Source organism: Alteromonas sp. AWJ4_197 (assembly GCF_056160285.1).
The window spans coordinates 57,178-114,848 of the sequence record NZ_JBSWWW010000001.1; the positions used below are offsets into that span (position 1 = coordinate 57,178).

56 protein-coding genes (2 of these 56 only partly in view) are annotated in these 57,671 nt (G+C 49.4%); 34 read left to right on the plus strand and 22 right to left on the minus strand.

The features are described from left to right. From rsgA to ACXAGC_RS00310, 4 genes are all read left to right on the plus strand, one after another. Positions 1 to 889: the 3' portion of a small ribosomal subunit biogenesis GTPase RsgA gene (gene rsgA, locus ACXAGC_RS00295; RefSeq protein WP_303571999.1), read on the plus strand. It extends 146 nt beyond the left edge of the window; the window shows 889 of its 1,035 coding nt (coding positions 147-1,035); its start codon lies off the left edge, out of view; its stop codon occupies positions 887 to 889. A gap of 401 nt (positions 890 to 1,290) precedes the next feature. Continuing rightward, complete coding sequence (gene asd / locus ACXAGC_RS00300) at positions 1,291 to 2,163, plus strand: archaetidylserine decarboxylase (protein ID WP_474841406.1); 873 nt, start codon at positions 1,291 to 1,293, stop codon at positions 2,161 to 2,163. Between the two features lie 2 nt (positions 2,164 to 2,165). After that, positions 2,166 to 3,038, plus strand: coding sequence for a DMT family transporter (locus ACXAGC_RS00305; RefSeq protein WP_474841408.1), 873 nt, complete (start codon positions 2,166 to 2,168; stop codon positions 3,036 to 3,038). After that, positions 3,039 to 3,746 carry a glycerophosphodiester phosphodiesterase gene (locus tag ACXAGC_RS00310; RefSeq protein ID WP_474841410.1) on the plus strand — a complete coding sequence of 236 codons (708 nt, stop codon included), beginning with the start codon at positions 3,039 to 3,041 and terminating at the stop codon, positions 3,744 to 3,746. A gap of 5 nt (positions 3,747 to 3,751) precedes the next feature. On the opposite strand, the gene ACXAGC_RS00315 is transcribed toward ACXAGC_RS00310, so the two are convergent. The 3 genes from ACXAGC_RS00315 to ACXAGC_RS00325 all read right to left on the minus strand — a co-directional run bounded on the left by ACXAGC_RS00315 (position 3,752) and on the right by ACXAGC_RS00325 (position 6,387). Then, complete coding sequence (locus ACXAGC_RS00315; protein WP_119502713.1) at positions 3,752 to 4,177, minus strand: MerC domain-containing protein; 426 nt, start codon at positions 4,175 to 4,177, stop codon at positions 3,752 to 3,754. A 78-nt stretch (positions 4,178 to 4,255) separates the two neighbouring features. Further along, entirely contained in the window at positions 4,256 to 5,053 is a 798-nt protein-coding gene (locus tag ACXAGC_RS00320) for a divergent polysaccharide deacetylase family protein (RefSeq protein ID WP_474841413.1), read from the minus strand. Positions 5,054 to 5,292: 239 nt separating this feature from the next. Further along, positions 5,293 to 6,387: a murein hydrolase activator EnvC family protein gene (locus ACXAGC_RS00325; RefSeq protein ID WP_474842364.1), complete on the minus strand. Its 1,095-nt coding sequence runs from the start codon at positions 6,385 to 6,387 to the stop codon at positions 5,293 to 5,295. A 265-nt stretch (positions 6,388 to 6,652) separates the two neighbouring features. On the opposite strand from ACXAGC_RS00325, the gene ACXAGC_RS00330 reads away from it, so the two are divergent. Genes ACXAGC_RS00330 through gpsA form a run of 4 tightly spaced genes read left to right on the plus strand, consistent with a single transcriptional unit; the run spans position 6,653 to position 8,922 of the window. Further along, on the plus strand, positions 6,653 to 7,078 hold the full coding sequence (locus ACXAGC_RS00330) for a rhodanese-like domain-containing protein (protein ID WP_119502715.1): 426 nt from the start codon (positions 6,653 to 6,655) through the stop codon (positions 7,076 to 7,078). Between the two features lie 24 nt (positions 7,079 to 7,102). Continuing rightward, positions 7,103 to 7,360, plus strand: coding sequence for a glutaredoxin 3 (gene grxC, locus ACXAGC_RS00335; RefSeq protein ID WP_474841416.1), 258 nt, complete (start codon positions 7,103 to 7,105; stop codon positions 7,358 to 7,360). A gap of 39 nt (positions 7,361 to 7,399) precedes the next feature. Next, complete coding sequence (gene secB, locus ACXAGC_RS00340) at positions 7,400 to 7,909, plus strand: protein-export chaperone SecB (protein ID WP_119502717.1); 510 nt, start codon at positions 7,400 to 7,402, stop codon at positions 7,907 to 7,909. An 11-nt stretch (positions 7,910 to 7,920) separates the two neighbouring features. After that, positions 7,921 to 8,922: an NAD(P)H-dependent glycerol-3-phosphate dehydrogenase gene (gene gpsA, locus ACXAGC_RS00345; RefSeq protein WP_474841418.1), complete on the plus strand. Its 1,002-nt coding sequence runs from the start codon at positions 7,921 to 7,923 to the stop codon at positions 8,920 to 8,922. A 39-nt stretch (positions 8,923 to 8,961) separates the two neighbouring features. On the opposite strand, the gene ACXAGC_RS00350 is transcribed toward gpsA, so the two are convergent. The 9 genes from ACXAGC_RS00350 to ACXAGC_RS00390 form a co-directional block, all read right to left on the minus strand. Continuing rightward, the gene (locus ACXAGC_RS00350; RefSeq protein ID WP_474841420.1) at positions 8,962 to 10,329 is read right to left on the minus strand and encodes a TolC family protein; all 1,368 of its coding nucleotides are present in this window, start codon (positions 10,327 to 10,329) and stop codon (positions 8,962 to 8,964) included. A gap of 3 nt (positions 10,330 to 10,332) precedes the next feature. Next, positions 10,333 to 12,267, minus strand: coding sequence for a MacB family efflux pump subunit (locus ACXAGC_RS00355; RefSeq protein ID WP_474841422.1), 1,935 nt, complete (start codon positions 12,265 to 12,267; stop codon positions 10,333 to 10,335). Beyond that, positions 12,260 to 13,447, minus strand: coding sequence for an efflux RND transporter periplasmic adaptor subunit (locus tag ACXAGC_RS00360; RefSeq protein WP_474841424.1), 1,188 nt, complete (start codon positions 13,445 to 13,447; stop codon positions 12,260 to 12,262). The genes ACXAGC_RS00355 and ACXAGC_RS00360 overlap by 8 nt, the downstream gene beginning before the upstream one ends. Positions 13,448 to 13,579: 132 nt before the next feature. Continuing rightward, entirely contained in the window at positions 13,580 to 14,044 is a 465-nt protein-coding gene (gene trmL, locus ACXAGC_RS00365) for a tRNA (uridine(34)/cytosine(34)/5-carboxymethylaminomethyluridine(34)-2'-O)-methyltransferase TrmL (RefSeq protein ID WP_119503500.1), read from the minus strand. 111 nt (positions 14,045 to 14,155) lie between these two features. Continuing rightward, positions 14,156 to 14,359 (minus strand): hypothetical protein, encoded by a 204-nt coding sequence (locus tag ACXAGC_RS00370; protein WP_474841426.1) that lies wholly within the window; start codon positions 14,357 to 14,359, stop codon positions 14,156 to 14,158. A gap of 256 nt (positions 14,360 to 14,615) precedes the next feature. Beyond that, entirely contained in the window at positions 14,616 to 15,578 is a 963-nt protein-coding gene (locus tag ACXAGC_RS00375; protein ID WP_474841428.1) for an alpha/beta fold hydrolase, read from the minus strand. Then, positions 15,545 to 16,951, minus strand: coding sequence for an ATP-binding protein (locus ACXAGC_RS00380; protein WP_474841430.1), 1,407 nt, complete (start codon positions 16,949 to 16,951; stop codon positions 15,545 to 15,547). Before ACXAGC_RS00380 ends, ACXAGC_RS00375 begins: the two co-directional genes overlap by 34 nt. Continuing rightward, positions 16,948 to 17,655 (minus strand): response regulator, encoded by a 708-nt coding sequence (locus ACXAGC_RS00385; RefSeq protein WP_474842366.1) that lies wholly within the window; start codon positions 17,653 to 17,655, stop codon positions 16,948 to 16,950. The genes ACXAGC_RS00380 and ACXAGC_RS00385 overlap by 4 nt, the downstream gene beginning before the upstream one ends. A gap of 310 nt (positions 17,656 to 17,965) precedes the next feature. Then, entirely contained in the window at positions 17,966 to 18,376 is a 411-nt protein-coding gene (locus ACXAGC_RS00390; RefSeq protein ID WP_303572012.1) for a methylglyoxal synthase, read from the minus strand. 512 nt (positions 18,377 to 18,888) lie between these two features. On the opposite strand from ACXAGC_RS00390, the gene argC reads away from it, so the two are divergent. The 7 genes from argC (at position 18,889) to ACXAGC_RS00425 (ending at position 26,688) form a co-directional block, all read left to right on the plus strand. After that, positions 18,889 to 19,905 carry an N-acetyl-gamma-glutamyl-phosphate reductase gene (gene argC, locus ACXAGC_RS00395; protein WP_349589754.1) on the plus strand — a complete coding sequence of 339 codons (1,017 nt, stop codon included), beginning with the start codon at positions 18,889 to 18,891 and terminating at the stop codon, positions 19,903 to 19,905. After that, the gene (argB, locus tag ACXAGC_RS00400) at positions 19,905 to 20,669 is read left to right on the plus strand and encodes an acetylglutamate kinase (RefSeq protein WP_349589757.1); all 765 of its coding nucleotides are present in this window, start codon (positions 19,905 to 19,907) and stop codon (positions 20,667 to 20,669) included. Before argC ends, argB begins: the two co-directional genes overlap by 1 nt. A 20-nt stretch (positions 20,670 to 20,689) precedes the next feature. Next, positions 20,690 to 21,601: an ornithine carbamoyltransferase gene (locus ACXAGC_RS00405; RefSeq protein ID WP_474841434.1), complete on the plus strand. Its 912-nt coding sequence runs from the start codon at positions 20,690 to 20,692 to the stop codon at positions 21,599 to 21,601. Positions 21,602 to 21,614: 13 nt separating this feature from the next. Beyond that, the gene (locus tag ACXAGC_RS00410) at positions 21,615 to 22,823 is read left to right on the plus strand and encodes an argininosuccinate synthase (protein WP_474841436.1); all 1,209 of its coding nucleotides are present in this window, start codon (positions 21,615 to 21,617) and stop codon (positions 22,821 to 22,823) included. 12 nt (positions 22,824 to 22,835) lie between these two features. Beyond that, positions 22,836 to 24,218, plus strand: a complete 1,383-nt coding sequence (gene argH, locus ACXAGC_RS00415; RefSeq protein ID WP_474841438.1) for an argininosuccinate lyase — start codon at positions 22,836 to 22,838, stop codon at positions 24,216 to 24,218. 8 nt (positions 24,219 to 24,226) lie between these two features. After that, entirely contained in the window at positions 24,227 to 25,537 is a 1,311-nt protein-coding gene (gene argA / locus ACXAGC_RS00420) for an amino-acid N-acetyltransferase (RefSeq protein WP_474841440.1), read from the plus strand. 293 nt (positions 25,538 to 25,830) lie between these two features. After that, positions 25,831 to 26,688 (plus strand): alpha/beta hydrolase, encoded by an 858-nt coding sequence (locus tag ACXAGC_RS00425; RefSeq protein ID WP_474841442.1) that lies wholly within the window; start codon positions 25,831 to 25,833, stop codon positions 26,686 to 26,688. A gap of 57 nt (positions 26,689 to 26,745) precedes the next feature. Here ACXAGC_RS00425 and ACXAGC_RS00430 read toward each other — a convergent pair whose 3' ends face one another. The 4 genes from ACXAGC_RS00430 to ACXAGC_RS00445 all read right to left on the minus strand — a co-directional run bounded on the left by ACXAGC_RS00430 (position 26,746) and on the right by ACXAGC_RS00445 (position 30,049). Beyond that, complete coding sequence (locus ACXAGC_RS00430) at positions 26,746 to 27,645, minus strand: hypothetical protein (RefSeq protein ID WP_119502730.1); 900 nt, start codon at positions 27,643 to 27,645, stop codon at positions 26,746 to 26,748. 74 nt (positions 27,646 to 27,719) lie between these two features. Continuing rightward, positions 27,720 to 28,325 carry an FMN-binding negative transcriptional regulator gene (locus ACXAGC_RS00435; protein WP_474841444.1) on the minus strand — a complete coding sequence of 202 codons (606 nt, stop codon included), beginning with the start codon at positions 28,323 to 28,325 and terminating at the stop codon, positions 27,720 to 27,722. Continuing rightward, the gene (locus ACXAGC_RS00440; protein WP_474841446.1) at positions 28,325 to 28,855 is read right to left on the minus strand and encodes a YgjV family protein; all 531 of its coding nucleotides are present in this window, start codon (positions 28,853 to 28,855) and stop codon (positions 28,325 to 28,327) included. Before ACXAGC_RS00440 ends, ACXAGC_RS00435 begins: the two co-directional genes overlap by 1 nt. 189 nt (positions 28,856 to 29,044) lie before the next feature. Further along, entirely contained in the window at positions 29,045 to 30,049 is a 1,005-nt protein-coding gene (locus tag ACXAGC_RS00445) for a DUF4382 domain-containing protein (RefSeq protein ID WP_474841448.1), read from the minus strand. Between the two features lie 616 nt (positions 30,050 to 30,665). On the opposite strand from ACXAGC_RS00445, the gene ACXAGC_RS00450 reads away from it, so the two are divergent. After that, entirely contained in the window at positions 30,666 to 32,024 is a 1,359-nt protein-coding gene (locus tag ACXAGC_RS00450; RefSeq protein WP_474841450.1) for a CsgG/HfaB family protein, read from the plus strand. Positions 32,025 to 32,193: 169 nt separating this feature from the next. On the opposite strand, the gene ACXAGC_RS00455 is transcribed toward ACXAGC_RS00450, so the two are convergent. Both ACXAGC_RS00455 and ACXAGC_RS00460 read right to left on the minus strand, forming a co-directional pair. Further along, the gene (locus ACXAGC_RS00455) at positions 32,194 to 33,885 is read right to left on the minus strand and encodes an NAD-dependent malic enzyme (protein ID WP_474841452.1); all 1,692 of its coding nucleotides are present in this window, start codon (positions 33,883 to 33,885) and stop codon (positions 32,194 to 32,196) included. A gap of 50 nt (positions 33,886 to 33,935) precedes the next feature. After that, complete coding sequence (locus ACXAGC_RS00460) at positions 33,936 to 36,623, minus strand: penicillin-binding protein 1A (protein ID WP_474841454.1); 2,688 nt, start codon at positions 36,621 to 36,623, stop codon at positions 33,936 to 33,938. Between the two features lie 141 nt (positions 36,624 to 36,764). Between ACXAGC_RS00460 and pilM the strand changes: the two genes are divergently transcribed. The 10 genes from pilM to ACXAGC_RS00510 all read left to right on the plus strand — a co-directional run bounded on the left by pilM (position 36,765) and on the right by ACXAGC_RS00510 (position 46,784). Further along, positions 36,765 to 37,832 (plus strand): type IV pilus assembly protein PilM, encoded by a 1,068-nt coding sequence (pilM, locus tag ACXAGC_RS00465; protein ID WP_119502735.1) that lies wholly within the window; start codon positions 36,765 to 36,767, stop codon positions 37,830 to 37,832. Then, positions 37,820 to 38,407 carry a PilN domain-containing protein gene (locus ACXAGC_RS00470; protein WP_119502736.1) on the plus strand — a complete coding sequence of 196 codons (588 nt, stop codon included), beginning with the start codon at positions 37,820 to 37,822 and terminating at the stop codon, positions 38,405 to 38,407. The genes pilM and ACXAGC_RS00470 overlap by 13 nt, the downstream gene beginning before the upstream one ends. Next, a complete protein-coding gene (locus tag ACXAGC_RS00475; protein WP_119502737.1) occupies positions 38,404 to 39,015 on the plus strand; it encodes a type IV pilus inner membrane component PilO in 612 nt (203 codons plus the stop codon). The genes ACXAGC_RS00470 and ACXAGC_RS00475 overlap by 4 nt, the downstream gene beginning before the upstream one ends. Continuing rightward, on the plus strand, positions 39,012 to 39,563 hold the full coding sequence (locus ACXAGC_RS00480; protein WP_232373409.1) for a pilus assembly protein PilP: 552 nt from the start codon (positions 39,012 to 39,014) through the stop codon (positions 39,561 to 39,563). Before ACXAGC_RS00475 ends, ACXAGC_RS00480 begins: the two co-directional genes overlap by 4 nt. Next, a complete protein-coding gene (locus ACXAGC_RS00485; RefSeq protein WP_474841457.1) occupies positions 39,556 to 41,334 on the plus strand; it encodes a type IV pilus secretin PilQ in 1,779 nt (592 codons plus the stop codon). Before ACXAGC_RS00480 ends, ACXAGC_RS00485 begins: the two co-directional genes overlap by 8 nt. Before the next feature lie 283 nt (positions 41,335 to 41,617). Then, positions 41,618 to 42,133, plus strand: coding sequence for a shikimate kinase AroK (aroK, locus tag ACXAGC_RS00490; protein WP_119502739.1), 516 nt, complete (start codon positions 41,618 to 41,620; stop codon positions 42,131 to 42,133). 29 nt (positions 42,134 to 42,162) lie between these two features. Beyond that, positions 42,163 to 43,230, plus strand: coding sequence for a 3-dehydroquinate synthase (gene aroB, locus ACXAGC_RS00495; RefSeq protein WP_474841460.1), 1,068 nt, complete (start codon positions 42,163 to 42,165; stop codon positions 43,228 to 43,230). Between the two features lie 77 nt (positions 43,231 to 43,307). After that, positions 43,308 to 45,191 carry a hypothetical protein gene (locus tag ACXAGC_RS00500; protein WP_474841462.1) on the plus strand — a complete coding sequence of 628 codons (1,884 nt, stop codon included), beginning with the start codon at positions 43,308 to 43,310 and terminating at the stop codon, positions 45,189 to 45,191. 5 nt (positions 45,192 to 45,196) lie between these two features. After that, positions 45,197 to 45,643 (plus strand): YaiI/YqxD family protein, encoded by a 447-nt coding sequence (locus ACXAGC_RS00505; protein ID WP_474842369.1) that lies wholly within the window; start codon positions 45,197 to 45,199, stop codon positions 45,641 to 45,643. A 238-nt stretch (positions 45,644 to 45,881) separates the two neighbouring features. After that, positions 45,882 to 46,784, plus strand: coding sequence for a Dam family site-specific DNA-(adenine-N6)-methyltransferase (locus ACXAGC_RS00510; protein WP_474841463.1), 903 nt, complete (start codon positions 45,882 to 45,884; stop codon positions 46,782 to 46,784). A 3-nt stretch (positions 46,785 to 46,787) separates the two neighbouring features. Here ACXAGC_RS00510 and ACXAGC_RS00515 read toward each other — a convergent pair whose 3' ends face one another. The 3 genes from ACXAGC_RS00515 to ACXAGC_RS00525 all read right to left on the minus strand — a co-directional run bounded on the left by ACXAGC_RS00515 (position 46,788) and on the right by ACXAGC_RS00525 (position 48,248). Then, a complete protein-coding gene (locus tag ACXAGC_RS00515) occupies positions 46,788 to 46,994 on the minus strand; it encodes a DUF2970 domain-containing protein (protein ID WP_119502744.1) in 207 nt (68 codons plus the stop codon). Next, a complete protein-coding gene (locus ACXAGC_RS00520) occupies positions 46,994 to 47,278 on the minus strand; it encodes a hypothetical protein (RefSeq protein WP_474841464.1) in 285 nt (94 codons plus the stop codon). The genes ACXAGC_RS00515 and ACXAGC_RS00520 overlap by 1 nt, the downstream gene beginning before the upstream one ends. A gap of 247 nt (positions 47,279 to 47,525) precedes the next feature. Then, positions 47,526 to 48,248 (minus strand): TorF family putative porin, encoded by a 723-nt coding sequence (locus ACXAGC_RS00525; RefSeq protein ID WP_474841465.1) that lies wholly within the window; start codon positions 48,246 to 48,248, stop codon positions 47,526 to 47,528. 403 nt (positions 48,249 to 48,651) lie between these two features. Between ACXAGC_RS00525 and rpe the strand changes: the two genes are divergently transcribed. The 8 genes from rpe to ACXAGC_RS00565 all read left to right on the plus strand — a co-directional run bounded on the left by rpe (position 48,652) and on the right by ACXAGC_RS00565 (position 57,221). Continuing rightward, positions 48,652 to 49,329: a ribulose-phosphate 3-epimerase gene (gene rpe, locus ACXAGC_RS00530; RefSeq protein ID WP_474841467.1), complete on the plus strand. Its 678-nt coding sequence runs from the start codon at positions 48,652 to 48,654 to the stop codon at positions 49,327 to 49,329. 26 nt (positions 49,330 to 49,355) lie between these two features. Next, on the plus strand, positions 49,356 to 50,366 hold the full coding sequence (trpS, locus tag ACXAGC_RS00535) for a tryptophan--tRNA ligase (protein ID WP_474841469.1): 1,011 nt from the start codon (positions 49,356 to 49,358) through the stop codon (positions 50,364 to 50,366). Between the two features lie 26 nt (positions 50,367 to 50,392). Then, positions 50,393 to 50,977 carry an anthranilate synthase component II gene (locus ACXAGC_RS00540; protein WP_474841471.1) on the plus strand — a complete coding sequence of 195 codons (585 nt, stop codon included), beginning with the start codon at positions 50,393 to 50,395 and terminating at the stop codon, positions 50,975 to 50,977. A gap of 73 nt (positions 50,978 to 51,050) precedes the next feature. Further along, entirely contained in the window at positions 51,051 to 52,280 is a 1,230-nt protein-coding gene (locus ACXAGC_RS00545) for an HDOD domain-containing protein (protein ID WP_474841473.1), read from the plus strand. A 361-nt stretch (positions 52,281 to 52,641) separates the two neighbouring features. After that, positions 52,642 to 53,847, plus strand: a complete 1,206-nt coding sequence (locus tag ACXAGC_RS00550) for an aspartate aminotransferase family protein (RefSeq protein ID WP_474841475.1) — start codon at positions 52,642 to 52,644, stop codon at positions 53,845 to 53,847. 26 nt (positions 53,848 to 53,873) lie between these two features. Beyond that, positions 53,874 to 54,911 (plus strand): arginine N-succinyltransferase, encoded by a 1,038-nt coding sequence (astA, locus tag ACXAGC_RS00555; protein ID WP_474841477.1) that lies wholly within the window; start codon positions 53,874 to 53,876, stop codon positions 54,909 to 54,911. 15 nt (positions 54,912 to 54,926) lie between these two features. Then, complete coding sequence (gene astD / locus ACXAGC_RS00560; protein ID WP_474841479.1) at positions 54,927 to 56,396, plus strand: succinylglutamate-semialdehyde dehydrogenase; 1,470 nt, start codon at positions 54,927 to 54,929, stop codon at positions 56,394 to 56,396. A gap of 18 nt (positions 56,397 to 56,414) precedes the next feature. After that, the gene (locus ACXAGC_RS00565) at positions 56,415 to 57,221 is read left to right on the plus strand and encodes a 2-oxoadipate dioxygenase/decarboxylase family protein (protein ID WP_474841481.1); all 807 of its coding nucleotides are present in this window, start codon (positions 56,415 to 56,417) and stop codon (positions 57,219 to 57,221) included. A gap of 97 nt (positions 57,222 to 57,318) precedes the next feature. Here ACXAGC_RS00565 and ACXAGC_RS00570 read toward each other — a convergent pair whose 3' ends face one another. After that, positions 57,319 to 57,671, minus strand: partial view of a putative bifunctional diguanylate cyclase/phosphodiesterase gene (locus ACXAGC_RS00570; protein WP_474841483.1) — the 3' end only. Its footprint extends 1,828 nt past the window's final position; 353 of the gene's 2,181 nt are visible here — the last part of the coding sequence; its start codon lies beyond the right edge, outside the window; its stop codon occupies positions 57,319 to 57,321.

Sequence of the window (57,671 nt, forward strand, 5' to 3'; positions counted from 1 at the left end):
TAAGCACGCAGACGTTGAAGATCAGCAGGGTACGGTGTACCGCTGTCACATCCGCCGGACTATCGAATCGGTGGTTTGCGGTGATGATGTCCTGTTCGACACCGGTAATGAAAACGAGTCCGGTGTCAGTGGCGTGATTGAAATCGTCCGCGACCGCCGTTCCGTGCTTACCCGGCCGGACTATTACGACGGTGTGAAACCCATCGCCGCGAATATCGACCAGATCATTGTTGTCAGTGCGGTAAAGCCCGATTTATCTCTGAATATCATCGACCGCTATCTGGTTGCCTGCGAAGATACCGGCATTGCCCCCGTTCTCATCCTCAACAAAACCGAGTTACTGAGCGACGAAGAATTCGACACGGTAAAACAGCAACTTGCGGTGTATGAATCTCTGGGTTACAGATTAATTTATACCAGTTGCAAGCGCGGTGACGGCCTGGACGAACTGAAAACCTGTCTGAATGACAAAGTCAGTGTTTTTGTAGGCCAGTCCGGTGTGGGCAAATCCAGTATCATCAATCAGGTGCTGCCGGATGCCGATGAACTGGTCGGTGAAATATCAGATAACTCCGGTCTTGGTCAGCACACCACCACCGCAGCAAAATTACTTCATTTCCCTGAAGGTGGCGATCTTATCGATTCCCCGGGGGTTCGGGAATTCAGCTTATGGCATATGCCGGTAGAACAAATCACCCGCGGCTTCATAGAGTTTCGTGATTATCTGGGCGGTTGCAAATTCCGCGACTGCAAACACATGAACGATCCCGGCTGCCTCATCCGTGAAGCAGTAGAAGAAGGCAAAATCAGCAGCGCCCGCTTCGACAGCTACCACCGCATTCTGGCTACCATGGACGAACAACGCCCGAGCTATACCAATCCGTTTTAAAAAAGCTGATACGTGCACAGCGCTGAAGAGCCGGATGTGGATAGCAGAACCGTAAGCCCTTCCTGCCACGGAGACGGAATTGCCTGCGTGAACTATCTGGCGCAAAGATTTGAAAAGAACGGGTGCCGGAAACGGGGAGCCCGCGGACGGGGGCGGTGTTGTCTGAGTGAACCGTCTGCCGCAGGGATGCGGCAGTCGAGCCCACAGGGATGTGTTTACGGCGTGTTCACGAAGACAGCACCGCTCCCGGCCAGAAGGGCTAACCGCTTTTAATCCTTTTTCCTCTTCCGCTTATATCAAACACTGATGGCCCATAACGGTAAAGTGCATCCGTTTGTTTACAACTTGTTGTACAATCTCATCCGACAGAAACTAGATAACTATTATTTTTCGGAGTGCCCGTGCTGGACTGGTTCAAGGTTAACCTTCAATATATTTTGCCTAAGCATCTTTTATCCCGCCTGGTTGGTAAGTTTGCGGCTGCTGAAGCCGGCGGCGTGACCACAGCGTTTATCAAATTTTTCATCAAGAAATACAATGTGGATATGAGCGAAGCGCTGTATCCCCATCCGGAGCACTACAAAACCTTCAATGAATTCTTCACCCGTCAGCTGAAACCTGAAGTCCGTCAAATCGCCGAAGGTGATGATGTGCTGATCCAGGCAGTTGACGGTGCAGTCAGCCAGTTTGGTGACATTCATCAGGACAGTATTTTTCAGGCGAAAGGCCACAACTACAGCCTTACTACATTACTGGGTGGCAAACCTGAACTGGCAAAGCCTTTCAAAAACGGTAAGTTCGCGACCATTTATCTGTCGCCGAAAGACTATCATCGCATTCACATGCCCGTAGAAGGCACACTCACAGACATGGTGTATGTACCCGGTGAGCTGTTCTCCGTTAACCCTCTGACTGCTGAAAATGTGCCTGGATTATTTGCCCGCAATGAACGGGTAATCGCATTTTTCGACACCCCGGTAGGGAAAATGTCTATTGTACTGGTTGGTGCAACCATTGTAGCCAGTATCGAAACCATCTGGTCCGGCACAGTGACACCGCCTGCTGGTAAAAACGTGCAACACTGGCAATACGAAAGCGATGATGAAGCAGCCGTTAAGCTGGAAAAAGGCGATGAAATGGGCCGCTTTAAACTTGGCTCTACCATTGTGGTTTGCTTCGAAAAAGACCAGATTGAATTTGAGGATATGGAAGCAGGCATGACTACCCGCCTCGGGGAAGTGTTTGCTCTTGCGAAGGCAAATAAAACTGCCTGATTGTGGATCCTGTTAAACGAAGTCTGATAACGCTTCATATCACCGTTATCTTACTGGGCGGCACTGGCCTTTTTTCAAATATTATTCCCTTGAGCGCAACGGATATTACTTTCGGGCGCTCTGTATTTGCCTGTCTGTGCCTTGCTGTATTCATGCGTCTGGCCGGTGAAACCTTCAGACTGAACAACAAACGTGATTACGGTATTGCTCTGTTGCTGGGTAGTCTGATGGCCGTGCACTGGGTAACTTACTTCGCGGCGATGCAATACGCCGGTGTTGCCGTGGGCATGATTGCCCTGTTTACCTTCCCGGTCATAACCGTTCTTATTGAACCCTTCTTTGAGAAAATCCGGCTTGTCTGGCAAGACTTTTTCAGTGCGTTAATTGTTTTTGTGGGCGTGGCGCTGCTGGTGCCGGAGATATCGCTGGAAAACGAGGTGACATTGGGTGTCCTGACCGGTATTTTTTCTGCCGTGCTTTATGCCCTGAGAAACCTGCTTCACCGCCAGCACTTTTCTCACTATTCAGGTGCGAAGGCCATGGCCTGGCAAATCCTGGTGGTGATAGCCTGCCTGCTGCCTTTTGCCAGTGAACACCTCAGTGATGCCACCTTTGATACATGGTTGCTGCTGGCCGTTCTCGGCTCCATGTTTACCGCAGTACCCCACGCGCTTATAGCAACCGCGCTCATCCACTTGCGGGCAAAAACTTTTTCTCTGATTGCCTGCATGCAGCCACTGTACGGCGTAATCCTGGCTATGCTAATTTTACATGAGTCTCCGGGCTGGAAAGCGTTAATAGGTGGCATACTGGTGACATCAGCCTCCATCTACGAAACCATGAACGCACAAAAGCTCCATAAACAGGACAAGTAAATGATAGTACTCGCTCACCGCGGAGCAAGTAAGGCGGCACCGGAGAACACGTTGCTGGCCTTCAGGCTCGGATTCGCCATGGGAGCACACGGTGTTGAGTTCGATACTTATCAGATCGGCGATGACATCGTGGTATTTCATGACCGCTGGCTACACAGAACCACGAATGGCCGGGGGCGGGTTGCCGATCAAACAACTGACTATCTGCGCTCACTGGATGCCGGTCAGGGTGAGCGTATTCCGTTTCTTGCAGAAACCCTGGCTACCCTGCCTGAAGATGCATTATGCAATGTTGAAATCAAAGGGCTGACAGACACCGCCCGCTGGCTCAGCGCTTTTGACCGCGCCTGTGAAGAAAGCGGCGCCAGTACGGACTCCATGGTGATATCGTCTTTCAATCATCAATGGCTTGCAGAGATCAGCCGCGCCAGACCTGATCTTAAAACCGGTGCACTTACCGCCAGTATCCATACCGATTTATTGCAGTTCGCAGACTCACTGAAACCCTGGTCATTACACATTGCACTGGATATTGTTGAAGAAAGTTATGTTAGCCGGGCAAAAGCTGAAGGCTATAAGGTGTTCGTTTACACTGTGGATAACCCTGAGGATATGCTGTTACTTCAGCAATGGGGCGTGGACGGGATTTTCAGCAATGTGCCAGACGTAGCATGTGAAACGCTGAATGCTACGCGACTGATGTGTTAACGGTGTTACTTTGCGAGATGCTGGGATAATACCGTATTGCGGCAACAGCGGCACTGGCGGCACAAACGCATGTTTATCCAGTGGCCGGCAACAATAAGCAGCGCGCCGGTGGCAATGGTGAAGGGTTCGTAGTCGTGCCCGAATATATCTTTGAACCAGTAAATAACCCCGCCTGAAAATAACAGAACCAGCGGATAATATTGCCCGTGATAACGCACCGCGCCGTTAATCAGTGCCACAGCACCTATCAGCATGGAAATAGTAAGAATAGTGCGCTCAAACCAAAGTTGCGCGAAGAATGTTGAGCCGATAAGCGGGATCAGCGGCAGCAACAAAGGCAAAGCAAGACAATGCAACGCACACAAGCTGGATATCCATATACCCAGCCTGTCTAATTTAGTCGGATTGTCAGCATCCTGAATTCGGGACATTTCTCGCCTCGCCAGCAAAAGGGACGTTATAATATAACAGTCTTGGCGAAATTCAAAATTACAATCCCAAAAAAAGGATTAATTCGGCGCGACCATCTGTGGCCTCATCGTGTCCTCTGACTTTTGCTGTGCCATCATCGCAGGTTCAGGCTCGAATAAATCGCTGACCGTCGACAGTCTGATCCCCATTTCTTCCAGCTCAGGCAAACGCTTTTGCAGGATTTTCATGGTCAGCCTGTGCGGATGAGCAATGGCAACAGCGGTCCCCGTTTCGCGGGCAAGCAGCAACATACGATCGAACTCTTTTTCAATGGCCGCTTCGTCGATGACATGGTCGAGAAACACATGCCTTCGTGCTACCGGGATCCCGGCGTGCAATGCGGCTTCCTCCGCGACAGTTTTCACGGATGTACGGCTGTCAACGAAGAATAAATTTCGTTGCTTCAGTAAATCCATAAAAGAGCGCATCGGATTGAACATGCTGGTCAGCCTGCTTCCCATGTGATTGTTTACGCCAATCGCATAAGGCACACTTTCCATTGCACGGGCAAATTGAAGTTCCATCTGAGTCTCAAACATACCTACACGCAATCCGTCAGGCCCCATTTCCTGGCCATCAAAGGATTCCATCGGCATGTGTAACATTATATCCCGCCCCTGGGCATGAGCCAGTTCGGACATTTCAGTAGTCATGGGAGCATCAGGAAGAATCGAGAACGTCACTTCTCTTGGCAGGTCAAGCGCCCTGCGGTCAGAGAAACGATGTCCGATATCGTCGATAATAACGACGACTTTTGGTTGGACACTTGCAGCCGCGACTGGTAGACAGAAGAGTGCAAACAACACACCCCAAAACAACGCAAACCAATCAACCAACTGACGGTCAGTTCTTTTGAGTAAACAAATTTTTAGCAAGCGCACGCCTATTATTTTAATAGTGTAATTATAAGGTTCTTATGACCTTTGTTACCCTGCGTCCATACGGGTTATTTATTTAGTATTGCATTCCATACATATTGAGCATAACAGTGATCTTCGAAATATGAAATTTCAAATGCGCTTTTTTTGACATTTTTTAAACAATTTTTGAGGTGGCCGCTCAGTTCGCCGGAATATCAGAGATCCAGCCAGCTTGAGGGATTAAGGGCCTTGCCCTTGTGCCGGATTTCAAAGTATAGATTAGGATAGTTCTGTCCGCCACTTTGTCCGACTAAAGCAATCGTTTCACCGTCGCCCACCGTATCTCCGGCTTGCTTCAGCAATGCCTGATTGTGACCATACACACTCATATAGCCCTGCCCGTGCTCAACAATGGTTACCAGCCCGAAACCACGTAACCAGTCAGAATAAAGGACGCGGCCATGAGACACGGCTCTCACCGGTGTACCTTCTGCACCTTCAATGATAATGCCTTTCCAGCGCACCTGCCCCTGGCGGCGGGTCCCGAACAGCTTGCGTACCCGTCCTGAAGCCGGTTTTAGCAACTTCCCTTTGTAGCCGGATAAACCAGCCAGTTCTGATTTCGCCGACTCTGCACGACGACGCGCCTCATCAATGGCCCGCACAAGCGCTTCTTCGTTTTGCTTGAGTTCATTTACTCTGGCAGCATCACTCTCGATTTTCTGATTAAGTTTTTTCAGCGTTTCAGAACGATCTGCCTGACGGGCCAGTAACACTGCTTGCTGAGACTTCTGATCCGCCAGCAAGCTATTCAGTGCTCTGGCTTTCTCCGAAAGCGCCTCATTTACCTGAACCAGCTGTTCCACATTCGAGCGGAAAGTGGTGATCTCCTTTGAGCGGGCTTTACTCAGATACTGATAATAAGTCAGCACGCGTTCAAAGGTACTGGCTTCGTCCTGATAAAACAGCATCTTTGCATAGTCATAATTGCCGGCCATGAATGCACTGCGTAACTGGCTCGCCAGCATTGTTTGTTGCTGCAGAATGGCCTTTCTCAGCGCTTCCTGTTCTGCTTCCAGCTTTTTTTGCTGTTCACGGTTATCAGCCAGTTGTGTAGAGGTATCATTGAGAGATTTGGCCGTGGAGGCGATTTCAAGTTCAGATTGCTTCAACGCTGCCTGCAATTCACCGGCATTCGCCTTATTGGCTGCCAGTGTCGCTTGTCTGGCTTTAAGTTCAGCTTGTAACTCAGCAAGTTTTGCCTGTTGTTGTTCCTGAGCATTAGCCTGAGGTAGCAGCACGGTGAACAGGCAGAGCCAGCAAAGGACACTGAGAAGAGGCCCGCGAAGGGACTTTCCGGACGGACCGGCCTGATTGAAATTTTGTACACTCACCCGTTGCTTTGCCTCTGACAGCACCTGACTCTGATTCAAAGTCCATACTATATCAACGGGATAGAGGATTCATCTGCAATCGACTAATTCAATGATGCGCTGTCAGGCTGGTTTCTGTGCGGTTTTTCTATATACTTTGCAGTCGATTTTTAGTCTTCCATGTAAAGTAAGGGTTTTAGGAATGGAACAGCTCGTAGAGTTTGCCGGTAATAATATGCTGTTAGCCGGTGCGTGGGTCGCCTTAGTTGCAATGCTGATTTTCAGCTATGTCACAGGTTTCACTTCATCAGTAAAAGAAGTAAATACCCACGAAATGACCATGCTGGTAAATAAAGAAGACGCCGTTGTTTTTGATACCCGCGCGCCTAACGAGTTTAAAACCGGTCACATTCTCGGTGCCCGCCAGCTGAAACCTGAGGAAGTCAGAGCAAAAGATTTCAAAAAGCTTGAAAACGTAAAAGACAAACCCATTATTGTTGTATGTGCAATGGGTAACAGCGCACGCGGTATTGCAGCGGCCATGAACAAAGCCGGCTTCGCAAACGTGAAAGTGCTGAAAGGCGGCATGAACGCGTGGAACTCTGCCGGACTTCCGGTTGCCAAATAACGGGCCGGAACACAGGAGCAGATTGTGAGTAAAGTAGAAATTTATACCAAGGGGTATTGCCCTTACTGTCATCGTGCTAAAGCATTATTAGCGCAAAAAGGCGTAGCATTCGAGGAAATCGCAATCGATGTGAACCCTGAACTTCGCGATGTGATGATAGAAAGAGCTAACGGCGGTTGGACAGTACCGCAGATATTCATCAACGATACCCATGTGGGCGGATGTGATGACTTATTTGCTCTTGAATCACAACAAAAACTCGATGCGCTGTTAGCGCAATAATTTTAAGTTAAGAACGTATTTACTAATTCAGGAATTATCATGGCTGAAGAAAATCAGAACACCAATGGCGCAGAGGCAGGCCAGCAAGCCCAGGGTCCTCAATTCAATATTCAACGCATCTACACAAAAGACATTTCTTTTGAATCTCCGAATGCGCCGGCTATCTTCCAGAAAGAATGGAAGCCGGAAATCAAATTAGATATCGATACGTCTACAAATAAAATGGCTGAAAATGCATTTGAAGTTGTTTTATCTGTAACCGTTACTGCGACCGTTGGTGAAGAAACAGCGTTCCTGTGTGAAGTAGAACAAGCGGGTATTTTTGCGATTGCACCGGAAATGCCAGATCAGGCTAAAGCACCTCTGTTAGGTTCTTACTGCCCTAACCTGTTATTCCCTTATGCCCGTGAAGCTATTTCAAACCTGGTTAACCGTGGCACATTCCCGGCTCTGAACCTGGCTCCGGTTAACTTCGACGCTATCTTCGCCGCTTACATGCAGAAACGTGCACAGCAAGCGCAGGAAGGTGGTCAGAAGCTAGACGCTTAAGTCACTCTTTTATGAATACCGGTTCAGTAACCGTATTGGGGGCGGGGTCTTATGGCACCGCCCTTGCTTTTTGTCTGGCCAGAAATAACAACCCCACGTTGTTATGGGGCCGCGACGAAGCCCACATGCAGGCACTGGCAGACAGCAGGGAAAACGCCCGTTATCTGCCCGGCGCCAAATTTCCCGATGCTTTGACAGTAGAAGCCGATCTTTCCAAAGCAGTATCTGCCAGCCGCGACATCCTTATTGTCGTGCCCAGCCATGCCTTTAAAGATTTACTTAATACCATCAAGCCGATGCTAAAAGCCGATCACCGGCTGATCTGGGCTACTAAAGGTCTGGAACCGGGTACCGGCAGACTGTTGCGTGACGTTGCACTGGATGTATTGGGTGATACTTATCCGCTGGCAGTACTTTCCGGCCCGACGTTCGCAAAAGAAATGGCTGCAGGTCTGCCAACTGCCATTTCACTGTCGTCCACCTGTGAATCGCTGGTCGATGATTTTGCCCGCAAGCTGCATTGCAGCCGTTCATTCAGGGTTTACAAAAATCCTGATTTCATTGGCGTGCAACTCGGCGGCGCAGTGAAAAACGTTATCGCCATCGGTGCAGGTCTGGCTGATGGCCTTGGCTTTGGTGCCAATGCCCGTACGGCGTTAATCACCCGGGGACTGGCTGAACTGACCCGTCTTGGTGTTAGAGTGGGTGCTCAACCGGAAACCTTCATGGGAATGGCCGGTCTGGGTGACCTGGTATTAACCTGTACTGACAATCAGTCCAGAAACCGCCGTTTTGGTCTTGCACTGGGACAAGGGAAAGACGTGGACACCGCCATGCGCGATATCGGCCAGGTTGTCGAGGGTTACCGCAATACCGAAGAAGTGCATGCACTGGCGAAGCAATATGGCGTGGAAATGCCTATTTGTGAGCAAATATATGCAGTGCTTTATCACGGTAAGCCACCGAAAGAAGCCGCTCTGGCATTACTGGCAAGAGATTTAAAAAGCGAGTAGCACCAGCTACCCGCTTTTCTCACCCGTTCGTATCAACCACTACAAAGCAACCAATTCAGGTTTCCCGCCCGCTTCCTGATAAATCGTCGCGGCAGCCGACAAGGTCTGCTGATAACTGGTAATAACCGACAATTGTGCCGAGAACCAGCTTCGTTGCGCACTCAGCAAATTCAGAAAATCGATATCACCGGCTTTGTAGCGAATTTCAGCTAACCGGTATAACCGTGCGTTGTTTTCCATTGAAGCGACATCCAGTTCATAAGCCGCTTTCAGGTATGCATAGTTGTCCAGCGAATCCAGCAGCGACTGAGACGCGCTTAACGTGGTGGCGCGGTAGTTGTTCCACGCCAGAGCCAGATCCACATCGGCAATCTTCTTACCGGCATCGATACGGCCACCATCGAACAGTGTAGCGGCGCTGCTCAATGCGGCACTCACGCTCCAGCCGGAAGCCAGATCGAGCAAATCACTGACTGATAAGCTACCGCTCAGACTTAATCCCGGCAGCCCCTGAATGCCCGCCAGATACACATCGATATCAGCCTGCTTCAAAGCAACATCCGCAATCTGCACGTCAGGGCGTTGCTTTAACACCGCAGCCGGCTGATACAATTCAATATCCGGCAGAACAAACGACAGCAGCTTTTCTTCACCACTGATGGCAGTTAAGGTTTCATCCCCCAACAGAACCGCAATGGCGCGGCGGCTCAATGTAGCCTGATAATTCAGCCGTAACAGTTCGCCACGGGCACTGATCATGGTGTTCTGTTGCTGACTCACCTCAATACCCGACGCGTCACCTTCCTGAAAGCGAATGTCCACCAGCTTATACAACTGATCAGCCGCTTCGTAATTTTGTTTTGCGATGGCAAGGCGTTGCTCAAGTGACAATAAGGTAAAGTACTCACTGGTCAGCAAACCCTGCACCTGCAATGCTGCACTGCGGCGGGAAAACTGCTGACTGTCGATACTCAGCTTATTGCCAAGCTGAGTAGCTTCACGACTGCCCCATACATCAAAAGTGTAACTGACACCCACACTGCCGGATGTACTGTTTGACTCTGTGCCGGTATCAAAGGTTTTTCCACTGCGGCCGCTTGCATTGGCAGTAATATCCGGAATATTGTCGGCCTGACTCTGACGTAAAATCAGCTCAGCCCGTTGCAGCCGCAGTGCAGCTTCTTCCAGTGTCAGGTTACTGTCTGCCAGGCGAAGCATGAGTGCATTTAATCCCTCAGAATTAAACACACTCCACCAGTTTTCCGCAATGTCTACGCCGGCGCCGTCCTGTGTATAAATATCAAAAACATCCGGCTGTGTTTTTGACTTTTGTCCGTCCAGGTCTGACGGCGTATAAGCACAACCTGTCATTAATGCTGCTATCAGCAAACATCCTGATTTCTTCAAAACTCAATCCTCTGATAACGCATCAATGGGGCTTAGGCGTGACGCCTTGAGCGCTGGAGCATAACCGAACAGTACCCCCACCAGCAGCGATGTAATAAACGCCAGTACGGGCGGTAGCAGTGTATAAGCCACTGAAATGGAAAACTGAGACACGATCAGGATCACCAGATACCCAAGCAGAATGCCAACACAGCCGCCGAGAATACACACCACCCAGGCTTCAATATTGAACTGTTTGAGAATATCAGCCGGCTTGGCACCGGTGGCCATACGCAGACCAATTTCCCGTTTACGTTCAGACACATTCACCAGCATGATATTCATCACGCCAATACCGCCAACAAATAACGATATGGCAGCAACAGATGCTAAAAGCCAGGTAAGTGTATTTTGTGTCTCGGTAACCGCCTCAACCAGAGAGTCGGTAGTAAACACCATCACATCTTCTGTACCATGACGTTCAGTGAGCACAGCAAGAACGGCATCCTTCACATCTGACGCGACTTCTGAACTGGCAGCTTTAATTGTAATGCCGCTCAGGTATTCACGGCCAAACACCTTTAACCGTCCGGTCGTAATGGGGATCAGTACTTCGTCATCCTGATCACTGCCACCGGCAGTTGCGCCCTTAGATTTTAATACACCAATCACCTGATACAGACTATTTGACATAAGTATGTACTTACCAACTGCCTGCATCTTATCGGTAAATAAGGTCTCAGCAACCGTATCACCTATCACTACAACCGGTGCATAGTTGTTCACGTCTTCAGTTGTGAAAAATACGCCCTGCGCCATTTCCCAGTCTTTCACGTGAAGGTAATCCGGCGTGGAGCCTTTAATCCTGCCCGAGAAATCATTTTCCCCATAGCGCATGGTATTGCGTGAAGAACGTTCCGGCGCAACGTAGGTCACGCCGGGAATATCACGTAATGCGTCAGCATCTGCCAGAGTCAGCGTCGCTACATCACCGGAATTGCGCATATTTTTACCGCCCGGCCGCACTGAAATCAGGTTGGTACCGATAGCTTCAATACGCTTCAGTACGTCCTGTTTTCCCCCTTCCCCGATAGCCATCATGGTGACCACCGCTGCTACACCAATGATGATCCCCAGCAGGGTAAGTAAGGTACGGAACCAGTTAAGCCGCAGTGATGAAAAAGCCATACCCAGTGCTGCAACGCCGGAAATACTTTTAAACGGTTTTATCGACGATGGCTGTGCAGCAGATGTCGTCGCCGGCTTAGCAGCTTCCCCCGAATCAGACACGATTTGTCCGTCCAGCAGATGCACCTGACGCTGAGCATGTTCTGCCACAGCCGGATCATGGGTGATAAGAATGATGGTTACCCCTTCCCCGTGCAGTTCTTTCAACAGATTAAGCAGTTGCTCTCCGCTGGCAGAGTCCAGTGCACCGGTTGGCTCATCAGCCAGAATAACCTCTGCACCGTTTATCAGTGCGCGGGCAACAGATACCCGTTGTTGCTGACCACCGGATAATTCACCGGGGCGGTGATCCTGCCGGTCACCCAGCCCGAGCTTGGTCAGTAACGCTGATGCACGCTCCTCACGTATGCTCTTATCGGTGTTACTGTATATTGCCGGCAGCGCAACGTTTTCCGTCGCGGTGAGGCTGGCGAGTAACTGATAACGCTGAAATACGAAGCCGAAGGTTTTCAGGCGCAGCGCTGACAACTGTTCCTGTGACAGCTTGTTCACATCGTGGCCGTGAATGGTATAACTGCCCGACGTGGGCGTGTCCAGACAGCCGAGGATATTCATCAGGGTCGATTTTCCGGACCCGGACTGCCCCATGATGGCAACAAACTCACCTTTTTGGATCCGCAGTGAGACACCGTCCAGCGCCCTGACTTCTGTACCTTCAGTTTGATAACTGCGGGTCACATTCGCCAGTTCAATTAAAGGTACGTCAGCCACGTGGCCCCCTCATAGGCGGACCACCCATGGGACCTCCGAAACCACGGTCGTTATTATCTTTAGTGCCTGCAGCAGCTGATGCCTGTCCGGAAACAATTTCATCACCTTCATTCAGACCGGATAAAATCTGAACTTCAGTGCGGGTACTGACCCCGGTCTTTACCGGCTTTCTTACCAGTTCACCCTGCTCACGGACCATGACGAATTTATCACGGGGAGGCCCTTTAACCGCAGCCAGCGGGACTACCAGGGTATTTTCTTCCTTCTCTTCAACAAAGAAAACCTGGGTAGTCATAGAGTCCATCAACGTACCTTCGATGTTTTCCACATCCACCAGCACCTGATACAACACTACATCGTTTATGATTGTGGGAGTCGGTAAAACCTGACGTACTACAGAGTGATATTTCTTACGGGTATTTCCAATAGTGGAGAAGTACACCGGCATACCACGCTTAATACTTTCCACATCAGCTTCAGAGACTTCTGCCCGCAATGTCATGGTAGTAAGGTCAGAGATCTGCAGCAGCTCCGGTGCGTTCTGGTTCGCGTTCAATGTTTGTCCTTCGCGAACAGCAATAGATGCTACCGTACCGCTGATTGGAGCATAAATTTTAGCAAAGCCCAGTGTCGCTTTATCACCGGCCAGAGATGCTTCGTCAGCTTTAATTTGCGCAATACTGGCTTTAATTTTTGAATCCAGTACTTTGACGTCGATACGGCTGCTGATAGCGGTATCAGCGCTCACAGCATCCTGATCAAACAGATTGTTGTTCCGTTTCTCGCGCAGCAACGCCAGCTCCCGCTCAGCCTTCAACTGTGCTAGGTTCGCGTTCTTCACATCCAGCGCAAATTCTGCGTTCTGCACCTGTGTTTCAAAGACTGTGGCATCAATTTCCACCAGTAAATCGCCGGCTTCCACCACATCACCTTCTTCCACATGGATTTTTTCAACCTGACCGGAAACCTGTGCACCAACGACAACGTAACGTTTGGGTTCAAGCTGGCCCGTTGCAATGATGTTCTTTTCGATGGTACCCCGGCCAACCTGCGAAAATGAAAATGCGCTGGTGTCACGGGCGGGGGCTGCGAACATATTCCATGCAGCGTAGGCGGGTACAGCAATGACAACCATTAACAGCAGCCATTTTACCCATCGGTGGGATCCTGGTGATAACACAGTCTTTCCTTAAGTGAAAATACCTAAAATACAAAAGCCCGCATCTTTACACTACGGGCTTTACACAACTTAACATTACTTCACAGTGGTCCACAGACAAGGCTGGACGGGGGCGTGACAATCAGATTAGTTTTATCTTGCGCCTTCATAACCCGTTTGCCGCCAACTTTCGTAAACGAAAACTGACACGGCATTGGACAGATTCATGCTGCGGCTGTCTGGCAACATGGGGATGCGTACGCGTTGCTCCGGAGGCAGTGACTGAATAAACTCGTCGGGCAGACCACGGGTTTCAGGGCCGAAGATTAACGCATCACCTTTCTGGTATTTCACATCACTGTGAAACGCTTTACCTTTAGTGGTACAGGCGAAAATGCGCGCCGGTTGTTCACTTTCAAGATAAGCATCCAGACTGGCGTGGCGCTTTACGTCGGCAAATTCATGGTAGTCTAGACCAGCACGCCTGACACGCTTATCGTCCCAGTCGAAGCCCAGAGGCTCAATCAGATGCAGGGAAAAGCCTGTGTTTGCACACAAACGGATAATGTTGCCGGTATTGGGCGGAATTTCTGGCTGGTATAAAACGATATCAAACATGGTCACATCACGAATTTTGCTGTGGAGCAAGGATACGGTGTGACAGGACATGAGACAAGCCCACAGCGGAGGAAGGGCGGTTGCTGTGGGCAGTTTTGGTGCAATGGACCTTTACAGTGCGTTAAGCACCCTGTTAGTTTGCGCCTGAGCAGCCCAGCGACGTGCACGGCGTTGCGCCACAGAGTTTCCGACGAACTCAACCACTTTATCTGACAAAGGGGTGAAAGTGCCGATTGCATGCCCGTAAACAGAAGATAAATCTGTATTTTGGGGCGCTTGTAAACGCATTGTTCTTAATGAAGCATATTTTTGCATGATTTTCTGGCCTCGCATTGCTTTATAGGGCAACTTTTCTGTCGTTAAGTTTTATTTTGCAACGGTTCACTCAGCTGAGTTTCCCGTGTCTTATACGAAAGTACTGCATTAGCCATACCGCAATTTTCAGTGTCATTAAAATTTAATGAAAACAAAGTCAGGTCAGTCATTTACAGAGGCTCGACCGGTCAGCAGAAGACATTGCCCGCGACTCTGTCCCCCGTCAGTGTGTGTAAAATAGAGACACTTTTGTAAATCAGGCGAGAAAATCGAGGATCCTGTTCATGGCAGGTTCGCGGATCCGGTCTGCTTCAATGAGAATTTCGTGATACGCCCCCTCACAGGAATGCAGAACAGCTTCCGGCATGAGTCCGGCCACCCTTCGCTGCCTGCGGTTATCCACCACCGTATCGTCGCAGGCACTGAGAATTAACACAGGTTGCTTAATATCACCGGCATTATTCTCAATAAAATCCATGGCTTTCATGGCCGCTCTCAGCCAGTGAACGGTTACACCGCCAAGCTGGACCTCTGGCGTGTTTGCGTAAGTATCACGGAACAAACGGTATCGCAGTTCGCTGTGTGTGAGATGATTGGCATCGAAGGTAACCGGCGAGTAATCTTTTTGCCCGATAAAATAGCCTTCCTGTTGCCCGGCTTTCTGATAGCGGCGCTCCACCATATTGAGCAACGAATTGGCAATCCAGCCCGGTAACGCGGGACGTATACCGAACATGGGAGAACAAAAAACAAGTTTCTTAAACAATGACGGATGGGCCAGAGTCGTGAGTGCTCCAATCGCACACCCCATGCTGTGGGCAAGCAGGTAACGCTCTCCGTCAGGTTGTCTGGCCGATACCACCTCTGTAATGAAGAGGTGAAGGTCACTGACATAATCGGCAAAATCCCGGACGAAGCCCTGATGCGGATTAGCGGTCATTCTGTCCGACAGCCCCTGCCCCCGGTGATCCATAATGAAAACAGCAAAGCCCTGATTGTACAGGTCAAACATCACTTCCTGATACTTCAGGTACGCTTCAATACGGCCGCTGCTGATAACAATGGTAGCAGCAGGCTGTGCAGGAAGACAAAACGCATAAGCCAGCTTCACGCCATCTCTGGCAGTCAGTACACCTGAGGTGACATGCTGCTGCCAGAACGCAGGAATGGCATCGCTGTTATGAATTAATGAGTGTTCTGTGGAGATTGTCCGGACCATGTATCACGCCCGTCCAGTGGCAGAGAAATGGTGACAGCCAGTCCACCGGACGCATTTCGGGTTGCTTTAATGTCGCCATGATGCATTTCCACTGCGGCTTTTGCAATGGCAAGTCCCAAACCAACCCCGCCAGACTCACGATCTCTGGCAAGACTTGCACGGTAGAACGGTGCAAATACAGAACTGCATTCCTCTTCAGATAACCCCGGGCCGTCATCCTTAACAACAACAGACCACTGCGATTCCTTCACAGAAACGGTAACCGATACGGAAGATTCCGCGTAGCGAATGGCATTTCTCACTACGTTTTCAACGGCGCTGCATAACAGCATACTGTTCACGTTAACGGTTTGCTGTGGCAATGCTGCAACCTCAAACCGGATGTTCCGGTTAGACGCTTCGAATCTGGCGTCGGCAAAGGTACGGTCAAACAGCACACTGATCATCACCGGAGAGATTTCCGGCTTGCCGGACTCCGCCCGGGTTAACGTGAGCAACTGTCCGATCATCGAGTCCATCCGTTCGGCTTCCCGCTCTATCCGGGCAAGAGCCGCCGGATCTATGTTCTGTTGATGCGCCAGGCCTACCGCCATTTGCAAACGGGCGAGAGGAGAACGTAATTCGTGGGAAATATCAGCCAGTAGCCGCTGCTGTCCTAACCACATTTGTTCGAGCTGCGATGCCATGGCGTTAAAATCGCGGGATAAACTTCCTAACTCATCACGGCGGCCATCGGCTTCCTTCACCCTGGCTTTCCAGTTGCCTCCCGCCAGTTCACGACTGGTTTCCTGCAAGATAGTGATGGGACGTACCAGAGATCGGGCGAAAAGATAAGATAAGACAATGGTAATCACCAATGCGATACAAAGAAAATATTTGAGTGGCTGCTGACTGTCGGGAGGTCCGTTCATCAGCGAAACATAAATGGCAAAATCTTTACCGTTAATAGCGACTCTGGCAGGCCCGATCGTCTCAAAATTCCCCCGCACCAGCGACAACGGTGAAACCTGCTTAGCCAGCCTGGTCAGATCATCCTCTTCACTGCGCCTGACTGGTGGCCCTCCTCCCTGCACCATCGCGCCGTCATCAATGCCTACAGCGATAAGTCTGTGCCGGCTTATCCGGTCAGCTTCTTCCAGAATGCGGCGGGCGGGTTTAGCGCCGTCTTCCTGAATTATACGATTAATAGCAGCAACAGCACGGTTCAGGGCTTCCAGCTCACGCGCATCCGGTGCCCGAACTTCTGCGTGTTCATTGAAAAAACTCACCGCATAAAAAGTCACAACTGCGGTAAAAATAAAGGTTACCCAGAACCATAAAAACAAACGCCCGACTAAACGCCGGGCCGGATTGAAACGTGCAAGTGAATTCATGAAGCCAGTCTTAGTAAATATCCCGACCCGCGAATGGTTTTTATCTTTTCATCATTCGTGGTTTCAGCAATCTTCTTACGTAGATTACTGACATGCATATCGATACTGCGGTCAAAGGCCTGTAACTTCTTACCCAGCACCTTCTGGCTGATGTCATCTTTCGTGACCAGCTGACCGGCATTAACCATTAGTAAATGCAGTATAGCAAATTCGGTATTGGTGAGTGTCAGCGCCACATTATGGCTTGCCACTGTCTGCCGGCTCATACTCAGTGATATATGGTTTACAGACAAATCCTGTTGCTGTCTGGACTGGGTAGACATTTCCAGACGGCGGAAAATAGCCTTCACCCGCGCCACCAGTTCACGGTGATTAAACGGCTTGGGTAAATAATCATCAGCCCCGAGCTCCAGTCCGAGGATGCGATCATAATCATCGCCACGGGCGGTTAGCATCAGTACCGGCGTTAAATGGCTGATACGCAATTTTTTCAGCACTTCAAAGCCATCCAGTTGAGGCATCATGACGTCCAGCAGGATCAGGTCAACAGACTCACCGGAAGTTGCCGCCGCCAGACCACTGTATCCGTCATTGGCCACGGTTACACTGTAACCGGTTGCCTCAAGATAAGTTTTCAGCATGTCCGTCAGTTCACGGTCATCATCAATGATCAAAATAGACTGCTTTGTCGCTGTGGCGACCATCTCATTGCCTCCAAAATTCTGCGGCTTAAAAAAACGTTGGGTGTGCGTTGATGACATTGAACGTAATACTGACATGGAGAAAACGGTCTGTGTCATGGCATGGCTCCTGTCCTGCTGATAGTAAGTTTACCTGACTCCGACCACCGTAAAGACGCGATGTCACCAACTTTACAGAAGCTTTACAGTACCACTAAACAACTTTGCAGAAATCCCGCCTACACTGACTTAACAATAAGCACGAGTCCACCGACGTTGGCACACACTTCAATGCCAACCGCCGGACCGGCGTAAACCGGTCCGGCTTTTTCTCTTAATACTGCGGTTTCAGCGGCAAGTAATCTTCAGCGAAAAATAACGGCGATGTGATAATAAGGTCAGCAGTCGCCGAAGAACACGCCACCGGCACATTCCATACCGAACACAGGCGCAGCAGCGCTTTTACATCAGGATCGTGAGGGGCAGGATTAAGTGGATCCCAGAAGAAAATCAATGCATCCAGTTTTCCTTCGGCAATGAGCGCTCCAATTTGCTGGTCGCCCCCAAGCGGACCACTCTTAAAACGTTTGATACTCAGTCCGGTATCGTCTGCAATCAGACCACCGGTGGTACCCGTTGCCACCAGTTCGCATTTTTGCATACTGTCTAAATGTTTATTCACCCACGCAAGGAGTTCTGCTTTTTTATGGTCATGGGCAACCAGTGCAACGGTTTTTTTGTTCATTTTTGTGTCCTTTCTTTCTTACCACAGGCAGTAAATATGTGCGTATCGTGACAAAACGGTGTGCCGCCGGACTGTCAAATAATCTTCATACATACCATTTATATTACGAAATTCACCGCGCCAGGCACAGAGAAATATTTATACATATTTATTGCATATTTATTCGCAATGAGTATCATAGGCGACGGTTTAGTAATCTCTGCAGCATTCGATAGGCGCTCTAAGTCAGCCATGGCAACGTTTTATCGTGAAGACAGAGAAAATGACAGGACAATCTCATGATTCAACCAACCAGCAGGCCCGACCAGCAGGTTGACAAGGTAAAACAGTTTAGCTCTCCCCTGGCTGGCTACACATTGCATTATGTACACCGACGATCCGGTGTGAATTTGCTTTTGCGGTAGCGCACTTTTTACCTTTGTACGCGGGCGAATGAAAACAGTATCCCTTTCATTCGCGTACAAAGGTAGAAAGTGATTTTTTATCCCTCTACAGAATTAATTAAACCTATTATGTTAAAAGTATCAGTTATCGGAGCCAGTGGTTACACTGGCGCACAACTCGTTGATTTAGTTCATCGTCACCCTGCTATGGATTTGCTGGGCACCTATGTTTCTGAAAACAGTGCCGACGGCAATAAATCCATTGCTGCGATCCACGGTCAGTATGCACACCTGAGCCAGTACATGCTTACGCCGATGAATGACAGCACGTTAGACACACTCGCAGATACCATGGATCTGGTTTTCCTGGCCACGCCTCACGAAGCCAGTCACGACTGGATGGCTGCACTGAGTAAAGGCAAAGCCAAAGTGCTGGATTTATCCGGCGCATTCCGCATTAAGAACACTGAAGTATTTGAACAGTTCTACGGTTTCAAACACACCTCAGAAGCATGTCTGGACAAAGCGGTGTATGGCCTTGCTGAATGGTATGCCAAGGATATTGCGGCAGCGAAAATCGTTGCCGTACCGGGTTGTTACCCCACAGCTTCACTGACAGCGTTAAAACCTCTGCTGGAAAATGGTTTGTTAGACAGTGCCGTGCGCCCGGTTATAAACGCGGTGTCAGGCGTCAGCGGTGCTGGTCGTAAAGCCGCATTGAATAACAGCTTCTGCGAAGTAAGCCTGCAGGCTTACGGCGTGCTGGGTCACAGACACACCCCGGAAATCGAGGCATGGCTTGGCACCGGAGTGATTTTCACCCCGCACCTGGGTAACTTTAAGCGGGGCATTCTGGCCACGATTACTGTGAAATTGAAGCCGGGCGCCAGCGCTGAGCAACTGTCATCTGCCTATCACACCGCTTATGAAGGCAAACCTGTTGTCCGCATTCGCGATACCTTCCCGAAAATTGATGATGTAGTGAATACGCCGTTTGTTGATTTGCACTGGAAACTGGATGCTCAGTCAGGCTATGCCGTTATTACCAGCGCCATCGACAATACAATGAAAGGTGCAGCCTCGCAGGCAATGCAATGTGCAAACCTGGTCAGTGGCCTGCCCGACGCTCAGGGACTGATTGCATAATGAAATTGTCTCCTATTGTTATTAAAGTGGGCGGTGCGCTGCTTGAAGATGAAAATGCGGCGTTGTCATTACTGACTTCTGTCGGTGAAGTCATGAAGACCCGTCCTGTGGTCATCGTACATGGTGGCGGTCCGCTGGTTGAAACACTGATGGCCGCACTGAATCTGCCCAGCCAGAAAATTGATGGTCTGCGGGTAACACCGGACGAACATATGCCGTACATCTGCGGCACTCTGGCCGGCAGTGCGAACAAAGCACTGTGTGCACTGGCAATCCGTAGCGGATTAACACCTGTTGGCTTGTCCTTATTAGATGGCAACATGGTAAGCTGCGAGCCGCTGGATGAGAAATACGGTGCCGTTGGCGTGCCTTCGGCAAACAGCCCGGAACTGCTTAAAGCATTAACCGGCAAAGATCTGTTACCGGTAGTCAGCTCCATCGGTGCCAGTGCGCAGGGCCGTTTGCTGAACATTAATGCCGACCAGGCAGCCACCGTAATCGCCCAGTTGCTTGACGGCGAGTTACTGCTATTGTCTAACGTCAAAGGCGTGCTTGATGCAGATAAAGCGCTGTTAAGCTCATTAAACCAACAACAAATAGACAGCCTGGTTGCCGGTGGTGTAATCACAGACGGCATGAAAGTAAAAACAGATGCGGCTCTGCTGGCAGCTTCGTCCCTGGGACGTCCGGTCACCATCGCCAGCTGGGATGCCAGCATCAGTGACATTTTAAATAAGGATACCGGTACGCGCATCGCGCCATAGCCGTATTGAGGATATTGACCATGAAACAGGATTTATTGTCCTTTGCTAACTGGACACCCGAAGACACGAAGGCGCTGTTAGATTTAGCCGTAACCATCAAACAAAACCCGGCGAAGTACAGCCAGGTGCTGGCAGGTAAATCTGTTGCAGCACTGTTTGAAAAGCCTTCTCTGCGTACCCGCGTAAGTTTCGATATCGGCATTAATAAACTAGGTGGCCATATGGTTTACCTGGACGTACAGGGCGGCAAACTGGCCGGCCGTGAAGATAACGTAGATACCGCTGCCAATCTGGCGTGCTGGGCAGACGCTATTGTTGCCCGAGTGTTCTCACACAGCACGCTGGAAGACTACGCGAAAGCGGCAAAAGTACCGGTGATCAATGCGCTTTGCGATAAGTATCACCCGTGTCAGGGTCTGGCTGATTACCTCACCATGTACGAAGCGTTCGGAAAAACCGAAGGCCTGACTATGGCTTATATCGGTGACGGCAACAACGTAACCCATTCATTACTGATTGTTGGCGCACTGCTGGGCTGCAACCAGGTTGTGGTTACACCGCCAGGACACGAAGCCGATCCGGAAATTGTTGCGCAAGCACAAGACATTGCCGCTAAAACCGGCGTTAAAATAGTACAAAGCAACGATATTGATGCCGCTGTCGGCGCTGATGTGCTTTATGCTGATACCTGGTTATCAATGGGCGATGATACGCCCCTTGAAGCCATTAAAGATAAATTTATGCCTTATCAGGTCAACGAAGCCCTGATGGAAAAAACCGGCGCACAATATGTCATGCATTGTCAGCCTGCTCACCGCGACCTGGAAATCACCGGTTCCCTTATCGACAGTGACAAATCACTGCTGATGCAGGAAGCAGAAAACAGAATGCATGCCCAAAACGCAATACTGACCAAACTACTAGGTTCCTGAGAGGACAGGTTTAATGAAAAAGAACGTGAATAAAGTCGTACTCGCCTATTCCGGCGGGTTAGATACCTCAGCCATCATTCCATGGCTGAAAGAAAACTATGACTGTGAAGTGGTGGCATTTGCCGCTGATGTCGGTCAGGGTGATGAAGAACTGGTTGGCCTGAAAGAAAAAGCTATCGCTTCCGGTGCCAGTGAATGTCATATCGTTGATCTGAAGGAAGAGTTCGTCAGCGAATACATTTATCCGACTATCACTACCGGTGCTATTTACGAAGGTGAATATCTGCTGGGTACTTCTATGGCCCGCCCTGTGATTGCAAAAGCACAGGTAGAAATTGCCCGTAAAGTTGGCGCAGATGCGCTGTGTCACGGTTGTACCGGTAAAGGTAATGACCAGGTTCGCTTTGAAGGTACTTTCGCTTCTCTGGCACCGGATCTACATGTCATTGCGCCATGGCGTGAGTGGGACATGGTTTCCCGTGAAGATCTGCTGGCATACCTGGCAGAACGTAATATCAAAACGACAGCTTCTGCGACCAAAATCTACAGCCGTGATGCAAACGCATGGCACATCTCCCACGAAGGTGGTGAGCTGGAAGATCCATGGCAGGAGCCTACCAAACAAATCTGGACAATGACTGTTGATCCGGAAGATGCACCTGATCAGGCGGAACGTGTCACTCTGTCTTTCGAAGAAGGTCGTCTGACGAAAGTGAATGATGAAGCCCTGTCGCCATACCAGGCACTGGTTAAGCTGAACACCATTGCAGCTGCACATGGCGTTGGCCGCATCGACATCGTAGAGAACCGTCTGGTAGGTATGAAGTCACGCGGTTGTTATGAAACGCCGGGAGGCACAGTAATGGTAGCAGCGTACAAGGCGCTGGAAACCATGGTACTGGATAAAGCCTCGCTTAAATACCGTGAACAGATTGGTCTGGAATACTCACACGTGATGTACGACGGCCGCTGGTTCACTCCGCTGAATGATGCCCTTCTGGCCGGCGCTGCGTCTTTCGCTAAGCGCGTAACCGGTGACATCGTTGTGAAGCTTTACAAAGGTCAGGCAACCGTGACGCAACGTCGCTCACCAAACAGCCTGTACTCTGAAGATTTCGCAACCTTCGGTGCTGATGATGTATACGACCAGAGTCATGCTGAAGGCTTTATCCGCCTGTTCAGTCTGTCCAGCCGTATCGAAGCACTGAAAAAGCAGCAGTAACAGGAGAATATCATGGCATTGTGGGGCGGCCGTTTTGCGGCAGGCAGTAGCAACATGTTCCGGCAGGTGAATGATTCCCTGCCGTTCGACAGAGTGATGGCAGCACAGGATATCCAGGGCTCCATTATCTGGTCACGCGGTCTTAAGAAAGCAGGTGTACTGACTGAAGACGAACAGGCGCAGTTAGAGTCTGCCCTGTCTGAACTGAAAGTACTGGCGGAGAAAGGCGAGTTGGATTTCGACGCCAGTCCGGAAGAAGACATTCACAGCTTCGTGGAAGCGGCACTTATCGATAAGCTGGGTGACATTGGTCGTAAACTGCACACAGGTCGCAGCCGTAACGATCAGGTCGCGACAGATTTTCGTTTATGGGTCCGTGAACACGTTGACTCGTTGAAAGCTGACTTAAAAGCGCTGATCCGCTCATTGCTGAACACCGCCAGCCGCCACCAGCAGGCCATTATTCCGGGGTACACCCACTTACAACGTGCCCAGCCCATTCACTTTGCACACTGGTGTTTAGCCTATGTGGAAATGTTCAAGCGTGACCTGGCACGGATGAAAGATCTGAAAAAGCGCATGAACCAGTGCCCGCTGGGCTCCGGTGCGCTTGCAGGTACCACCTACCCGGTTGACCGTCATGAACTGGCGGAAGAACTGGGCTTTGATTCACCTTGCCTGAACAGTCTGGATGCAGTATCAGACCGGGACTTCGTGCTGGAACTGCTGTTCTGTGCGTCCACCAGTATGATGCATATTTCCCGTATGGCTGAAGATCTGATTTTCTACAATTCAGGTGAAGCAGGCTTCCTGCAACTGGGTGATGCGGTAACTTCCGGCTCGTCACTGATGCCGCAGAAGAAAAACCCTGATGCGCTGGAACTCATGCGTGGTAAATGCGGACGTGTTTTCGGCAGCCTGCAAGGCCTGCTGGTTACCATGAAAGGCTTGCCACTGGCATACAACAAAGATATGCAGGAAGACAAAGAAGGTGCCATTGATACCGTAAACCAGTGGCATATTTGTCTGTGTATTGCTGTTGAAGTGCTCGACTCACTGTCGCTGAATGAAGAGCGTTGCCGTGAAGCCGCCCAGCAGGGCTATGCTAACGCCACCGAACTGGCCGATTATCTGGTAGGTAAGAGCATTCCGTTCCGTACCGGCCACGATATTGCAGGTAAAGTGGTGCTGGCAGCCATCGACAAAGGCTGTGCCATCGAAGATTTACCGCTGGCTGATTTACAGGCCATCTGCGATAAAATCGAAGACGATGTGTATCCGGTACTGCAACTGGAATATGGCGTTAACCAACGCAATATTCTGGGCGGCACCAGCCAGGAAACAGTGACCAAAGCACTGTATCAGGAGCTGGAAAATCTGGATAAGCTGGGGTAACACGAAAAATGGTGTTAGCTCATCATGATGGCATAAAACTCTTTCGCAGCTCGCTGCCGTACATCAACGCGCACAGAGGAAAAACCTTTGTGCTGATGTTCGGTGGTGAGGCCATCGAACAGAGTAACTTTGCCAACATTATTCACGATATCGCCCTGCTCGCCAGCTTAGGTGTACGTCTGGTGCTGGTGCACGGTGCCCGTCCGCAAATAGACGAACGGGTTAGCATGCGGGGCATCGAAGGTCGTTTTCTCGACGGTGTCCGCATTACCGACAAGCAAACCCTGGAATGCGTCAAAGATGCCGCCGGTTCAGTGCGTAGCCACGTAGAAGCACTGCTGACCATGGGACTGCCCAACTCACCTATGCACGGCGCACAAATTCGCGTGTGTACAGGTAATCTGGTCGTCGCTAAACCTATGGGTGTACGCAGCGGCATCGATTATGAAAACACCGGCCTGGTGCGCCGGATTGATACCACAGGTATCAACGATCATCTGAATGACGGCTCGATTGTTCTGCTTTCTCCGATGGGGTATTCCACCACCGGAGAAGTGTTCAACTTATCCCATGAAGATGTGGCGACGCAGGCTGCGATTGCACTAAAAGCAGATAAAATTATCGTTTTCTCCAAAGACGACGGTATTCGTCATAACGACGGCAAATTACTGCGCACCATTGAACGTCCGCAACTGGAAGAGCTCATTTTTGAAGAGCAAATTCAGACTGAGCAAACGGTGTTAAGTGCACTGACCACCAGTGTGGCAGCCGGCATCCCCCGTGCTCACTGTATCAGCTATGAAACTGACGGTGCATTGTTGCAGGAATTGTTCACCCGTGACGGTGCCGGTTCGCTGGTGATGGAGCACCATTACGAGCAGTTACGTGGTGCCACCATCGAAGATGTGGGCGGTATCATTAACCTCATCAAGCCGCTGGAAGAAAGTGGCGCGCTGGTGAAACGCTCCCGTGAACGCCTTGAGAATGAAATCAATCAGTTCATTATTATTGTGCGTGACGGCATGATCATCGCCTGTGCGGCGCTGTATCTCTATCCGGAAGAAGGCAAAGCGGAGCTGGCTTGTGTGGCAACACACCCGGACTACCGTGGCAAAAACCGGGCAGAGCGCATTCTGGAAGAAGTGAAACGTCGTGCACTGGATTCAGGCATACATACCTTGTTTGTTCTGACTACGCTGACAGCACACTGGTTTCTGGAACACGGTTTCCGTCCTTCAGATCTCGGCGAACTGCCGCAGGCGAAAAAAGAACTGTATAACTTCCAGCGTAACTCGAAGATTTTCACCCTCGGGCTGTAATTTACTTTGTATCATAACCTGCCATCCGGCAGGTTGTTTTTTTAAAACACTGTCCTCATCCCCTGAACACATCAAATAGCAAAAGATAATCATTCTCATTAGTGGTAAAATCGGTCGTTGCATTTACCTGATTCGTTATCAGGCATCAATTTGCAGTCGCACTCACGTTTTTCGTTATTCAGGCTATCAATATGTTTATCAGAGTTTTGATTTTTTCACTTTTCAGTTTTTCTCTTAGTCACGTCTCACCCGTAAACGCTCAACCGGATCTTACAATAACAACCGGTAAAACCGTGGCTGATACCGGTGCCCCTGGCTACCGCTTCACCCGTTTACAATTCACCAGACATGACGCAAAACACAATACGCAGAAAGCGTACCGGGTGAACCTGGCGATACCGGAAGCACCGGCGCCGGAAAAGGGCTATCCTTTACTCATCATGCTCGATGGTAATGCTGCACTGATGGACGTGTCTGCAGACTTACTAAGTGAGCTGTCGCAAAGCGCAGCCCCGCCGGTACTGGCATTCCTCGCTCATGACAACGATCTGCGCATTGACGGCGATGCCCGCGCCTATGACTACACTCCGGCCGTCAATGAGTCTGCATTAAGCGCTAAAGAGCAACGCCCCGGCAGAGAGTATGGTGGCGCAGACGGATACTTGTCTTTTATCACCGGTAAGGTCGTTCCTGCCATTTCAGACAATACCGCGGTTAACCCTGAGAAGACGGGATTATGGGGTCATTCCTATGGCGGTATTTTCGTTTTGCACGCCCTGTTCACCCGGCCAGACAGCTTCGCGTTCTATGCCCCTGTCGATCCGTCACTGTGGTGGGGAGAAGGCTATATTTTATCTGAGGAGCACGACCTGCTAACGGAAAGCCCGGCTGACATTAAAGACAAAAGCCTGTTAGTAGTCACGGGTTCTGGCGGTGAAGCAAAACGCCGCCCGCGGGGAGGTCGGGATGCCGCAACACTGGCTGCCGTGTATAAAGCAAGAGAATCGGTTCCTGCCGGTGAAACCGCCAGAATGGTTGAACGTTTAAAAGCAGCCGGTGTTGATGCTGAAATGACTACGCTTCAGGGCCTGTCTCACGGAGAAACGCTGGGAGCGTCATTACCCTACGTATTCAGACAGTTCGCCAGATAAACACTTCTCACTGACAGATATATTATCAGCCGCTGTTCTGTCTCAGGGACAGCGGCATCAGCGGATGCGCTTAATCTCAGCTTCATCCAGCTTGATGACATAGGCATTCCCACCAATGCCATTGAACTCCTCATCGGTCAGTACAATGGTATTGCTGTTATAAAACGCCACCGCTTCCTTTTGGGTCACGATACCTAAATCAATCCGTGAGACATCGCCGGAAAAGAAATTATCTCCTTCAAAGTTCTCGAACAACCATAAGCTGGTGGAGTCCAGCAGAACCAGCATATCCCTTTCAGGGTTTAAGGCCGCCGACGTGATCCAACAGAGTTTTTCCAGCGTGGTACAGGTTTGGAATGAGCCCAGCAACTCAGCTTCAAAGTTCGCAGCATAATCGCCGATGCGGTACAGGTTAGTCAGACCGTCGAAAGGAATAGTACGGTTTTTGGTAAACAGATACAGATTGTGGTCAAATTCCACGAATGCTTCCAAATCAAAATTACGATGTTCCGGCGGGATTGGAGAACCGTCCATTTCCGGATAAGTAAATTTGATGATTTCAGCTTCCGTCGTATCGGTTTTAATATCGATTGGATTTTCTATTTTGTATACCGTCAGCCATTTTCTCGACTGATCGTTATTGCCGAAATCCCCTAAGAAAAAATGCCCGAAGGCATCCTGCGTCATATCTTCCCAGTCGATATTTTTCGCGTTGGTCACATGGATTTTGCGAACAATACTGCCGTCATCATCCAGTTGATAGAGCACCGGGTCATCGCCACCATCATTAATCGCCCATAACCGGTCTTTTTTATCGAACTCGATACCGGAAATCTCCCGCAGGTGGGGATCAAGATTAACGCGCTTTTTACTGTAAAGATCGTGCACAGCAGTGAGCGTAATAATGCCAGCCACGGACGCAGCAAGGCCAATAAAAGCAAACAGGATTTTTACCATGATGGATTATGGGGGAATTTTGTCACGCTAAAGATGGAAATGGATAATAGCAGATTAACGTCAGGGGCCGGAAATTATTCCCCGGTCCCCAAATGCCGTGATTTCATGTAGTTCGCCAGCGCCAGTGCGTCTGTATCTTGTGATTGCTGCAAAGCCTGATAAACGCCTTGCTGATCAGCCTGTGACTTGTGCTGATTCAGTTTCTCTTTACCTTCCAGCGTGTCCACCTGAATACGAAATCCGGTGGTTGCACCGGATAACTTATTCACATAGTCGTCAGACATAATACTTTTATCCCCGGTGAGTCCCGGATCGTAGGTTTCAACCAGTGCCATCATAGCGGCAAGGTTTGCCTCATCTTCAACAAGCTCCAGCGTCCCGTAAGCGTGTACAGCAGCATAATTCCATGTAGGGACGTTTGGTTTACTGGCATACCAGCGGGGAGAAATATAGCTGTGAGGGCCGGAAAAAATTACCAGCACCCGCTGACCATCTGCATCCCGCCACTGAGGATTTGCCTTCGCCATATGACCCAGCAGTTGCCCTTCCTGTTCACGAACCACAAAAGGTAAATGTGTGGCGGTGAGATCAGATGTAATCATCACACCGAAGCTGTGCGCTTTAATGAACGACCATGTTTGTCCGCCCGCAGGCATACGCATATTTTTAGGAATAAACATCAGGTTCCGGCCTCATGGATATCTTCATTAAGTTTTTTATGCAGCCAGAGCCGGCGGATGGTATTTAAATTCACCGCAATCAGGGTAAGTTCCAGCAGCGTGGTGCCAATAGACCCCACCAGTATATTATTAGTCAGCCAGCACAATGCACCAATTAAGAAGCCAATGCGCATAGAAATGCCGGTGAGACAAAAAACCGCATAGGTGCCTACGCAACTGCCGAGAATGGGGAACAAGTCTTTCCAACTGTCTGCCAGCCAGATCCCCCACCCCATCGTAAAAGCAATGAACCAGAAAGCCACCACCGGCGAACTGGTTTTCAGCGATAACCCGGTTCGCAAAACGGCCAGCAGCGCGCTTACGGCTGCCGTAATGGCATTCAGAAGGAAAAAGTGGAAGGCATGATTAAGGTTCATCACCACCATCATCAGTTTCAGATGCCGGTCGTCTTTCTGGTAAAAGCACAGTATGCCAAGCACAAAGCTGAGCAGCCCTACTGCCTGGGCAAAGTCTATCTCAGGGAGAGTCATGTAAGATGAGGGTAAACGCGTTGATACCGTTAAAGTATCAACTAAGCAGCCACCACGCAATGATTGTCCAAAGTCGCCTGGCTGGCCGGTTCAAATGTAAACCTCTGGTGTGAAATCTCAGAGTAATCTGAGATGCTTTCACACCAGATAAGAATAAAAGAGCGGACAGTCCATTGCCCGCAAACAGGCTCAATTGTCAAAGTTGGCTATTGTTACTTCGTTAGCAGCAACCGTGACTTCTTTGACAGTTAAAAAAGAAAATTCATTATCATCATCGGTTTCAGGCTCGTCCAGATGACCCAGGCAGGTCAGTGCCAGCGTGTAATCACCGGCTTCCAGATAGCCCAGCCCGTAAGATGATTGATCGAAACTGGTCTCGGTATTAACCGTTGCTATCGCGACCGGGCGGAACTCAGTATCTGTGGCACTGGTGTCTGCGTCATCCCCTAAGGAGGCCACATCCAGGCCCGTGCCTTCAAATACGTAAACAGCATTACCGTAAGTAAAGTCAGACTTCACAGAACAAGCTGCCTGAGTCAGCAATGACTCCCCGACACGGCCTTCAATGCCGCCGGCTTCGCTGTTATCGACCAGCCGTATTCCCCGGGGTTTCAGGAACACCTCATCCTGACCTTGCGGATCCACCAGGCTTTTACGTAAATCAAATTCGACGGTAAATGTCTGCTCCTCTCCGGCCAGCGCAGTAAAACCGTCTAACTTCACTTCACCGGAAGGTACGGACAAAGGCCAGGTGCCATCATCCATGACCACGTAAGACGCTTCAGACACAGGAATTCGAATTTGCGTGTATTCACCGGCGGGCAAATCAAAATCTTCTATCAACGATGCAAATGCATTTCCCTGAAGGGTAAGCAAATCTATCTCGCGGGGATCGCCGTTACTGTCTGTGACATCGATGGTGATTGCATCACCATTCCCGCGTAACTCAACGGTGCTGAAAAATACGACCACTTCACTGGCGTTATCCACCGGCGCATCTGAGATATTCAATGTGAAATTAGAGAAAAACGTTTCTGTATCTTCGACCTGAGTCACTTCACTACCACTGCCACCACCACAGGCAGTCAGTAGCGAAACAGAAGAAATAATAAGAGCCGCAGGGCCTGCCTGCTTCAGAGCACGACTAATTTTCTTTGTATAGCGCTTCATTACTGCACCAGCTCCTGTTTTCATTATTATTCTCCGTTTTCTCTGCATTGCTGTTTCAATATCACTTAAATTCTATATAGGCGTTAACCAGAATTTGTTCTTGTGCCATGGTCATATCAAGCAGTGTGCCAAAGAAAAAAAGAGCATATAAAACAAAAAATTAACTAACAACACAGTGGGTGACTTAGTCATTTTTGAAGTGAAAACGTAGCGATGTACCGACACTTTCCGGCCCGTGCAGGAGGTTTTTTAGTTTACGTATGCGTTCGTTTACTTTTTAGCCGCAGAGCGTACAGTTTTTCTTCAACCTGTATGCAAAGCCGTTCACACCGAACGAAAGATCAATAAGTTAAGGGTACATGCAAGAAGATAAATTCCTGTTCCTCGTGTAAGGTATTGTTGCTTATCCCATACTATGATCATTTTTTGATCAATTATCTTGTCCCATCTGGCCTGCAGTGCTATTTTGAATTTGTTGAGTCGTCAAAAGGGAATTGCGACCATCCCGAAGCTTATGGATAAGTTCGCGCAGTCAACTCCGCCATCTTTTGTTCAACACCGGAATCGGGTGTTGTTTCTAATATCGTCATAAATCCAGCCTGATCCGGTTTACTTATTACACCTATCAGAGGAATTGATTGTGAAAAGGAATAATCCAGGCTCAGGTTGTGCATCCCAGGTACAATCCCTCGCCAAACCCGTTATAACCGTTATCAGCGCTTTGTTTTTTGCGACCGCCTGTATGTCTACCAGTCCTAAAATGGGCGGTAGTGATTCTGGCGCTGTAAGTGGTGGAGCCGGCGGGGCATCTGCAGCTAACAATAATACTCAGTTGGAAAACTGCGACGAAACCCTCGGTACACTCAGTGTGTTTGAAGACACTTCTTTACCCTGGTGGTCCGAATACCGCAGGACCTACCCTAAATTAGGCAGCACGATTCCAGTGATCCGCCTGATGATTCAGCAATCCAACTGCTTTGTAATTGTCGAGCGGGGCCGTGCTATGAATGCCATGAATACTGAACGGCAGTTGATGCAGTCCGGACAGTTGCGATCAGGCTCAAACATTGGTGGCGGTCAGATGGTTGCCGCAGACTATACTCTCAGCCCTTCCGTGTTGTTTGCAGAAAAAACACAGGGCGGTAAAGCCATAGGCGGTGCATTATTTGGCGCGCTGGGTTCCATCGTGGGCGGCGGCTTCAGTAAAAACGAAGCGGCAACCTCGTTACTGCTCATTGATAACCGCTCAGGTGTTCAGGTTTCATCATCCACAGGCAGCGCAGCGAATCATGACTTCAGTCTGTTTGGGGGCATGTTTGCCGGTGCGGCAGCCGGTGGCGCCGGTGGCTTCTCGAAAACACCGGAAGGTAAAATGCTGGTAACTGCGTTTGCCGATTCTTACAACCAGATGGTAATGGCCCTGCGCACGTATAAGGCTCAGGAAGTAAAAGGTGGCCTGGGTAAAGGCGGATTGTTAACGGTAGGCGGCGCAGATGACGCCATGCCCGAAGCGACGGATGCCGGTCCTATCGTTACCACAGCCACAACCACCACTGCTGTTTATGTAGAGCCTACACCTACACGGGTGACCGTATCTGAACGTGAGTCGTACAACTTTGCTGTTGATGAGTATGATGAGCAGGCTTTCAACAAATATTACGACTGGTTAAAAACCTATGGTCCGATGATGACTACTTTCGTGTCCATAGATCCTGACAAAACAGATTCAAGCATATTCGGAGGTATGACTATTGCTTCAGTTGCGTCAATGTTGCTAACACAACTGGATTCACAACGCATCGAGTTGGAAGCCTGGCCATATCAGGCAAGGGCTCAGGCCTGGAGTAAAATGGGTAAACGCATTGAACAACATACAGAGCTATTTGAACGTAACCGGATGCTGGCCCTTAAAAATGAAAAATTAGATCCGGATGTCCGCAGTATCATCGAAAGCATTCAGGTGGTAACCAAAGAATCGCTCTTCCCTGAAGGGATTTAAGCAGAAAGGATAACCGCAGGAATTCATCTCGAAGGGGTTACATCTTTAAAAACGAAAAGACCGTACAACTTGGGTTGTACGGTCTTTTTTATTCGCAGTCAATACAGGCCGGCGCTGAATAATACCGGTATGCTTTATACCGGTATTAGCGGCTCCGGCTTTACTGTGCTTAAATACTTACCCGCTTATACGGGCGGTATTCAGCCTGCCAGAAGTTTTTCTCAATACTCGCTTTCAGGGCCTCGTCCGTCATTTCCAGCGCCAGATCCTGCTCCATAGCCACTTTCGCCACGGCAAAGGCGATGTCTTTGCTCAGAGTTGCAATTTCAGTAAGTGGCGGCAGTAAGCAGCCTTCACCGGTATTAGCCATAGGTGATGCCGACGCCAGCGCATTACTGGCTGCCATCAACATTTCATCACTGATGAGCTTTGCCTTACCCGCAATAACACCCAGGCCAATCCCCGGGAAGATATAACTGTTGTTACACTGGGCAACAGGATACACCTTACCGTTGTACTCAACAGGTTTAAACGGGCTGCCGGTAGCAATGATGACCTCGCCGTCTGTCCACTCAATAACTTGCTCAGGCCGGGCTTCAACCTGTCGTGACGGATTACTCAACGGGAAGATAATGGGCAGTTCGCAATGACTCTTCATTGCGCGGATAACCTGCTCAGTGAACAGACCCGGCTGACCGGACACACCTATCAGCACATCAGGCTGAGCACAATGCATCACATCCAGCAACGACGGGAATTTACCGGAGAACGTCCAGCCTGCAATGTCTTCCTGACTGTGCTGCAGCTTCGCCTGGAAGTCACGTAAGCCTTCCATACCTTCGGTCAGCAAGCCAAAACGGTCAATCATAAAGACCTGCTTGCGCGCCTGCGCATCAGTCAGTCCTTCCGACACCATTTGCTGGATCAGCATTTCTGCAATACCGCAACCTGCTGAGCCGGCACCGACAAAGACCACTTTCATCTCAGACAATTTGCGCTGAGTGGTCCGGCAGGCTGCCAGAATGGTACCCAGAGTCACCGCTGCGGTGCCCTGAATGTCATCATTGAAACAGCAGATTTCGTTGCGGTAGCGTTGCAATAAAGGCATCGCATTTGGCTGAGCAAAATCTTCGAACTGAATCATTACTTCCGGCCAGCGGCGTTTAACCGCTTTAATGAACATGTCGACAAATTCGTCATATTCTTCCTGACCGATACGCGGATGGCGCGCGCCCATGTACATCGGGTCGTTTAACAGTTTTTCGTTGTTGGTACCCACGTCCAGCATGACAGGTAACGTGTATGCCGGGCTGATACCACCACAAGCGGTATACAGCGACAGTTTACCGATTGGAATACCCATGCCGCCGATCCCCTGGTCACCGAGACCCAGGATCCGCTCACCGTCAGTCACAACAATCACTTTTACTTTACGTTTTGTTGCGTTCCTGACGATATCATCCAGTTGATGACGTTCTTCCCAAGAAACAAAAAGTCCGCGGGAACTGCGATAGATGTCAGAAAACTGCTCACAGGCATCACCTACTGTAGGGGTGTAGATGATGGGCATCATTTCTTCAATATGTGACTGGATAAGGCGATAGAACAGGGTTTCGTTATTATCCTGAATGGCCCGCAGATAGATGTGCTTATTCAGAGCATCATCAAAAGAACTGTATTGCATGAACGCACGTTCAACCTGTTCTTCGATTGACTCATACCTTGGCGGAAGTAATCCGGTCAGGTTGAAAGAGGCCCGTTCACGGGCCGTAAAAGCACTGCCCTTGTTCAACAAGGGCGTTTCTAACAGTGAGGGTCCAGCGTGGGGTATATATAAATATCGGTTTGACTCGTCTGACATTGTTTATCCGATTTATTGTTGGGAATGTAGCCCGGCCAAAACCTTCTCGCCTAAAAGATTTCCTCTGGCTCGGGCGCTGCGTTTTCGTCACCTTGTGCAGGATCGACGATTTCATCGTCAAGCACGAACACCTTCGGTTCGGTGCCTTGCGCAAAGTATTCAAATAGTGTCGTATGGTCTGTTCGTCTGGTCAACTTTCCTGTGCCCCTGTCGATACGAACTCGTACCACTCCTTCCGGAATGGCCATCGGTTCTTCCGGCACACCATCGAGTATTTTCTGCATAAACCGGATCCAGGCAGGTTGCGCCGCTTTCGCGCCATCTTCACCACCAATCATGGCATTACCCAGCCAGTTAAACTTCTCAGGATTACGGTTGATCAGATTCTGATTACGGGTAGAGCGGCCAAGATTACGGTTCATATCGTCAAATCCTACCCAGGCTGTTGCGATAATGTCCCGATGAAATCCGCTGAACCACGTATCCCGCGCATCATTGGTTGTACCTGTTTTGCCCGACAGGTCATCCCGCTGCAGAATATTTCTCGCCCGCCAGCCAGTGCCCATCCAGTAGGTTTTCTTGCTCCAGCTGCCATTGGCACGTACACCGGTTCGCATCATATCAGCTACCAGGAAGGCATTTTGTGCACTGATCACTCTTGGTGCTGAGCGCTTTTCTGCTGAATCGTCAGTTGTGACCGGCAAGCCTTTGCCCAGACCGCCCTCAGCATTCAGCTGGGCTTCCAGCATAGCCTCTACATTGTCTTCACTGTAGTCCTGAGCAGCCGCGCCCGCTATTTGCTCACCGCTTTCAGAGCACGGGTTGCACGCCCACGCCGGAGAAGCTTGCCACAATTGCTCTCCCTGCTCATTGAGCACACGGTCTATAAAGTATGGAGTAATCAGGTAACCGCCGTTGGCGATAACAGACATGGCCCTTACGACTTCCAGCGGCGTGTGCGCGCCGGAACCCAGTGACACGGTTTCATCGTTAGGCACTTCGTCTTTATCGAAGCCAAATTTTGCCAGATGCTCTCTGGCTTTTTGTAATCCCACACCCCGTAGCAAACGCACTGAGACCACGTTCTTCGATTTACCCAGTGCCACACGCATACGGATTGGTCCGTCGTATTCCGGAGGTGAGTTCTGCGGACGCCAGGCCACGCCGGTGGTGGCATCCCACTGATTAATCGGCGCATCATTAATGACGGATGCCAGGGTATAGCCATTTTCCAGCGCAGCGGAATAGATAAAGGGTTTAATATTTGAACCTACCTGACGCTTGGCCTGGGTAGCACGGTTAAACTGGCTCTGATAGAAGCTGTAGCCGCCAACCACAGCCTCAGCCGCACCGTTATGAGGATTGAGAGCAATGAGAGCACCGCTGACCGCCGGAATTTGTGCCAGCCGCCACTGCTCGTCCTGCATGCGGATATAAATCACAGCACCGGGAGAAACAATATCCGATGCGGTTTCAGGTTCATCTCCCTGACGGGAATCGGTAATGTAAGGACGGGCCCAATCGAGACCTTCCCAGTTAATCACACGCTCTACGCCATTCAGGTCTCTCACTGTTATCGACGGCTCTTCTTCCGGCGTGGCAGGATCAAAGACCTGCGTGACCACCGCAGGCACCAGCGGGTGGAAATGCGGCACCGCTTCCAGCGCAGTTCGCACTTCATCCGGCGTCCATTGTTTGTTTTGATCGGTCAGGGCCAGAGGATTTTCTTCCGGCTCATCATCCTCATCTTTCGCAGGCTTGTTCCACAACCAGGTCACCGGGCCTCTGTAACCATGACGTTCATCATAGTCGTGTAAGTTACGTACAACTGCATCCTGTGCCGCTTGCTGAATATCAGACGGCGCAGTGGCATATACCTGATATCCCCCGGTTTCAGCCTCTTCCTTCCCGTAGATTTCAACCATCTCGTTGTAGATCAGATCAGCAAGGTACGGGGCGTCGAGATCTATTTCAGCGCCGTGTTTACGTGCTGTTACCGGCGCACCGGCGGCTTCATTAAACTCAGCCTTCGTGATAAAGCCCTCATCCAGCATACGTAATAACACAATACGCCGGCGCTCAACCGAACGTTCCGGCCGGCTTACAGGATTCAGCACCGATGGCGCCTGCGGTAAACCGGCAATCGTAGCGAGTTGGGCAAGGTTCAGTTCTTTTAAATTCTTCCCGTAATACACCTGGGCAGCGGCACCGAAGCCAAATGCACGGTGACCAAGTTCAACTTTGTTCAGGTATAGCTCGAGGATTTCCTGCTTACTCAGCACCTGCTCCATGTGAATCGCAATGAAAATTTCTTTGATCTTACGGATGAAGGTTTTATCGCGGGTCAGGAAGAATCCGCGGGCGAGCTGCATGGTGAGCGTACTGGCGCCCTGCTGCTTTTCACCGGTGATAATTAAATTGAAAGCCGCCCGTGCCACACCGATAGGATCGATACCATAGTGTTCATAAAAACGGCTGTCTTCCGTAGCAATTACCGCCTGAATCAATTTTTCAGGTACGTCCTCAAGTTTTACCGGGATCCGCCGTTTAACTCCATATTGAGAAATTAATTTTCCATCATAGGTATAAATTCTCATGGGTGTTTGTAAGCGTACATCCTTCAGGACAGTAACACTTGGCAGGTCTGGTTTGATATAAAAATAAATACCGGCAAGTGCCGCTACGCCTAGCGTGCCGCCAATAATTGCAATCAGAAAAAGGGATTTTATGTACTTCACGAAGTTTTCATTACCAAGAGTGTTACGCCGGTTAGTGTCAGAAATTTATACCTATGTACCTGTATCATAACCATACAGTTTAAATATTTTGCGTTACATTCTACCTTAGAGTATTAATTCTGAAATTCCGGACGCCAGCAAATGAAATCGCTGTTTAAGAAAAAGCTGCCACCTATTGTGGGCCTTGACATAGGCACTCGTCAAATAAAAGCAGTGTTGATTGAACGCAATGCCAAAGGCTTTGTGCTGCAGGCGTTCGCATGCGAGCCCATCTCGAAACGGGCGTTTTCCGAGCGTGAGATCAAAGATTTCGACGCCATCAGTATTACGCTGAAGAAAATTAAGAAAGTACTGAAAACGAAGGTTAAAGCGGTCAATATTGCCGTAGCGGGCTCGTCTGTGATCAGTAAAGTGGTACACATGGACCCGGAACAGTCTGATTTCGAACTGGAAGGTCAGATTGAAATCGAAGCAGACAGCCTGATCCCCTATCCTCTCGAGGAAGTGTATCTGGACTTCGAAGTACTCGGTCCCAGTAAAACCTACCCCGGCAAAGACAATGTGCTCCTTTCTGCTGCCCACAAAGACCTGGTCGACAGCCGTATCACTCTGGTAAGAGAAGTTCCCTTCGAGCCTAAAGTGGTTGATATGGAAGGTTATGCGCTGGGTAATGCGCTGTTTTACTTCCATCCTCTGGAAAATGAGGACGAGAAAATTTGCTGTATCAACCTGGGTGCTTCACTGCTGCAAATTTGTGTATGGCAGAACGGTGAAGTGATTTACACCAAAGAACATGCTTTTGGCATGAATATGCTGATTCAGGATCTCGCGGCCATCAATATGATGGAGCCCGACGAGGTAGAAAAACAAATTCTGCTGGGCACACTGCCGGGTAACTGGCAACAGGATACCCTGCCCATTTTTGCTGCCAATCTGCAGCAACAGATCCAGCGGGCCATTCAGATGTACGTGTCTACATTACACGGTGATCGCCCGGAGAAAATTGTCTTCGCCGGCGGCGGTGCCACCATACCGGAACTTGTCGAGTCATTGAGACAGGACCTGGGTATGGAAATAGAAGTATTTAATCCTTTTGAAGGTATGACCGTTAATCCCAAACTCGATCAGGAAAAACTGGCGGCGCTGGCCCCCCAGCTTGCCCTTGCCGCGGGTCTGGCCAGCCGGAGCTTTAGCGAATGGCACATGTAAACCTGCTTCCGTGGCGGGAAAAACAACGCCAGCAACAAAAACAACAGTATCTGATCCTTATTCTTGGCATCGCCATTTTTGTCGGTGCAATTTTCTGGGCTGTGGGTCAGGTCATTGATGCACAAATCCGTAATCAGAATTCCCGCAATAACTACCTCAAACAAGAAATTGCTGTTCTGAATAAGCAAATCGCGGAAATCCAGAAAATTAAAGAAGCGAAAAAAGCGATTGAACAGCGCATGGCACTGATTGAACAGCTTCAGGTCAGCCGGAACGTTGCTCCCTCGGTGTTTGATGAGCTGGCCAGAATCCTGCCAGCCGGTGTGTCTTTTACTTCCATGAGAAGACTGGGGAACAGTATTGAAATACAGGGGCTGAGTGATTCCAATAACCGCCTGTCAGATTTTATGCGCCGGCTTGATAACTCTCCGGTATTTTCGGGCGGTGAATTGTCATCGATTAAAGCAGACACATCGGCCAGTGACGCAGTAAGCGACTTCACACTTAAATTTAATATCAGCCCGGAAGTTGCACCACGCATTGAACAACCTTCTGCGGGAGGTAACAAAAAATGAGTTTTGATTTTAGTAAGCTGAAAGAACTCAACGAACTGGACTTCGAACAAGTCGCCATCTGGTCGAAAGAAGTAAAACTGGTGGTTATGCTGTTCGTGATTATCGTGGTTGGTGCATTGAGCTACTGGTTCATTGTAAAACCTAAGCTCCCTGTGCTTGAACAGGCAGAAATTGAAGAGCAGGAACTGAAAATGCAGTTCCAGGCCAAATACCGTATCGCGGTGAACCTCAATGCTTACATGGAACAGTTAAAGCAAATTGAAGCCGATTTCTCTACCATGCTACGTTCACTGCCCACCAGTAACGAAACGCCGGGACTACTGGACGACATTACCTACGTAGGTACTACGTCAGGCCTGACTTTTAAGTTACTGAACTGGCAGCAGGAAGTGCCGAAGGAATTCTATACTGAATTACCTATCGAAATTGAGGTATCAGGCGGCTATCACAATTTTGGTGAATTTGTGTCTGAAATAGCCGATTTACCAAGGATCGTTACTCTGCACGATTTTGAGATTGTGCACGAAGCGGACCGTCTGAATCTGCAGATGCAAGCGAAAACCTACCGTACTTCCATGAATTCTCAACAGGGAGCAAAACAGCCATGATGTTAAAATCGTCACGTTTTGTTCTGCTTGCAGCACTGGTTTCTGTACTTTCTGCCTGTGGCGCACGGGTGGACGACCTGGTGTCGTATATCCAGCAGGTAAAAGCTACAACGCAGGTACAGGTTGACCCGTACCCTGAGTTCAAATCCCAACCTGCTTTTGAATATGAAGCCTCTTCTTTCAGAAGCCCTTTCGCCCGTCCGGTGGATCGCACCTCTCCGGTGGTCGTCGCCACAAACAACAATTGTTTACAGCCTGATTTTGACCGCAGAAAAGAAGAACTTGAGAAGTATGGTCTTGATTCTCTGACGTTATCTGGCACATTTAGCACGCAGGGTGTACGCTGGGTATTGTTCAAGACCAACGAGGGCAGCCTGTTAAAAGCCCGTGAAGGAAGTCATGTCGGTTTGTTTTACGGAAAAATTAAGTCAATTGGCACCGAATCCATTATTATTGAACAATTGCTACCCGACGGAGCGGGATGCTGGCAACGGGAACAAACCACGCTGTCGATGAATGCAGCGGCAGGAGATAATAACAATGTCTGAGCGATACCTTTTCAATAAAAAGCTGCACAACCGGAGCCGCAGATGGCTTTGGGTGGGTGGCTCTGTGGCTGCGCTGGTGATTTTTAATGTCCTGGCTGCGCCGGCTATTGCCCAGGAACAGGAAACCGTACTGCTGGATCCTTACGCTGAAGTCGATAAGATCTTCAACTCAACCCTGACCAATATCGATTTTTCCCGTGAAGCCGACAATATGGCTGTCACCGTTATCGAATTTGATAACGACAACTTTTCACCGCAACTCATTGAGGCACAGGGAAAACTCACCATCACTCTGCCCAAAACTGAACTCGGAGATGACCAGCTGGTTGAACTCGATGTGGTTCAGTTCGGCACAGAGGTGCAGTCTATTGAGACGTTCCAGGACGAAGAAAGTGCCAGCCTTGTAATCAATTACAAAGGCACCGTGCTGGCCCGCCACCGCAAGCAGGGCAATACTCTGCGTATTGAACTACAGCCGATGAGTAAAGAAGAACTGGCTGAACTTGATAAAGATCCGGAATACTCAGGCAAGCCTATTTCACTGGACTTCCAGGACGTACCGGTTCGTCAGGTGCTGCAAATCATTGCTCAAACCAATGGCTTCAACCTGGTAACCACAGACACGGTTACCGGCAACGTAACTATTCGCCTTGAAGGGGTGCCCTGGGATCAGGCACTGGCGATGATTCTTAAAATCAAAGGGCTGGATAAGCGCATGGAAGGCAATATTCTGCTGGTTGCTCCTGCAGAAGAATTGACCGCGCGGGAAACTGCCCAGTTACAATCGAAAAAGCAGGTGTCAGATCTGGCACCGCTGACTACATCGAATATCACGGTGAATTACGCAAAGGCGGATGCCATTGCGCAAATTTTAAAATCGCAGGATGGCGGCATTTTATCAGACCGTGGTTCAGTCACAGTTGATGAACGTACCAACACGCTGTTGCTGAAAGATACTCAGGAGTCTATCGATGAAGCCCGCGCTGTTATTAATGCGCTGGATATTCCGGTCAAGCAGGTACTCATCGAATCCCGTATGGTCACGGTACGTGACAATGTTGATGAAGAACTCGGCGTACGCTGGGGTATCACAGATACCCAAAGCAACGGCGCGATTTCAGGTTCACTGGAAGGTGCTGATTCTGCCTCCTCTGGCAGCGTACCGGACATTTCTGACCGGCTGAATGTGAACCTGCCGGTAACCACCACAGGTGTCGCCCGCATTGGTTTTCAGATTGCCGATTTAATAGACGGTAACATCCTGGATTTGGAGCTGTCAGCACTGGAGTCGGAGAATAAAGGTGAAATCATTGCCAGTCCCCGTATTACAGTCGCCAACCAGCATGAAGCTTATATTGAGCAGGGTACAGAAATTCCTTATGTACAGGCGACGTCCAGCGGCGCTACGTCAGTAGAGTTTAAGAAAGCGGTACTGAGCCTGAAAGTGACACCACACATTACCCCTGATAACCGGATCATTCTTGATTTGGTAGTTACTCAGGATACCCGTGGTGAAACGGTTGATACATCTACCGGCCCGGCGGTTGCCATTGATACGCAGGAAATCCAGACACAAGTGCTGGTAGATAATGGCGAAACTGTGGTGCTGGGTGGTATTTTCCAGCAAACCAGTACCTCAGATGTATCCAAAGTGCCGTTATTCGGCGATTTACCGGTAGTTGGAAATTTATTTAAAAGAAACGCCTCTGTGTATCAGAAACGGGAGCTGCTCATTTTCGTCACACCGAAGATCGTAACAGAATCTTTGTAAGACTTTTCACAACGTAACGTCAAAATAACCCCGAACGGCAGACCAGTTAACCGGTCTGTCGTTGTTATTTATAGCGCTAACGTGCTGATTTCAAAGTCTATCGATTAAAAGTACAACAAAACTTGCATCGCTGCCCGTGAAACTGAGATAATCCCGCTCTCGAAAATAAAGCGAGGTTTTAAGCGTTGTGCCTGTTGTTGAAGTGAACGGGCGCAAGTGAATGGGTAGTCCCGAAGGCAAGACCACTACCCCTAACAGAATAAAAGTTGTGATATAAGCAAATATGGCTGAAAAACGTAATATCTTTTTAATTGGCCCCATGGGTGCTGGCAAAAGCACCATCGGCAGACACCTTGCAGACGAACTTCACCTAGATTTTTTTGATTCCGACCAGGAAATTGAGCGCCGTACCGGTGCTGATATTACATGGATTTTTGACCTGGAAGGTGAAGAAGGTTTCCGCAAGCGCGAAGAAAACGTCATAAACGATCTTACGGACAAGCAAGGTATCGTGTTGGCGACAGGTGGCGGTTCAGTAACCAATAAAGCTGTGCGTAACCGTTTATCTGCCCGGGGTATCGTTGTATACCTGCAAACTACTATCGACAAGCAAGTCGCCCGTACTCAACGTGACAAGCGTCGTCCTCTGCTGCAAAAAGGTGAACCGGAGCAAATCCTGCGTAACCTTGCTGAGGAACGTAACCCGCTTTACGAAGAAGTGGCGGATTACATTGTTGATACTGATGATCAATCTGCCCGTGCGGTAGCTAACCAAATCATCAGCAAAATCGGATTATAAGTAACATTCAGGAATAGGGGCGCTGCGTGATGTCGATGTTAACTGTAGAACTCGGAGATCGTAGCTACCCGATTCACATAGAAGCGGGCTTACTCTCAAAGCCTGCTGTTCTCTCTCCTTATATCAAAGGCCCGCTGGCTGTCATTATTACAAATGATGTAGTGGCACCGCTTTATCTTGAAAAAGCAAAAGCAGCCTGTGGCGATGTGCAAATTGAAACCATCATTATCCCCGATGGTGAGCAACATAAATCTCTGGAACAATTCGGCGTTATCATGACACGTCTGCTGGAGATGAATGCTGCCAGAGATACCACCCTTATTGCGTTGGGCGGTGGGGTAATCGGTGATTTATGCGGATTTGCTGCCGCGTCTTACCAGCGTGGCGTTCCGTTTATACAGGTTCCCACCACCCTGCTCTCTCAGGTTGATTCATCCGTTGGCGGTAAAACCGCGGTTAATCATCCACTTGGGAAAAACATGATTGGCGCGTTCTACCAGCCGGTTTTTGTCGCCATCGATACTGATACCCAATCTACCCTTCCGGCCAGAGAATTTGCGGCCGGCATGGCTGAAGTCATTAAGTACGGCATAATTTATGACAAAAATTTCTTCAAGTGGTTGGAAGATCATGCCGATAAGCTTAAAACACTGGAAACTAAAACACTGGCAGACGCCATCTACCGTTGCTGTGAGATAAAAGCAGACGTGGTAGCCAAGGATGAGCGGGAAGGCGGATTACGTGCCATACTTAACCTCGGTCACACATTTGGTCATGCTATCGAAGCAGAACAGGGATATGGAAATTGGTTGCACGGTGAAGCCGTAGCAGCTGGTACAGTAATTGCGTGTCAGGCTGCAGAAGCACTGAATTGGATGGATGCGTCAGAAAGTCGTCGGGTTATTGCCCTGATGGCAGCGTTCGACCTTCCGGTAGCGGGTCCCGACAGCATGAACAAAGATGCCTATATGAAGCATATGCGCCGGGATAAAAAAGTCGAAGCGGGTAATATCCGTTTTGTTATTCCGCAAGGTATCGGACATGCGGTTGTGACTAAAGACGTCAGCGACGAAATTTTAACGCAACTTCTTCGCTGACCGGCAACCTGCGCATCAGTATCGCCAGACATTCAATGGTAAGTGCGTAACACCAGTAATCAGCTGAGGGTAATCAGGTGCAATCTGAATTGCATGAAAGACTGGAATATCTGGTCAACTATTCTTCACAACTAATTTTTGTAAGCGGGGATTCCGCTGCTCAGCAAAAAAAGACGCTGGAATCTTTTGTGTTCCAGCAACACGACGAGACAGAAATCGCCTACGTGACAGCCGATCCTACTATGGAGCTGTCAGATTATCGTCGTCAACTTTGCAGACAATTACTGGGTACACTGGTTGGCAGCTATATACGGCCGCTGAATGAGTTGCTTGCAGGGCTTAACGAGCACGTTGGTCCCATTCTCATAACCATTACCCAGGCGGAGCATGTACCGGACGAACTGCTTCAGGAGCTGTGGGATCTGGTACTGCAAAGCCGTTTTGCAGGCAATAAGCAACATTTGAATGTATTACTGTTCGGTGAGTCAACCTGGGCGGAGAGAGCCCGGAAATGGCTACCGGCAAAAAACACCGATACGCCTCTGCTTATAAGCAGTCAGTCAGTGGCGACTCAACAACCTGGCTCAGAGTTAGATACTATGATTGAGAACCGACGTAAGGCTTTTCACGAGCACCTGGCTAAACGCAATGGCCAGGAGGAACATCTGCAAACAAGAAGTACCAGTGTACTGGCTTCCCCTCTCTTCATTTCACTTGTCGCAGTGATGTTTGTTGCCGTTTTCGGTGGCCTGATTTACATGCAGTATGGCGATGATATCAAGGCCCTGTTTGGCCCTATTGATGACCAGTTCCCGCCAGTATCTTCCGTTGAACCGGGCTCAGCGTTTGATGAACTGAAAGATCCTGCACAAAAAGCCGTGCAGGAAGATAAACCCGTCGTCTCCTGGGACAAGGCTGTTGCCGCTATCGATGAAAAAGACCAGTATCAACCAACTGCTGAAGACAATGCCCAGCCGGAAGACTTACTCAGCTTTATCGAAGATGTGACGGCTGAGAAAGTGGAAGTACCGGTAGCGCAGGATACCCCTGCAGAACCGGAGACGGATACTGGATCTGAAGCCTCATCATTCAGTACCGGAAGCGATTTCTCCGATATAACCGCTGAAAACGCATCCGCAGACGAATTAATCGCATCTATTACTGATACCAGTGAAGAGATTGAAGAAGCGCCGGCACAAGTGCAGGAAGTGACACCAGTCAGAACAAGCATTCCCCGTGAGCCTATGGCATCAGCAGGTTTTGATGAATTCGTATCTGGTCGCAAGGTACAGCCAGCTCAGCCAGAACCTCAAAGACGTTCTGAACCGGAGAAGCCGCTGATCACCGAGGCTAAAGTGGGTCGCAAACCTATGGTGCTGGAGAGCCGTCCTAAAGGACAAATCCGTGATATTCCGGAAGAACCGGCTCAGGTATCACCGCCCCCGGCTGACGAACCAGCCCGCATTGCTACCCGTACGCAAGTACCTGCAACTGAAACGGCACAGCCTGTCCGTGAGGTCGCCAGAGTGACACCTCCTGCCACACCTTCTGTAAGCCCCCGTGCGGTTGAGGTCACCGAATCCCGTACCAGTCCGGCGCCGTCTGTACCTGAAACACCGGCCAGAGCAGAACCGGTATTCAGTGGCAGTGGCAACTATGACAATGAACAACTGTTTAACAGTATTCAGGCAGATGATTACATCGTTCAGCTAGCCGGCCTGCAAGATGAAACCCTGATGAAAGAGTTCATCAAAGACAACAACATGGAAAGCTTCATCTGGATTTACCGCACTCAGCGTTACGGCGGTGACTGGTTTGTTATTTTATACAATGACAAATTCGACGCTTTTTCAGAAGCTAACAATGCTGTGGCCACCATCCCGCCCTTCCAGGGCCGTGAAAAAATCTTCATCAAGCGGGGCCGCAATGTTCTGGAAGAAATTGAAAAGGTAAGCCAATAATGGCTGTGAGCATCTGGGTAGACGCCGATGCCTGCCCGGTTGCCATTAAAGAAATCCTGTTCAAAGCCGGGCCGCGCACTAAAACCATGGTGACCTTCGTGGCAAACCATGGGATCAGGGTTCCGCCTTCCCCGTGGCTTACACGCCTGCAGGTGGAGAAAGGATTCGATATTGCCGATAACGAAATCGTACAGCGGGTATCATCGGGCGACCTGGTCGTTACTTCAGACATCCCCCTGGCAGACGAAGTCATCAGTAAACAGGCTTGTGTCGTCACACCAAGGGGTGAAGAGCTTACCCGCGAAAATATCCGCTCAAGGCTGAATATCCGTGATTTTATGGACACCATGCGGGCAAGTGGCGTGCAAACCTCCGGTCCACCGCCATTGTCTCAGCGGGAAAGGCAGGCCTTTGCTAATGTGCTCGACCGCTTTTTAGCATCTGCCCGCTAACCTTCAACGTATTTGTCGTTATCACCTGCAACTTTGCTGCAAATCTGATCGTTCCCGCTTTAATTCGCCGTTAAATGCACCGGTTATTCGATTGCAGGTTGTGGGGATCACCGATGACAGATACAATCGATTATGGCTTTGATAGTCACTGAATATCCGGCTGGCCCGGGACAAATAGCAAATAACATCCTATAACACGTTAAAAACGTGATGTGCGCGTGGGTAACATTCAAAAAGCATGATGCAGAAGAAGAACCGGGCCTTCCTGAAGTGGGCTGGCGGTAAGTACAGCCTGGTAGAAAACATCAATGCCAAACTTCCTTCGGGCAATCGGTTGATTGAGCCTTTTGTTGGTGCTGGCTCTGTATTTTTAAATACTGACTTCAAGCGTTATTTGCTAAACGACATTAACCCCGATCTCATTAATCTGTACAACTTTCTGAAAGCCCAACCGGATGCCGTTGTACATGATGCGTCCCGCTTTTTTTCAGACAAACATAACGTTGAAGCCACCTACTACGCGCTGCGGGAAGAGTTTAATCACACAGCAGATGAATATTACCGCGCTATCCTGTTTCTGTACCTGAACCGTCATGGCTACAATGGCCTTTGCCGCTACAGCCTTGCCGGCAAATTTAACGTTCCTTTCGGCCGTTACAAAAAGCCTTACTTCCCTGAAGAAGAAATGATGGTATTTGCCGAGCGCTCCCAAAAGGCAGTGTTCACCTGCTTACCGTTTGAGAAGGTGTTCAGTCGTGCCAGACGGGGCAATGTAATTTATTGTGATCCTCCTTATGCTCCCCTGAGCAAAACAGCGGCTTTCACCAGTTATGCATCCAAAAGTTTTGGCCTTGATTCACAGCATAAGCTGGCAGAGCTGGCCATTCGTGCCTCAAAGAAACGGGGTATACCGGTATTGATATCTAATCATGATCTTCCGCTGACCAGGAAGCTGTATGCCGGTGCTGAAATGTCGGAATTGTCGGTAAAGCGCTCTATCAGTCAAAAGGGTGAAAACCGCAAACCGGCGGCTGAGTTGCTGGCGTATTTTGCTCCGGCGACAGATTTACCGCCCCCTAAACCCCGCAAACGCAGAAAGAAGCCGGTAAAACCGGTGCTGAAGCACACAGGCTTAAAGTAATACTCAGTTAATGATGGCGTTTACCAGACTCGCCAACCCCAACACCAGTAACGCAACGAATATCACACCGGTTACAATGTATCCGGCCAGCTTACCCTGATTAAAATCCCGCTCATAATTTTGCTGGCTTTGCACACCAAATGCACTGGCGAGTACGCTCAGAATCATGGCAAAAAAGCCGGGAGATTTAGGTTTACCGCTGATAAGCATTATTTGCCTGCGGGTTGGAAATCTCTGTCTGAATTGCCATAGAGCAGTTCTAACAGGTCGAAGAAATGAAACTGGTAAGATGTGGACTTACCGGACGCCCATTCCAGCCAGCTGACTTCAGTCATCATCAGCGCTGAACACTCACGGGGCAAGGCTGCTGCCTGAGATACCGTTTGCGCTTCATCCTGAAAGTCGCATACAGCTTTTGTCACGGTGGCCGGGTCGCAAAATGCAGCAGACAGCATGACCACTATCGCAACAAGAGCGCCTGCTGGTTTTTTCATGCAGAAGCGTGATTTACGAAAGAAACTTATCTTTTCCATGATTGTCTTCGCCGGCTAAAAAGTAACCTTATTATAGCGACAATAAGAATTCTAACAAGCTGAAGTTAGTACAGGAAAAGTGGCATTTTTTTCATCTTCTGAAAACAGCGGGAAGCAAAGTTAATGAATGGCTGAATTACAAATAAAAAACCCGGAGACAGTTGCTCCGGGCTTTTACTCTCAACGTTATAAAAGAGGTCTGTTGAACTTACAGTTCGAAATCTACACCGTAAGAAATAACATACTTGATTGAATCGTTATCCAGAGCGTCTCCCGGATATTCATCATCTAAATCTGTACCGGTAATGGCGAAAGTAAAACCGTCTTTCGCGATAGATACTGCCCAGTCCGCATAACCTTCAACACCGTTGAAAGCTTCTGCAAAGTCACCCTGGTGATAACCAACGTGCAGACCCAGCTCTGCACCGGAAGCTACCGGCATGCCGTAGTCCAGAGACACATAAGAAGCCTGAGCAAAACCGAAGTCCTGGCCTTCGCCTTCATCAGCTTCAGTATTAGCCAGTAAGTAAAGGGTTGCACTGAAACCGCCGTAACCCACAGTACCGTAGATTTCACCGAAATCGAATTCAGCTTCTGCATCGTAGTTGTAGTACAGGTAACCGACATCATAAGTGAAGTCACCAGACTCACCTGAGAAACCGAAGTACAAATCATGCTCGTATGAGTAGACATCATCTGATGCATACTGAACGTTAGATACCCATGTACCGGCATAGAAACCACTTTCGTCAGCGTAATCGATACCACCCTGAACAGCAGGTTCGTTAGTAGTCTGAGTCAGACCACGCCAGATGTAGTTATTTGTGACACTTACGTTCGCACTCAATTCTGCAAAAGAAGGCGCAGAAGTCAGTAAAGCTGCAGATGATACGGCAACAGCCAGCAACGTTTTTTGAATGGAAGTTTTCATGTGTTCTCCGTTGGATTTTATTTATGTACGTATTGAACGATTTCTGTCTTATTGTTTTTATTCAGCTTTCTCGTATAAGGCAAAACTAATGCCCATCTGATTAAAATCATAAATTTATGAATAACCAACTGATAACAATGAATTTTTATTCACAAAATTTAAAAGTGACATTAAATAAAACCAAACAGCACCATTATGGTTCGCACTGAATTTGAACAACATCACCATTTTGGTGCAGTCATTCATCCTATTTCATGACATTTAGTGAGAAATGTCATTGCGACACTATAATTCGCACTTATTTGCGGTATCCGGCCCTGCTTATGCTGGCCGCAGACAAGACAAACGCGGCCTGCCGCGCTATCATCCGGTGCGTTCTTAAGAACATATAAGGTATGAAGCTATGAAAGAGTTTTTAATCGCCCCTTCTATATTGTCTGCTGATTTCGCCAGATTGGGGGAAGACGTGGAGGCAGTGCTGGCAGCAGGTGCTGATGTGGTTCACTTCGATGTGATGGACAACCACTATGTCCCCAACCTTTCATTTGGTCCGATGATTTGCGAAGCATTGCGGAAATATGGCATTACCGCTCCCATCGACGTGCATCTGATGGTGTCACCGGTGGACGACCTTATCGAACAATTTGCCAAAGCCGGCGCCAGCTATATCAGTTTTCATCCTGAGGCGAGTCAGCACGTCGACCGTTCGCTGCAATTGATCATTGATAACGGCTGCCAGCCCGGACTGGTTTTTAATCCGGCCACCCCGCTTCATTACCTTGACCATGTCATCGACAAACTGCACCACATATTGATCATGTCGGTGAACCCGGGTTTCGGAGGCCAGTCATTTATCCCTTCAACCCTTGATAAACTCCGTGCAGTTAAACAGCGGGTAGAAGAAAGTGGTAAAAATATCCGTATTGAAATTGACGGAGGGGTAAAAACCGATAACATTCGTGCCATCGCAGAAGCCGGCGCAGATATGTTCGTTGCCGGCTCGGCAATATTTAATGCCCCCGACTATAAAAATGTAATTGACGACATGCGACGGGAATTAGCCGCCGCAAACAATGTCTGAATTCAGCAGGTACAGGTAATCAGGAAATGAGTAACAAACCCATTGTATTAAGTGGCTGTCAGCCCTCAGGACAACTTACTATCGGTAATTACATGGGAGCCCTCAAACAGTGGGTTGCCATGCAGGATGATCACGATTGCCTGTATATGCTGGTAGATTTACATGCCATTACGGTGCGTCAGGAGCCCGCGGCGTTACGGGAAGCCTGCCTTGACGGTCTGGCCTTATACCTGGCCTGCGGCATTGACCCCGAAAAGAGCACCTTGTTCGTGCAGTCCCATGTACCCGAACATGCCCAGCTGGCCTGGATCCTGAACTGCTATACTCAGATGGGTGAGCTGAACCGCATGACTCAGTTTAAAGACAAGTCTGCGAAGAATGTAACCAATATCAACGCCGGCCTTTTCACCTATCCGGCACTGATGGCCGCAGATATTCTGTTATATCAGGCAAATCAGGTACCGGTAGGTGACGACCAGAAACAACACCTGGAACTGGCCCGTGATGTTGCCACACGTATGAACAACATCTACGGCGATATGTTTGCTATCCCGGATCCGTTCATCCCTGAATTCGGCGCACGCATTATGAGCCTGCAGGATCCCGGCAAGAAGATGTCTAAATCTGACGACAATCCGAAAAACTTCATCGGCTTGCTCGAAGATCCAAAGAAGCTCACAAAGAAAATCAAAAGTGCGGTAACTGATTCTGATGAACAGGCACGCATTTATTTCGACACTGAAGAAAAGCCGGGTGTATCTAACCTGCTGACATTATTGTCTCTGTCTACAGGCCGTTCCATTGATGAACTGGTTCCTGAATACGAAGATAAAATGTATGGTCACCTTAAAGGCGATGTGGCTTCTGCTGTCGTTGCACTGCTTGAGCCAGTACAAACGCGCTTCAAAGCGTTACGGGAAGATCGTGCTTATCTTGATGAAGTCATGAAAAAAGGGGCAGAAAAAGCCTCAGCCCGTGCAGCTAACACACTGGATAAGGTTTACGACACACTGGGCTTCATTCCCCGTCCACGCTAAGCCGGCACAATATACGGAGTCAGTTTGTGTTGTTATTAATTGATAACTTCGATTCCTTTACCCATAACCTGGCCCGCTACTTCACTGAGCTGGGCCAGCAGGTAAAAGTGGTGCGTAACGACGAAATCTCCCTTGAGCAAATCGCCGCGCTGGCACCGCAATACCTGGTGTTGTCACCGGGTCCCTGCACGCCGGATGAAGCCGGTATTACCCTCAGTGCCATTGACCACTTTGCCGGTAAAATTCCTATGCTGGGAGTTTGCCTGGGGCACCAGTCTATTGGTCAGGTATTCGGCGGTAAAGTCACGCGGGCAGATAAGGTCAGACACGGTAAAACCTCTGCCCTTTTTCACAATAATACGGGAATGTTCAGCGACTTACCCGACGGATACACTGTCACCCGGTATCACTCACTGGTACTTGAACCTGAAACCTTGCCGGACAGTTTGTCAGTGGAAGCCTGGTGTATTAACGAAAGTGGTCAGCGGGAAATTATGGCGATTGCCCACAGAACGCTGCCTCTGTGGGGTGTCCAATTTCACCCGGAGTCACTGCTGACAGAGCATGGCCACGCTATTTTGCAGCGGTTTATTACGCTGGCAGATGCATAATATTCAAAAAGTATTCAAAAAAAGTCATACTCCGGCCGATAACAGGTTACTATGATTTTTCCGGTAGCCCGATATGCTTTCATTTTCTGTACCCGACAGCACCCCGAATAAAAATGACGTACGCAGGAGCCGCCCGGTAGTGGAGCATACCCCTGACAACTTACCCCCAATCAATGAGAGGTTTGATAACCTGCTGATTGCGCCTGCGCGGGTGTCTCAGATGATGGGCCGCCGCAGTCCGGGGGAAGTGGCGTTTGCCCAGTCGGAACAGGGCGATGCCCGTCGCCGTTTGCTGCATGTTGAAAAAGTCGCCATTAAAAACAAACAGCTTCAGGCACAGTCAGAAGCCAGTCTGTTAGACCGTGTTAACGCCGAACTTCATCAGTACGTTTTTGAGTTGCTGAAAGATGAAATAGACAATACAGAGGTGGTCCTTACCTCTGTACTTAACCTGAGTCATGACGTTGCACCGCTGCTGGATATTCTGTCAGTCAGGGCCACATCTATTTCCCGCATTGAACCTCATGCTGCGGCACTACCATGGCTCTACGATGACCTCATGACCGTGGTAAATGCACCTAAGTTTCGTCGTAAGGACTCTAAGGGAAAAGTGATTCCGGTGGAAACCTTACGCACGGCGCTGAGCTTTATCGGTATTGAAAACCTCCGTTTATTGCTGCCGGCCATGATTCTGCGCCGGGCTCTGCCGAAAATTACCGATCCGTATCCGGACATTAAAAATCGTATCATGCAATTCGCTCAGTCAACGGGTCTGACTATGCGCGCACTGGCTGATGATTATGATTTACCGCCCCATGAAGCATTCACCGCAGGGACTCTTTCCCAGCTGGGACGGTGTGCGGTATCACGGTTGTATTTTAAAGCCTTTGAACAGGCGCAGATTGCATTGTTAAGAGAAGCTGAAATTGCAAAGGACACTGAACAGCACGGAGCGATGGCGAAAGTACAGCCATCGGCAAATTACCTTATTGCTATGCAGCAGGAATTTTCTGAGCCGCTCACAGCAAGGCTGTTAGAGATACTGCAATTTAAACGTCTGCGCCTTGCGCTGCCGTTTATTGAAATCACAGAGAATGATCAACACCCTCACGATCTCACAGAGCTTTACAAGAAAGCCAAAGCTTATGCCGCTGTACGTATGTTGCACCAGAGTAAATTTCTGAACAAAGACGAAATCCCGCTGGCACTGCATAAAACGGGCTTTGTCAGAAGCGAACGTGACATTCTGAAATCCACTGACATTTTTCAGCTTCCTCTGATTGAGAATCCGCCTCTGGATTAACGTCTTTTGTGCACGAAATCGCCGTTTTTCGTGCACTTCCACAAAATTTAATCAAAAATTTTGACTGGATAATCATTCATACCGCTAAAAATCACGGTACGTCCTTCGCCCCGCCGCCACTTGCCCTGACTCAACTTATTAACAAATTGCATAAGCTTAGACAAATAAGCTGAATGCTTATGCACTTTTTATGCAAAACAAGCTAAAACCCTCTAAAAACAAGGCCTGCAGCGGGATTCCCAAGGTTACAAAGTGGCGATTAACTGGCATACTGTATAGCTAATTCGTACTTTTCGCATCCAACATCATCTGCACAATTTCACATTTGCACAGCGGATGCCCGATAAAAGAGGTAACTATAATGAACGTAACTCGCGCAACCTTTGATGAGGTCATGGTCCCTAACTACAATCCGGCCAATATGGTACCGGTACGTGGTGAAGGTTCCCGCGTTTGGGATCAGGATGGTGCTGAATACATCGATTTCGCAGGTGGTATTGCCGTAAACGTACTGGGTCACAGCCACCCTGCACTGGTTAAAGCATTAACCGAACAGGGCAGCAAGTTGTGGCACTTAAGTAACGTTTTCACTAACGAACCTGCACTGCGTCTGGCAAAGAAGCTGACTGAAGCCACATTTGCCGAGCGCGTTTACTTTGCTAACTCAGGTGCTGAATCTAATGAAGCGGCACTGAAACTGGCACGTCGCTATGCACTGGAAAAATTCGGTGAAGAGAAAAACGAAATCATCGCCTTTAACAAAGGATTCCACGGTCGTACTTTCTTTACTGTAACAGTAGGCGGACAAGCCGCGTATTCTGATGGCTTTGGCCCTAAGCCCGGCGCTGTTGTTCACTGTGACTACAACGATCTTGCAGCATTTGAAAAGCTTATTTCAGATAAAACCTGTGCGGTTATGATGGAGCCTCTGCAAGGTGAAGGCGGCATTATCTCTCCTGATCCTGACTTCGTAAAAGGCGTGCGTGAACTGTGTGATAAGCACAATGCACTGCTGATCTTTGATGAAGTGCAATCGGGTGTTGGCCGTACCGGCAAACTGTACGCGTACATGGGTCTGGGTGTGACGCCGGATATTCTGACCACAGCGAAATCGTTAGGCGGCGGCTTCCCGATTGGTGCCATGCTGACTACCGCTGAAATTGCCGCTCACCTGAAAGCCGGTACTCACGGCAGTACTTACGGCGGTAACCCGCTGGCATGTGCAGTAGCCGAAGCCGCTCTTGACGTAGTGAATACGCCGGAAGTGTTAAACGGCGTAATCGAAAAAGAAAACCTGTTCCGTGAACTGCTGGGTGAAGTCAACGCTAAGTACAATGTGTTCGAAGAAATCCGTGGACAAGGTCTGTTACTGGGCGCTGCCCTGAACAAAGATTACGAAGGCCGCGCCCGTGACTTCCTGGTTGCTTCGGCAAACGAAAAACTGATGTGCCTGGTGGCCGGTGCCAATGTAGTGCGCTTCGCTCCTTCTCTGATCATTTCAGAAGAAGAAATCCGCGATGGTATGGCACGCTTTGAGCGCGCTGTAGCCAGCGTAGTTAACGCCTGATAAACAACGGCTCCGGAAACGCGGTTATGTATATTATTCGCCCTATTAACACTGGTGACTACGACGCACTGAACAACATCGCAGTGGAGTCCGGTATTGGCTTTACGTCATTACCGGTAAATGAAACGCTGCTGCGCAAAAAAATCAGTCGTGCAGAAAGCGCTTTTTCCGAACAGGTGGTTCAACCCGGCAATCAGTCTTATCTTTTTGTTATGGAAGATACCACCACCGGCACTGTGGTAGGCACCACAGGTATTGAGGCCGCTGTAGGTCTGGATGATGCGTTCTACCATTATCACATGGGCAAAGTTGTACATGCCTCCCGTGAGCTGAATATTCACAATACTGTGGATATTCTCTCTGTGTGTAACGACTACACCGGCGTCACCGAAATCTGCACGCTGTTTCTGCGTGAACAGGCAAGGGGCGGTATTAACGGCCGCTTCCTGTCTAAAGTGCGATTTTTGTTTATGATGGAGCACCGTGAACGGTTCTCAGAAACCATCATTGCCGAAATGCGCGGTGTTAGTGACGAAGAAGGTAAATCACCGTTCTGGGCCTGGCTGGAAGAGCATTTCTTTTCGCTGGACTTCCCCACTGCGGACTACCTTACCGGTATTGGCAATAAACGCTTTATCGCGGAATTGATGCCCAAATACCCCATTTACGTCAATTTATTGAGTAAAGAAGCGCAAGCAGTGATTGGTCAGGTTCATGATAAAACCCGCCCTGCCCTGCTTCTGCTTCAGGAAGAAGGCTTCAGCTGCCGTGGCTACGTAGATATTTTCGACGCCGGCCCGACTGTAGAAGCGAATCTGAGCCATATCCGCACAGCACAGGCAAGCCGCAAGCTACCGGTGGTCATTGACGACCAGACGGCAGCACAAGGCGGACAGACCTGTTACATCATTAATACCTCTGTAGCGGATTTTCGCGCCGTTGCCACTGATTTGGCGGTCAGCGAAGAAAACAATGTTGCTGCCATTTCCCGCCAGGCTGCAACGGCACTAAATATAAACGAAGGCGACATGGTACGTTTTGCGCCAGTCAGCTTTCGGGACTAACGACAGGATTGATTCATGCAAACTACACACTTTATCAATGGTGAGTGGGTCGCTGGACAAGGACACACTATTCAGTCGGTTGATCCGGCAAAAGACCAGGTTATCTGGGAAGGACAAGCTGCCACCGCAGCACAGGTTGACGAGGCCATCGCTGCCGCACGTAATGCGTTAACAGACTGGTCATTTCAAAGCTTTGACGAGCGCCTGACTGTCATCAAAAAATACGGTGAACTGCTGGCAGACAGCAAGCCTGAACTGGCTAAAATCATTGCCCGTGAAACAGGTAAACCTGAATGGGAAACGGCAACAGAAGTGGGCGCCATGACAGGTAAAATCGGTATTTCCGAAAAGGCCTATCATGAACGTACCGGTACTGTTGAAAACCCTATGCCCACAGGCCAGGCGTTCATCCGCCATAAGCCCCATGGTGTGGTAGCCGTATTTGGTCCGTATAATTTCCCGGGCCACTTACCAAATGGCCACATTGTACCTGCGCTGATGGCAGGCAACACCATTGTGTTTAAACCCAGCGATTTAACCCCGGCTGTGGCTGAATTCATGGTGAAGCTGTGGGAAAAAGCAGGTCTGCCGGCTGGTGTACTCAATCTGGTACAGGGCGAAGTAGAAACAGGCAAAGCACTGGCAACGCACGCTGGTATTGACGGTCTGTTCTTTACCGGCAGTTCCCGTACCGGTAAAATTCTTCACGAGCAGTTTGCAGGACATCCCGGCAAAATTCTGGCTCTGGAAATGGGCGGAAACAACCCGCTGATCGTAAAAGACGTGGCTAACACTGATGCCGCCGTTCACGACATCGTGCAATCAGCCTTTGTGACCTCTGGTCAGCGTTGTACCTGTTCCCGCCGTTTATTCCTGCCATCAGGTGCTGCAGGGGATACCATCCTGAACCGCCTGATTGAAGTTACAAAAAACATCAAAGTTGGCGACTATGACGCGCAGGAGCAGCCGTTCATGGGTGCGATGATTTCTGCCAAAGCGGCCAGAATGATGGTCGATGCTCAGGCGGAACTGGTTTCTCTTGGCGGCAAAGTGATTGTGGAACTGACTCAGCCGGAAGCAAACAAGGGCTTTGCAACACCTGGCATTATTGATGTGACAGACATACTTGATGCCTTGCCGGACGAAGAACATTTCGGACCGTTACTGAAAGTCATCCGCTATACCGATTTTGATGCAGCTATCAAAGAAGCAAACAATACCCGTTACGGTTTATCTGCAGGTTTCCTGGGCGACAGCGAAGAAGACTACCGTTATTTCTTCCAGCGTATCCGTGCCGGTATTGTTAACTGGAACCGCCCGATCACCGGAGCCAGCAGTGCAGCCCCCTTTGGTGGTGTAGGCGAAAGTGGCAACCACCGCGCCAGCGCGTACTACGCAGCCGACTATTGCGCATACCCTGTAGCATCTGTTGAGCTGGAAAAAGTCACCCTGCCGGGTACATTAAGCCCGGGTTTAACGCTGTAGCAAAAGGACGCAGTTAACATGCATACAAATGTAGATACCTTATTTGACCGCCTGTGGGACAAATATGTGGCTATCACACCTTCAGCCCATAAAATTCATGCGCTGCTGGTGGGTGAGGAAAACAGTGACAGTATCGTGAACGATCATGTGGCGTTCCGTACTTTCAATCTCGACAAATGCCGGCTGGATAAGCTCGCTGCGCATTTTCTGGCGCTGGGCTACGAGGCGAAAGGCGATTACGACTTTGAAGCCAAAAAGCTGACCGCAAAGCATTTCGAACACGCCGACCTGACTAAACCTAAAGTGTTCATCAGTGAACTCCGTGTAGAAGAGCTGTCAGAAGCCTCTCAGGCGATCATCCATAAGCTGGTAGAGCAAATGGATGAAAGCATCACCACCAGCGAAACGTTTCTTTATTCAGGGCCTCAGTGGTCACTGTCTAGAGAAGACTACGATACGCTGCTGAATGAATCTGAATATGCAGCCTGGATGGCGGCATGGGGCTTTCAGGCTAACCACTTCACCGTGAGTGTTAACCACCTCAGTCAGACACAGTCTCTGGTTGACGTGAACACGCTGCTTAAGGAAGCAGGTTTTGTTCTTAACACCTCAGGTGGCGAAATCAAAGGTGGCGAAAACGTATTTCTAGCCCAGTCATCGACTATGGCCGACAAAGCCGGTGTTGAAATGAACGAAGAAACGGTTCAGATCCCTTCCTGCTTCTACGAGTTCGCACAGCGCTACGAACTGCCTGACGGCAAACTGTACCAGGGCTTTGTTGCTGCATCGGCTGACAAAATTTTCGAAAGCACAAACGCTAAGTAATTACACAGCAGAAATCTGCCGTACTTTCATTGGCAAAAGGCTCCTTCACCACAGGTGAAGCAGCCTTTTTTATTTACGCCAGCTATTTTTGCAATGGTCAGCCTGTTACCGTACTCTGTTCCGGTAATCTTGCAAGGAATTCACTGAACCGGGATGGCTTATCAAAATAAAAGCCCTGCAATAAATCCACCCGGGCTTCACGAAGTAACGGCAGGTATTCAGTCAACTCCACCCCTTCCACTACAGTATGAATTTCTAACCGTTGCAACATAACAATAATGCCCTGAAACAACGCCAGTGCTTTCGCGTCATGATGGATGTCTTTTAACAGGCTGCGATCCAGCTTTACCGTACTGAATTCAAACATTCTGAGGTAACTTAACGCAGAGAATCCGCTGCCGAAATCATCCAGCGCCAAGTCGAAACCGGCATCCCTTAACGCCTGAAGTG

What these genes read in the sequence shown, in the direction of transcription:
- aroK (WP_119502739.1), top strand. Translation starts at nt 41,618, where the DNA reads ATGGCTGAAAAACGTAATATCTTTTTAATTGGCCCCATGGGTGCTGGC.
- ACXAGC_RS00435 (WP_474841444.1), bottom strand. Translation starts at nt 28,325, where the DNA reads ATGTTTATTCCTAAAAATATGCGTATGCCTGCGGGCGGACAAACATGG.
- pilM (WP_119502735.1), top strand. Translation starts at nt 36,765, where the DNA reads ATGAAATCGCTGTTTAAGAAAAAGCTGCCACCTATTGTGGGCCTTGAC.
- trmL (WP_119503500.1), bottom strand. Translation starts at nt 14,044, where the DNA reads ATGTTTGATATCGTTTTATACCAGCCAGAAATTCCGCCCAATACCGGC.
- argC (WP_349589754.1), top strand. Translation starts at nt 18,889, where the DNA reads ATGTTAAAAGTATCAGTTATCGGAGCCAGTGGTTACACTGGCGCACAA.
- astD (WP_474841479.1), top strand. Translation starts at nt 54,927, where the DNA reads ATGCAAACTACACACTTTATCAATGGTGAGTGGGTCGCTGGACAAGGA.
- ACXAGC_RS00405 (WP_474841434.1), top strand. Translation starts at nt 20,690, where the DNA reads ATGAAACAGGATTTATTGTCCTTTGCTAACTGGACACCCGAAGACACG.
- ACXAGC_RS00430 (WP_119502730.1), bottom strand. Translation starts at nt 27,645, where the DNA reads ATGGTAAAAATCCTGTTTGCTTTTATTGGCCTTGCTGCGTCCGTGGCT.
- ACXAGC_RS00375 (WP_474841428.1), bottom strand. Translation starts at nt 15,578, where the DNA reads ATGGTCCGGACAATCTCCACAGAACACTCATTAATTCATAACAGCGAT.
- ACXAGC_RS00385 (WP_474842366.1), bottom strand. Translation starts at nt 17,655, where the DNA reads ATGGTCGCCACAGCGACAAAGCAGTCTATTTTGATCATTGATGATGAC.
- ACXAGC_RS00470 (WP_119502736.1), top strand. Translation starts at nt 37,820, where the DNA reads ATGGCACATGTAAACCTGCTTCCGTGGCGGGAAAAACAACGCCAGCAA.
- rpe (WP_474841467.1), top strand. Translation starts at nt 48,652, where the DNA reads ATGAAAGAGTTTTTAATCGCCCCTTCTATATTGTCTGCTGATTTCGCC.
- ACXAGC_RS00565 (WP_474841481.1), top strand. Translation starts at nt 56,415, where the DNA reads ATGCATACAAATGTAGATACCTTATTTGACCGCCTGTGGGACAAATAT.
- ACXAGC_RS00310 (WP_474841410.1), top strand. Translation starts at nt 3,039, where the DNA reads ATGATAGTACTCGCTCACCGCGGAGCAAGTAAGGCGGCACCGGAGAAC.
- ACXAGC_RS00510 (WP_474841463.1), top strand. Translation starts at nt 45,882, where the DNA reads ATGATGCAGAAGAAGAACCGGGCCTTCCTGAAGTGGGCTGGCGGTAAG.
- ACXAGC_RS00440 (WP_474841446.1), bottom strand. Translation starts at nt 28,855, where the DNA reads ATGACTCTCCCTGAGATAGACTTTGCCCAGGCAGTAGGGCTGCTCAGC.
- ACXAGC_RS00475 (WP_119502737.1), top strand. Translation starts at nt 38,404, where the DNA reads ATGAGTTTTGATTTTAGTAAGCTGAAAGAACTCAACGAACTGGACTTC.
- argH (WP_474841438.1), top strand. Translation starts at nt 22,836, where the DNA reads ATGGCATTGTGGGGCGGCCGTTTTGCGGCAGGCAGTAGCAACATGTTC.
- gpsA (WP_474841418.1), top strand. Translation starts at nt 7,921, where the DNA reads ATGAATACCGGTTCAGTAACCGTATTGGGGGCGGGGTCTTATGGCACC.
- ACXAGC_RS00445 (WP_474841448.1), bottom strand. Translation starts at nt 30,049, where the DNA reads ATGAAAACAGGAGCTGGTGCAGTAATGAAGCGCTATACAAAGAAAATT.
- ACXAGC_RS00370 (WP_474841426.1), bottom strand. Translation starts at nt 14,359, where the DNA reads ATGCAAAAATATGCTTCATTAAGAACAATGCGTTTACAAGCGCCCCAA.
- argA (WP_474841440.1), top strand. Translation starts at nt 24,227, where the DNA reads ATGGTGTTAGCTCATCATGATGGCATAAAACTCTTTCGCAGCTCGCTG.
- ACXAGC_RS00390 (WP_303572012.1), bottom strand. Translation starts at nt 18,376, where the DNA reads ATGAACAAAAAAACCGTTGCACTGGTTGCCCATGACCATAAAAAAGCA.
- ACXAGC_RS00315 (WP_119502713.1), bottom strand. Translation starts at nt 4,177, where the DNA reads ATGTCCCGAATTCAGGATGCTGACAATCCGACTAAATTAGACAGGCTG.
- ACXAGC_RS00485 (WP_474841457.1), top strand. Translation starts at nt 39,556, where the DNA reads ATGTCTGAGCGATACCTTTTCAATAAAAAGCTGCACAACCGGAGCCGC.
- aroB (WP_474841460.1), top strand. Translation starts at nt 42,163, where the DNA reads ATGTCGATGTTAACTGTAGAACTCGGAGATCGTAGCTACCCGATTCAC.
- ACXAGC_RS00550 (WP_474841475.1), top strand. Translation starts at nt 52,642, where the DNA reads ATGAACGTAACTCGCGCAACCTTTGATGAGGTCATGGTCCCTAACTAC.
- ACXAGC_RS00455 (WP_474841452.1), bottom strand. Translation starts at nt 33,885, where the DNA reads ATGTCAGACGAGTCAAACCGATATTTATATATACCCCACGCTGGACCC.
- trpS (WP_474841469.1), top strand. Translation starts at nt 49,356, where the DNA reads ATGAGTAACAAACCCATTGTATTAAGTGGCTGTCAGCCCTCAGGACAA.
- ACXAGC_RS00480 (WP_232373409.1), top strand. Translation starts at nt 39,012, where the DNA reads ATGATGTTAAAATCGTCACGTTTTGTTCTGCTTGCAGCACTGGTTTCT.
- ACXAGC_RS00545 (WP_474841473.1), top strand. Translation starts at nt 51,051, where the DNA reads ATGCTTTCATTTTCTGTACCCGACAGCACCCCGAATAAAAATGACGTA.
- ACXAGC_RS00380 (WP_474841430.1), bottom strand. Translation starts at nt 16,951, where the DNA reads ATGAATTCACTTGCACGTTTCAATCCGGCCCGGCGTTTAGTCGGGCGT.
- ACXAGC_RS00515 (WP_119502744.1), bottom strand. Translation starts at nt 46,994, where the DNA reads ATGCTTATCAGCGGTAAACCTAAATCTCCCGGCTTTTTTGCCATGATT.
- ACXAGC_RS00525 (WP_474841465.1), bottom strand. Translation starts at nt 48,248, where the DNA reads ATGAAAACTTCCATTCAAAAAACGTTGCTGGCTGTTGCCGTATCATCT.
- ACXAGC_RS00410 (WP_474841436.1), top strand. Translation starts at nt 21,615, where the DNA reads ATGAAAAAGAACGTGAATAAAGTCGTACTCGCCTATTCCGGCGGGTTA.
- ACXAGC_RS00330 (WP_119502715.1), top strand. Translation starts at nt 6,653, where the DNA reads ATGGAACAGCTCGTAGAGTTTGCCGGTAATAATATGCTGTTAGCCGGT.
- ACXAGC_RS00520 (WP_474841464.1), bottom strand. Translation starts at nt 47,278, where the DNA reads ATGAAAAAACCAGCAGGCGCTCTTGTTGCGATAGTGGTCATGCTGTCT.
- astA (WP_474841477.1), top strand. Translation starts at nt 53,874, where the DNA reads ATGTATATTATTCGCCCTATTAACACTGGTGACTACGACGCACTGAAC.
- secB (WP_119502717.1), top strand. Translation starts at nt 7,400, where the DNA reads ATGGCTGAAGAAAATCAGAACACCAATGGCGCAGAGGCAGGCCAGCAA.
- argB (WP_349589757.1), top strand. Translation starts at nt 19,905, where the DNA reads ATGAAATTGTCTCCTATTGTTATTAAAGTGGGCGGTGCGCTGCTTGAA.